This window comes from Kineococcus arenarius subsp. arenarius, assembly GCF_050871845.1.
In the GTDB taxonomy this organism is placed as follows: domain Bacteria; phylum Actinomycetota; class Actinomycetes; order Actinomycetales; family Kineococcaceae; genus Kineococcus.
Map to the genome: position 1 here is coordinate 1 of NZ_JBJLSE010000005.1, position 57671 is coordinate 57671.

The 57671-nt window shown below is 71.5% G+C and carries 40 protein-coding genes (1 of these 40 running past the window's edge); 14 read left to right on the top strand and 26 right to left on the bottom strand.

Translation table 11 applies throughout. From position 1 onward, the window contains the following. The first annotated feature begins 808 nt into the window (after positions 1-808). Positions 809-1228 carry a protein NO VEIN domain-containing protein gene (locus ACRYM0_RS02540; RefSeq protein WP_432501807.1) on the top strand — a complete coding sequence of 140 codons (420 nt, stop codon included), beginning with the start codon at positions 809-811 and terminating at the stop codon, positions 1226-1228. Between the two features lie 21 nt (positions 1229-1249). After that, a complete protein-coding gene (locus ACRYM0_RS02545) occupies positions 1250-1570 on the top strand; it encodes a hypothetical protein (protein WP_432501809.1) in 321 nt (106 codons plus the stop codon). A gap of 1058 nt (positions 1571-2628) precedes the next feature. Here the strand turns inward: ACRYM0_RS02545 and ACRYM0_RS02550 are convergent. The 8 genes from ACRYM0_RS02550 to ACRYM0_RS02585 all read right to left on the bottom strand — a co-directional run bounded on the left by ACRYM0_RS02550 (position 2629) and on the right by ACRYM0_RS02585 (position 20515). Continuing rightward, the gene (locus ACRYM0_RS02550; protein ID WP_432501811.1) at positions 2629-3186 is read right to left on the bottom strand and encodes a hypothetical protein; all 558 of its coding nucleotides are present in this window, start codon (positions 3184-3186) and stop codon (positions 2629-2631) included. A gap of 73 nt (positions 3187-3259) precedes the next feature. Continuing rightward, positions 3260-4111: a transposase family protein gene (locus ACRYM0_RS02555; protein ID WP_432501813.1), complete on the bottom strand. Its 852-nt coding sequence runs from the start codon at positions 4109-4111 to the stop codon at positions 3260-3262. A gap of 114 nt (positions 4112-4225) precedes the next feature. Beyond that, a complete protein-coding gene (locus ACRYM0_RS02560; protein ID WP_432501815.1) occupies positions 4226-5257 on the bottom strand; it encodes a hypothetical protein in 1032 nt (343 codons plus the stop codon). A gap of 42 nt (positions 5258-5299) precedes the next feature. Then, a complete protein-coding gene (locus ACRYM0_RS02565; protein WP_432501817.1) occupies positions 5300-5530 on the bottom strand; it encodes a hypothetical protein in 231 nt (76 codons plus the stop codon). A 1-nt stretch (position 5531) separates the two neighbouring features. Continuing rightward, positions 5532-8945: a Swt1 family HEPN domain-containing protein gene (locus tag ACRYM0_RS02570; protein WP_432501819.1), complete on the bottom strand. Its 3414-nt coding sequence runs from the start codon at positions 8943-8945 to the stop codon at positions 5532-5534. 5 nt (positions 8946-8950) lie between these two features. Continuing rightward, a complete protein-coding gene (locus tag ACRYM0_RS02575; RefSeq protein ID WP_432501821.1) occupies positions 8951-11722 on the bottom strand; it encodes a DUF1156 domain-containing protein in 2772 nt (923 codons plus the stop codon). Positions 11723-11758: 36 nt separating this feature from the next. After that, positions 11759-15220 (bottom strand): helicase-related protein, encoded by a 3462-nt coding sequence (locus tag ACRYM0_RS02580; RefSeq protein ID WP_432501823.1) that lies wholly within the window; start codon positions 15218-15220, stop codon positions 11759-11761. A gap of 870 nt (positions 15221-16090) precedes the next feature. Beyond that, complete coding sequence (locus ACRYM0_RS02585; protein ID WP_432501825.1) at positions 16091-20515, bottom strand: AAA domain-containing protein; 4425 nt, start codon at positions 20513-20515, stop codon at positions 16091-16093. 419 nt (positions 20516-20934) lie between these two features. Between ACRYM0_RS02585 and ACRYM0_RS02590 the strand changes: the two genes are divergently transcribed. Together ACRYM0_RS02590 and ACRYM0_RS02595 are read left to right on the top strand one after the other, a co-directional pair. Further along, positions 20935-21219, top strand: a complete 285-nt coding sequence (locus tag ACRYM0_RS02590) for a nucleotide pyrophosphohydrolase (protein ID WP_432501935.1) — start codon at positions 20935-20937, stop codon at positions 21217-21219. Further along, on the top strand, positions 21206-22915 hold the full coding sequence (locus tag ACRYM0_RS02595) for a DNA/RNA helicase domain-containing protein (RefSeq protein WP_432501827.1): 1710 nt from the start codon (positions 21206-21208) through the stop codon (positions 22913-22915). The genes ACRYM0_RS02590 and ACRYM0_RS02595 overlap by 14 nt, the downstream gene beginning before the upstream one ends. Before the next feature lie 26 nt (positions 22916-22941). Here ACRYM0_RS02595 and ACRYM0_RS02600 read toward each other — a convergent pair whose 3' ends face one another. From ACRYM0_RS02600 to ACRYM0_RS02610, 3 genes are all read right to left on the bottom strand, one after another. After that, positions 22942-23910, bottom strand: coding sequence for a hypothetical protein (locus ACRYM0_RS02600; protein WP_432501830.1), 969 nt, complete (start codon positions 23908-23910; stop codon positions 22942-22944). 236 nt (positions 23911-24146) lie between these two features. Beyond that, positions 24147-26093 (bottom strand): DNA recombination protein RmuC, encoded by a 1947-nt coding sequence (locus ACRYM0_RS02605; protein WP_432501832.1) that lies wholly within the window; start codon positions 26091-26093, stop codon positions 24147-24149. A 255-nt stretch (positions 26094-26348) separates the two neighbouring features. Then, the gene (locus tag ACRYM0_RS02610) at positions 26349-26981 is read right to left on the bottom strand and encodes a hypothetical protein (protein WP_432501834.1); all 633 of its coding nucleotides are present in this window, start codon (positions 26979-26981) and stop codon (positions 26349-26351) included. Between the two features lie 51 nt (positions 26982-27032). Here ACRYM0_RS02610 and ACRYM0_RS02615 point away from each other — a divergent pair, with 51 nt between their 5' ends. Beyond that, positions 27033-27668, top strand: coding sequence for a uracil-DNA glycosylase family protein (locus ACRYM0_RS02615; protein ID WP_432501836.1), 636 nt, complete (start codon positions 27033-27035; stop codon positions 27666-27668). Here the strand turns inward: ACRYM0_RS02615 and ACRYM0_RS02620 are convergent. Together ACRYM0_RS02620 and ACRYM0_RS02625 are read right to left on the bottom strand one after the other, a co-directional pair. Next, entirely contained in the window at positions 27620-28852 is a 1233-nt protein-coding gene (locus ACRYM0_RS02620; protein WP_432501838.1) for an McrC family protein, read from the bottom strand. The genes ACRYM0_RS02615 and ACRYM0_RS02620 overlap by 49 nt on opposite strands. Beyond that, positions 28845-32216: an AAA family ATPase gene (locus ACRYM0_RS02625; RefSeq protein ID WP_432501840.1), complete on the bottom strand. Its 3372-nt coding sequence runs from the start codon at positions 32214-32216 to the stop codon at positions 28845-28847. Before ACRYM0_RS02625 ends, ACRYM0_RS02620 begins: the two co-directional genes overlap by 8 nt. Before the next feature lie 572 nt (positions 32217-32788). Between ACRYM0_RS02625 and ACRYM0_RS02630 the strand changes: the two genes are divergently transcribed. Beyond that, positions 32789-34498 (top strand): DUF5635 domain-containing protein, encoded by a 1710-nt coding sequence (locus tag ACRYM0_RS02630; RefSeq protein WP_432501842.1) that lies wholly within the window; start codon positions 32789-32791, stop codon positions 34496-34498. Positions 34499-34588: 90 nt separating this feature from the next. Here ACRYM0_RS02630 and ACRYM0_RS02635 read toward each other — a convergent pair whose 3' ends face one another. The 3 genes from ACRYM0_RS02635 to ACRYM0_RS02645 form a co-directional block, all read right to left on the bottom strand. Beyond that, positions 34589-35494, bottom strand: a complete 906-nt coding sequence (locus tag ACRYM0_RS02635) for an HNH endonuclease (RefSeq protein WP_432501844.1) — start codon at positions 35492-35494, stop codon at positions 34589-34591. A 64-nt stretch (positions 35495-35558) separates the two neighbouring features. Next, positions 35559-37661 (bottom strand): nuclease-related domain-containing DEAD/DEAH box helicase, encoded by a 2103-nt coding sequence (locus tag ACRYM0_RS02640; RefSeq protein ID WP_432501845.1) that lies wholly within the window; start codon positions 37659-37661, stop codon positions 35559-35561. Beyond that, positions 37658-39229 carry a hypothetical protein gene (locus ACRYM0_RS02645; RefSeq protein ID WP_432501847.1) on the bottom strand — a complete coding sequence of 524 codons (1572 nt, stop codon included), beginning with the start codon at positions 39227-39229 and terminating at the stop codon, positions 37658-37660. The genes ACRYM0_RS02640 and ACRYM0_RS02645 overlap by 4 nt, the downstream gene beginning before the upstream one ends. Positions 39230-39537: 308 nt before the next feature. Between ACRYM0_RS02645 and ACRYM0_RS02650 the strand changes: the two genes are divergently transcribed. Next, positions 39538-40119, top strand: a complete 582-nt coding sequence (locus ACRYM0_RS02650; RefSeq protein ID WP_432501849.1) for a nucleotidyltransferase domain-containing protein — start codon at positions 39538-39540, stop codon at positions 40117-40119. 29 nt (positions 40120-40148) lie between these two features. Further along, positions 40149-40535 (top strand): hypothetical protein, encoded by a 387-nt coding sequence (locus ACRYM0_RS02655; protein WP_432501850.1) that lies wholly within the window; start codon positions 40149-40151, stop codon positions 40533-40535. Between the two features lie 86 nt (positions 40536-40621). On the opposite strand, the gene ACRYM0_RS02660 is transcribed toward ACRYM0_RS02655, so the two are convergent. From ACRYM0_RS02660 to ACRYM0_RS02685, 6 genes are all read right to left on the bottom strand, one after another. Beyond that, positions 40622-41932 carry a hypothetical protein gene (locus tag ACRYM0_RS02660; RefSeq protein WP_432501852.1) on the bottom strand — a complete coding sequence of 437 codons (1311 nt, stop codon included), beginning with the start codon at positions 41930-41932 and terminating at the stop codon, positions 40622-40624. Positions 41933-41993: 61 nt separating this feature from the next. Then, entirely contained in the window at positions 41994-43253 is a 1260-nt protein-coding gene (locus ACRYM0_RS02665) for a HipA domain-containing protein (protein WP_432501855.1), read from the bottom strand. Further along, a complete protein-coding gene (locus ACRYM0_RS02670; RefSeq protein ID WP_308220215.1) occupies positions 43250-43483 on the bottom strand; it encodes a helix-turn-helix transcriptional regulator in 234 nt (77 codons plus the stop codon). The genes ACRYM0_RS02665 and ACRYM0_RS02670 overlap by 4 nt, the downstream gene beginning before the upstream one ends. Before the next feature lie 246 nt (positions 43484-43729). Then, entirely contained in the window at positions 43730-44695 is a 966-nt protein-coding gene (locus ACRYM0_RS02675) for an exonuclease domain-containing protein (RefSeq protein WP_432501858.1), read from the bottom strand. 143 nt (positions 44696-44838) lie between these two features. Further along, positions 44839-45609, bottom strand: coding sequence for a hypothetical protein (locus ACRYM0_RS02680; protein ID WP_432501860.1), 771 nt, complete (start codon positions 45607-45609; stop codon positions 44839-44841). 101 nt (positions 45610-45710) lie between these two features. Further along, entirely contained in the window at positions 45711-46244 is a 534-nt protein-coding gene (locus ACRYM0_RS02685; protein ID WP_432501862.1) for a DinB family protein, read from the bottom strand. An 80-nt stretch (positions 46245-46324) separates the two neighbouring features. On the opposite strand from ACRYM0_RS02685, the gene ACRYM0_RS02690 reads away from it, so the two are divergent. After that, positions 46325-47197 carry a hypothetical protein gene (locus ACRYM0_RS02690; protein WP_432501864.1) on the top strand — a complete coding sequence of 291 codons (873 nt, stop codon included), beginning with the start codon at positions 46325-46327 and terminating at the stop codon, positions 47195-47197. A gap of 48 nt (positions 47198-47245) precedes the next feature. After that, positions 47246-47698, top strand: a complete 453-nt coding sequence (locus tag ACRYM0_RS02695; protein WP_432501866.1) for a macro domain-containing protein — start codon at positions 47246-47248, stop codon at positions 47696-47698. Here the strand turns inward: ACRYM0_RS02695 and ACRYM0_RS02700 are convergent. Then, a complete protein-coding gene (locus ACRYM0_RS02700; protein WP_432501937.1) occupies positions 47676-48095 on the bottom strand; it encodes a very short patch repair endonuclease in 420 nt (139 codons plus the stop codon). The genes ACRYM0_RS02695 and ACRYM0_RS02700 overlap by 23 nt on opposite strands. A gap of 178 nt (positions 48096-48273) precedes the next feature. Here ACRYM0_RS02700 and ACRYM0_RS02705 point away from each other — a divergent pair, with 178 nt between their 5' ends. From ACRYM0_RS02705 to ACRYM0_RS02715, 3 genes are read left to right on the top strand one after another with little or no spacing between them, the layout of a single operon-like run. Continuing rightward, positions 48274-51354: a DEAD/DEAH box helicase gene (locus ACRYM0_RS02705; RefSeq protein WP_432501867.1), complete on the top strand. Its 3081-nt coding sequence runs from the start codon at positions 48274-48276 to the stop codon at positions 51352-51354. A 1-nt stretch (position 51355) separates the two neighbouring features. After that, on the top strand, positions 51356-52225 hold the full coding sequence (locus ACRYM0_RS02710; protein ID WP_432501870.1) for a hypothetical protein: 870 nt from the start codon (positions 51356-51358) through the stop codon (positions 52223-52225). 40 nt (positions 52226-52265) lie between these two features. Next, complete coding sequence (locus ACRYM0_RS02715) at positions 52266-53063, top strand: nuclease-related domain-containing protein (RefSeq protein ID WP_432501872.1); 798 nt, start codon at positions 52266-52268, stop codon at positions 53061-53063. On the opposite strand, the gene ACRYM0_RS02720 is transcribed toward ACRYM0_RS02715, so the two are convergent. The 3 genes from ACRYM0_RS02720 to ACRYM0_RS02730 form a co-directional block, all read right to left on the bottom strand. Beyond that, positions 53050-54696, bottom strand: a complete 1647-nt coding sequence (locus ACRYM0_RS02720; RefSeq protein WP_432501874.1) for a thiamine pyrophosphate-binding protein — start codon at positions 54694-54696, stop codon at positions 53050-53052. The two genes, ACRYM0_RS02715 and ACRYM0_RS02720, sit on opposite strands and share 14 nt — an antisense overlap. 2 nt (positions 54697-54698) lie before the next feature. After that, positions 54699-55475, bottom strand: coding sequence for a cyclase family protein (locus ACRYM0_RS02725; RefSeq protein WP_432501876.1), 777 nt, complete (start codon positions 55473-55475; stop codon positions 54699-54701). Positions 55476-55545: 70 nt separating this feature from the next. Further along, positions 55546-57189 carry a phytoene desaturase family protein gene (locus ACRYM0_RS02730; RefSeq protein WP_432501878.1) on the bottom strand — a complete coding sequence of 548 codons (1644 nt, stop codon included), beginning with the start codon at positions 57187-57189 and terminating at the stop codon, positions 55546-55548. A gap of 87 nt (positions 57190-57276) precedes the next feature. On the opposite strand from ACRYM0_RS02730, the gene ACRYM0_RS02735 reads away from it, so the two are divergent. After that, positions 57277-57671, top strand: the 5' portion of a protein-coding gene (locus ACRYM0_RS02735) for a helix-turn-helix domain-containing protein (RefSeq protein ID WP_432501880.1). It continues 262 nt past the right edge of the window; the window shows 395 of its 657 coding nt (coding positions 1-395); its start codon is at positions 57277-57279; its stop codon lies beyond the right edge, outside the window.

Sequence of the window (57671 nt, forward strand, 5' to 3'; positions counted from 1 at the left end):
ACACCCCCGCCCCCCCCCCCCCCCCCCCCCCCCCCCCCCCCCCCCCCCCCCCCCCCCCCGCCCCCCCCCCCCCCCCCCCCCCCCCCCCCCCCCCCCCCCCCCCCCCCCCCCCCCCCCCCCCCTCCAGGAGGCTGGTGGACGTGAGGAGGTTCAACTGGCTCGCGGTGCTGGGCCCGGTCCACACCACGTCCACCCGCTGCTAGCGGTGGACTGCCCGCGCTGCGGATGCCGCACCCTCCGGTAATCCCGCCATGCGCGCCGGCTCCACACCCGCTTTCAGCGCCTGGGACACCCCCGTGCAGACCCGCTCTTCGTCACTGCGTCACGTGCAGCGCACGCAGATGCCGTACTCGTTCAACGAAGCCGATGCTGCCCGCACAGGACGTGCGCACGCGAGGCAGTAGCTGACCTCCTCAGGAGTCACTGATCCAGCGACCATCGGCCTGTCGACCACTGGCTCGTCGATCAGAGGCTCTGCGATTGCCGGCTCGCGAGCCGGTGGGGAGCTCGAAGCTCGGCGGTGTGCGTGGTCGACGGTTAGCCCGACCAAGCCGTCCAGCATCGCCGGTACCGGCAGTGCCCCATCGACCCGCGGTCGCCGCAGCACTGCCGACCTGTCATCTGCGCTCACGGATACCCCTCGTCGAGACGGGACACTGCCCCAGTGATCGACACGACGCGGGACGTACCTGAGCGGCGCTCGGCCCTCGGCCGAGACTGCGGACAGGTGGCGGCGCCGGCACCGCAGAGCGCAGGATGCACGTGGCGACGGCCGCCGGCGGCGCCCACGAATGAGGAGGAGCACCCGATGGACTCAGCAGCCGAGAGCACGCCCAACACCACCAACCGACAAGTCGAAGGCGCGGCGATCGCGTACGTCATCCGCCGGGAGACCGAGGACGGCCGCCCAGCGCAGGACACGCGCGGGCGTGGAGCCGCTGCGGACGTGGTGGCGGGCGATCGCGTGATCGAGGTCAAGGCCTACGGCGGGTCCGCCCGCGGCACGGAACTCTGGCTCGAGCCGCGCCAGCTCGAGGAGTCGAGGAAGAACCCGGACTTCTGGGTGTACGTCGTCGAGAACGTCCGTCAGGGAGACCCGGACCGCTTCACCCTCTTGAGGCTGGGCGGGGAGGTGCTCGAGCAGCTGCTGGTCGGGGCTGTTGAACGCCGGTACTTCACCGTCCCCTTCCCCACGCGGATCTACGACGAGCTCCGAGGTCGGAGCTGACGCCCACCTACACTGCTGCTCGTGCCTGACGAGCTCTTCTCCTTCGGCGATGAACCATCCGATGCAGTCGAGCCTGTCGAGGAGACGTCGAGCGCCGCACGTGCCGCTGGATGGCAGGTCGACCTCCTCCGCGGTCTTCTGGATGCGCGGGGGTACTCGTCCATGACGGACAGGCAGCGGGCGATCGAGGCCGTCGTCGGCCGCCCTGTCGAGTCCCTGCGGGCGTTGACCCGCGGTGAAGCGCTGCTCGCAGCGGAGGAGCTGGGGACGTCAGCTCCTCCCAGACGCTCGACGTCGACCTGGGACGACCGTGACGAGAACACGTGGATCGATCGACTCTAACGAACTCATCCCACAGCGGTATCAAGCCCTAAGAGAAGAGAAGCGCGCTGCTTGAGTGTACTGGCACGGGTGTTTATGACACGCCGAGGAACGCAGATTGCTGACGCAGGGAAAGGCCTCCGAGGGCAGTATGGAGCCACTGAAGGCAACCAAAGCCAAGCCGGCCGAAGATTATCGCGCCCTACCATTATGGCGCACTGACGCCCGCCAAACGCCTCAAGCTGAACTGGCATATCGTCGATGAGCGTGGGCCCATCTGCCGCGCTTTTGAGACTCCAAATTTATTGGCCAACCGCGGCCCGGTCGACCAGTCGCCTGCTGCAGGTGCGCTCCCCGTCGGCGGCCACGAGGACGACGAACTGGCCGATCGATCCTCCCACTCACGTCACAGCCCAACCCGAACTCGGCGGGCGGTGGTGAAAAGGGTCGTGCACCTACGCACGGCCCGCGACTGGAGGCCATTTCGAATCTGTCCCAAGTTCGGCGGCCTGTTCCTACTGCCGCTACCGTTGTTCGTGGCAGAGGACTGCCCCGGTTGTATGATGTCGATCTGGCCGACCGACGGCGCATTTGCCGTGAGATCCGACGCTATAAGCCTTATAGCGTAGACGATCTGGTGGAAATCGACGCCAAGAAGCTCGGCATTATCCCTGACGGCGGAAGATGGCGCTCCTGCGGCTACAGCAACGCGGCATGAACTTACATTCTCAACTACAAATATCTGCACACAGTCCTCGACAACCATTCCCGCCTGACCTCTCCCGCAAGCGGGAGGCGCCCCTACGAAATTTTCAGCACTGAAGGTGGCTTTAACCACGGCCGCGTTCGGAGCCCGCCTACGCCTGGTTTGCAGGCTCCGGCATAACCATCGCCCGCTGCTTGAGTGACAACGGCGCCCACTACCGCTTCCGCAACTTCGGCGCCGTCCCACCCACGATCGGCACGGTCTACAAGCGGACGCGACCCTAACGCCCGTAGACCAGTGGAAGGTCGAGCGCTTCCACCCCATCCTGGTCACAAGGTGGGCTTACGCCCGGCCCTACCCCCTCAGAGGCGGTTCAGTTCGTCCCGGGAGTCTCCAAATGCCGGCCGATGTAACCGATGTACACCTTGCCTGATTTGGAGGTGTCATCGTAGTAGTGCAGACGAGGTCGGAAGGTGCCCAGCCCGTTCACCTTGAAGTGAGCGAACATGAAGACTACGCCACTCGGATCCACCTCTACCGGGACCGGGAACCGACGCATCCCTGCGAGTCTCGGGGAGCTCTGCACGGTTTGGCTCTCCGTCGGTGCCCACCTCGTGAAGGTGCACCGAAAGCTTTGCACGGACTCGTCCCTGAGGTATGCATGCATTGATCCCGCGTACCCGGTCCGCGCATAGTCGTAGAGCGTGCGGACGAAGTCCTTGAGGGAGCTCAGGGCCACACCCGTGTCCCGGTCGTCGACCGCGGCCGCGTCATCGATTCTCCCCGTAAAAACGACATGCTCCGCCCATCCCCCTCGGCCCGACTGCAGGGACTCCACGAGGTTCAGCACACTGTCAGCGGTCTCGGTCTCGGACTGCTCCGGCCGCCCATGGACGTCGTACTCACCGACAATTCGCAGCCGCTCCTGCAAGAAGGCAACCTGACGTTGCAGCTGCTGGCGCTCAGTGAGCTCTTCTCTGTAGCGGCCTGACCGTCATGGTGGGTCACGTCGTCCGCTCGTGTTCGAGGTGCAGGACGACCAGGACGGCGGCAGTGATGACCCCGATCCGCCAGGGGCAGAGGCTGACCTTCTGCAGGGCGCGGTAGTTCTTCAACCACGCATTGCCCTGCTCAGCCCGGGCGCGGACGTAGGCGTGGACGCGGTTGAAGCTGCGCTCTCCGATGCTGAGGTCGCGGTTCTTGGGGACCTTGTGGGGGCAGGTGAGACGGGATCGTTCGCCTTCGTAGCCGAGATCGGCCAGCACCGTGTGCTCGGCGCCGCCGAACTCGACCAGTGCGGGCAGCAGGTCGGCGTGGGTGCGGGCGCAGCTGGTGTCGTGCTCGCGCCCTGGGCGCACTGGGGAGACCCAGAGCGGCCAACCGTCGGGGGCGGTGACGACTTGGACGTTGCCGCCGTGGCGGCGGTGTTTGCCGGACCACCAGAGGTCTACCCGCCGGCCTTCTCGTCGATTCTTGCGGATCGTCGGTCCTTGGACCGCAACGCGGTTGGTCGCCACCAGCGTGCCGTCGAGGTTGACGTGGGTGTGGCCGGCGGCGTGGGCGGCCAGCAGTGCCGGGCGCAGCCCGGGGGCTTGTGCGGCCAGGACGTCGAGGGCCTCGTGGACGTAGCGGTAGGCGGTAGAGATGCCCATGTCGTTGTCGCGGGCCAGGTGCGCGACCCGGGTGGCGTCGATCAGGAACCGGCAGATGAGGACGGCGTGGGCGAAGACGCCCAGCACCCGCCGGCCGGTGCGGGTGCCGATGCTCAGGCGGTGGCGCAGCAGGAGGGCGGCGATGTGCTGGACGGTGGCCCGGGAGGTGGGCAGTACGGCGGTGTAGGTGACAGGATCGGGCACGGTGGAGCTCCGGTGGTGGATGTTGCCGTAGGAAGCCCTCCGTCTACCGGAGTTCCACCCCTGCTCGCCACCTCAGCTCTCGCCACAGCGCCATCAGCGTCACCGACCGTGACGTCAGGCCGCTACCGAGAAGAGCTCAGTGGCTTCTTTCGCGGTCTCCTGCTCCTGCAAGCCCAGGAAAGCCTTGGTCTCGTTGAGTTCAGCCTCGAGTGCTTCCGCCTCGTCAAGGAACTTTTCCAGTCCAACGGAATCGTCCCGCAGCCGCTTCACCTCGCGACGAGCGTCCGCGATCCCAACCAGGTCGAGAGTCTCGCCCCCGAGATCATGGAGAAGACCCCGGACGCCGAGCAGTACGTCATCGCTGACCCGAGAGGTCCCTAGCGGTTCGTTGCGGCGTTCCGTCCCATCCCACGGCGTCGAGGTGGTCGCACCCTCGACGGGTCGGCTGGGCACCGGTTCCACGACGACAGTCGGGACGGAAGCGACCTCGGACCCCGAGGCTAGGTCGAGCAGACGCATCGTCCGGGCGACGTCGGCCGGCAGCGGCCGTGCTAGGAACCGCTGCCGCGAGCTTCGGGCGTGCAGCTTCTGCAGGCCCTGGTCGACAATAATGCCGCGCCCGCGCCGGTGGATGTGCCGTTCCAGCGTTCGGGCTCCGAGCACCCGGTGTCGCGCACCGTCTGCGACTTCGTCGAGGTTCACTTGGGGTGCGAAGGTGCGGATCGTGTGGGCCGGGACGGTGTGGCTCTCCGGCAACCGTTGCACGAGTTCCTCTTGGGCGTCCGGGGTGAGAACCGCACCGACGACGACGCCGAGGCCGTTGCGGAGGAGAGAGTTCACCGCGTCCGCCCACCGATCGACCGGTGCCCCCTCAAAGGACCCTGCGACCGCGACGGCCACCGTCCGCTCAGGGTCCGTGATCTCGGCGAGCAGCTCGTCCACATCTGCAGCCCGTACGATCCGGGCCTTCGAGAGCAGCCGCGTGTGTCCGTCGAGGACGTCGACCGCCTCGAGGACCCCGCGGACCACGTTCGGAGGCGCTGCCCGATCGACGACGATCTCCGGGTCCACACCCTCGGCGTCGAGGTCGATGACGAGCGTTTGGCGGGGTCCCCGGGAGCCCGGCCCGCTGATGGCCGTCGTCACCACGGTCCAGGTGCCGTCAGGCTTGGTCTCAACGTGCCGCAGTTATAGACGCCGGGTCCCGTCGCTCCCGTGGTGCCGGATTTCCACCATCTCGGCGTCCGGACCGAGTCGGTGGCGGCCCGGTCCCTCCCAGTCGGCCACCTCGTGCGTCCCGTACTTCGAGGAGCCGGCCAGCTTCTGTCCACGAAGCCAAGACCGCACCTGGTCGTGCGCGAGCGCCACGGCGTCGACGGAGTCTGGCAGCCGCAGCACCGCCCGGTAGCCCAGGGTCATCTCACCGCTCCTCGAATCCGTGTGTCTCGAACTTCAGCACCGTCGCGTTCTCCGACACCACCCGCCGCTTGGCCTCGTCGAACCCGTCCGCGGCGACGGCCTGGATGTCCAGGCGCACCTCCAGCCGGACGCCGGCCACGGTGGTGAGCTGGGCGATGACCTCGGCGGCCACGTTGGCGAAGTCCTTGCCGATGGTCGCCGGGTCGAACTGCTTGCTGCCGTGGAACCGGGTGAGAGGGGCCGGTGCGGCCGGTCCCGACGTGCCCGCCGACGGAGCACCGGTGGTCGAGGACTCCGCAGGACCGGCACCCGGCGTCGGCGCTGCGCCCGCCTGGCCCGCGGCACGCAGGTCGGCTTCCCGCTGGGCCCACGCCCGGTCCGGCTGCACGAGCAGAAGCGCGTCGGTGGCGGCAGGGGGTTCGCCGGGGTCGGTAGGCAACCACAGGCCGCGGTAGGTGCCGGTGTCCTCGTCGTAGCCTTCGGCGAGGGCGAAGGTGTCCGTCTCCCAGGCGGGACGACCGGCGTGGGAGCGGACGCCCGCGGCGAGGACGTTGCGCCCTCGCAGGCGCGGCAGGTACGGGTACGTGGCGTACAGCAGCCAGAGGTTCCCGAAGGAGATGTGCCCCGGTTCCCAGGCCCGGGCCAGCGGGACCCGCAGGTGGTGGCCGACGTTGGCGGCCGAGCACTGGACGCTGAGCATGCTGAGCTGCGTGAGCTTCGCCGCCGCGCGGTCGACGAGGTCGCTGGACTCCTTGTCCGCCTTCTGCCCGCGCAGCACCCACGGTTCGGTGGCGTCGAGCTGCTCGGGGGCCAGCACCCAGTGGTAGGTGGCGGTGATGCGGGTGTCGACGAGGGCGCTCGCTGATTCCCGGCGCTTGACGGCCTGCTCGCGCTGGGCGGTGCTGAGGTTCAGCGTCCGCTCGTTCTCGACGATCCACTGCCAGGACAGGAAGTCGCGGACGGCAGCGTCGAGCTCGGCCATCCGCGCCGCGTCACCGGCGAGGGCGACGACCTGGTTGCGCCGGATGCGCTGGCGCGTCCCCTCCCGCTCCACCACGGCCCGGGCCACGAGACCGGCCGGGGAACTGCCGTTGGTCTTCTTGTCGTAGGTGTGGCGGGGGTGGATGACGACGAGGCGGACGTCGTCGCCGTCGGGGACGTCGCCGGGGTCGTCGGTGACGTGGACGGCGGCGATGCCGCGACTGCTCTGCTTCGGCTGCTGCTGGAGGCGGCGGACGATCACGGCCCACACATCCTCGGGGTGCAGCCCTTCGGCGTGGTCGCGGGCCTGCCGGGTGACGTTGGGGGTGGGGAGGAACCACGACCGGTTGTCCTGGTCGTAGTAGTAGGTGGCGCGGGCGGCGAGCTCGCTGAGCGCGGAGTGGAAGTTGCCGGGCTGGTCCCCGGGCAGGGCGGTGCCGAGGAACGCGCGGCGGCGGTCGATGCCCTTGTTCGCGCTCTTGAGGGTCGGCGCGGACCCGAAGAACACCGTCCGCGCGAGTCGCCGGGTCACCTGCCGGGCCCCGTAGAGGGGCCGGTTGCTCTCGTCGACCTTGCCGGGAGTGCAGTCGGGACCGTCGACGTCGGTGTCGACGACGACCTTCCAGTGGTCCTCGAGGTACTGGGTGAGCTCGGTGAGGACGGTGTCGGCGCGCAGCGGCAGGCCGCCGGGTACGATGAGCGGGGACGCGTCCTCGCTCTGCCACAGTTCCGCGACGACGGTGTTCAGCAGCCGCAGCACGCCCCGGGTGCGCTGGAAGCGCTCCAGGCCGGACCAGTCGGTGTAGAGCCGGTCGAACAGCTCCGGGTGCAGCGGGTAGGAGCGCCGGATGCGCTCGACGTACTCCGCTTCGCGGGCTTCGCGGGGGAAGTGGTCGGGGTACTTGCGGTAGAAGTCGACCGTGGCCCGGGCGACGGCGGTGATCGCGCCGTGCGCCGGTCCTTCCGGTTCGACGAACAGCCGACGCCGGACGATCTCGAACGACTCCTCGGCCGTCGCGGGCCGCCACTGGTCGGCCATCCGGCCGACAACGTTGAGCAGCGCCGTCAGCGCGCTGCGTCCGGACGCCCCACCAACCTCCTCGTCGCGGACGGCGGCCGCGGCGGCGCCCCCGTCGGAGGACGCCGGGATGGAGACCGCGAGCAGCACCCCCGGGGTGCGCTTGACGGCTTCGGTGAGGGTCTGGGCGAACGTGAATTGGGTCTGAAACTCCCCGGCGGGGAGCCCGTCACCGCTGGAGAGCAGGCGCGCGTAGGCCACCCACTCGTCGATGAGGATGACGGCGGGGGCGTAGCGCTGCAGCAACCGGTCCAACGCCCCGCCGGGGCTGTTCGAGGCGGCGTCGGCATCGGCGAGCATCGCGTACCCCTCCGCGCCGCCGAGCTGCCAGGCCAGCTCGCCCCAGATGGTGCGGCGCAGCGGCTCGTCGTCGGCGTCCCGGTTGCCGGTGACCTCCAGGTGGGTGCCCACGAGGGCAGCCCGGTTGACCCGGCCCGCGACGTCGTCGAGACCGGAGTCGCGCAGGAGTTCCTGCACGTCCTGCGGGTAGTCGACGAGGCGGTGGTCAGACACGATGTGCCACAGCGCCAGCATCGAGTGGGTCTTGCCGCCGCCGAAGTTCGTCTGCAGGTTGACGACAGGAGCGGCGTTGCGGTCACCCGTCACCCGGTCCACCGCCCCGGTGAGCAGCTGCTTCAGGCCCTCGGTGAGGTAGGTGCGGCGGAAGAACTGCACGGGGTCGGTGTAGTCGGCGTCGGCGTCGGCGCGCTGGTCCCCGCGGTTGGCGCGAGCGACGGTGTAAAGGTCGGCAGCGAACTCTGCGGCGCGGAAATTACCGGCGGCGACGTCGGGGTGGGGCTGCACGACGGTCCGCCAGGCCGGCAACCCCGCACTGGTGAGGTCCGGGGCCGCTTCGCGGGCCGCGCGGGCGGCATCGCGGGCGCGGCGCTGGTCCTCGTAGTTCTGCGCCTGCCGGATCTCGATCCGCAGCTGCTTGACGCTTTCAGCCTGTCCGACGGCCCCCACGACGCGCAGCAGGCGTTCCGCGCTGTCAAGGACGCGCTGGGCGTCCTCGGAGGACGCCGGGGCGAAGTGGCTGTGCTGGTTGCGCCACTCCCGCAGTTCGCTCGCGTACCCCTTGCCGAGGTGACCGAGCTGCGCCTCGAACGGCCGCCACCCGGGCCCGCTGGGGCCGGGGATGCTCTCGGTGAGCAGCCGCAGCTGGGCCTGCGGGTCGTGCCGGTCGATCTTGCGGGGCGCACCACCGTGCCGGGCGGTGTCCTTGACCTGGAGCAGCTTGGGCCAATCCTCGGGGTTCGGGACGTCGCCGTCGAGGACGCGGAAGATGTACGCGTCGAGCCCCTCGCTGAGGAGCTCGAAGCCCCGGTCGATGCGGTTGCGGTTGCTGGCGGCCACGGTCCTCAGTCCTCGTCGGTGAAGTCGAACGCGCCCTGGGTCGGGAGCGGGTCGGCCTGGGCCATCGGCTGGGCCTGGTTCCACGCCGTGCCGAGGGCGTTGAACTGGATCGCCACCTCGGTCATCCCCCGGCTTTCGGCCAGGGAGAACAGCAGGAACGCGAGCTCCTTCGCGACGTCGGACCCGGTGACCTGGTCGGCGTAGCGCATGACCTGCGCCACCCCGGGGATGCCGTCCTCCGCCACAGCGTGCGCCAGGCGCAGCACGTACTCCCACGCCGTGACCCGCTGACCCTTGCTGGGCGCAAACGGCTGCGGGAGGTCCGTCGGCGCGAGCAGGCGGACCTCACCGCCGCCGCTGCTGACGATGCCGAGGCGGTGCATGTGCGCGACGGAGGTGTTGCGCGCCGAGGCGAGCTGCTCCGCGTCGCCGTACGGGCCCTTTGCGAACCCGCGCTGGCGGAACCAGGCGATCGCGAACCGGGTGTCGACGTCGAAGTCGCCCTCCTGCTCGTTGAGGACCTCGTCGAGCACGGCGTTGACCAGGACCAGCGCGGCGCGGACGGACATGGTGCTGCCGTCGTCCTCCAGGACGCGGGCGTGGCGCGAGAACACCGCCATGCCCGGGCCGATCGCAGCCTGCGGGAGATCGACGGGAGCAATCGCGCCCTGTTGGAGAGTACGTAGGGCGTCGGGGAGTTCGCGGTGCAGGAGAGCGGTGAAACCGCGGCGGTCGGTGACGGGGGCGTCGTCGGGGCGGGGGCGGAGGGAGAGGACGATTGAGGAGGCGAGGGCGTTCGTACCGACGCTGATCATGCGTCCCGTCCGCTCACTCCGGAGCGGCCACGTAGAGGTGATGGACCAGCCGGAGCGAATCATCCCCTCCAGGAGGGTCTCCCAGCCGGTCGACGCCTCACCGGCGACGTCCGACTCCGACTGCTTGAAGGCGTAGTAGACGGTGATCGGGTAATCAGGCAACGCAGACTTGCGAGCGCGAGCGAAGACCGTCGTGAAGCCGTCCTCGAAGAAGTCCCGAGCGCCGTCTCGACCACCATGGCGGTAGGGGTTGGCGACCAACTCGTCCGCCTTTGGCGTCAAGAGCGTCCCCAGCAGTTCCGGGTGAACAGCACGCAGGGACTGACGCAACCACACGTAGAAGAAGTCGGACAGGTCGGAGTAGCCGATGTTGTCGTAATAGGGAGGATCCGTAGAGACGAGCTCGGTCAACTCGCGAACCGCAGCACTCGCCTGGCTACTGATGCCCGGCCGCCGCGCCGGCAGAGTCTCTAGGGCTTCCCCAGCCGTTTCAATGGAGACTTCAACGCTTCCAGCCGCGCGTGCGAATGGGGAAACTTCAACGAAGTCCCACGCCATGGGTATGGCCTGCCGAGCAAAAAGGTTGCGAGCTTGGTCTCGTGAGTTGGACCATGTGACGAGCGAATTACCTAGGTCCGCCGTACGACTGACCGCGAGGCCCAAGTAGGTCGCCACGGCGTCGGCGTACGCCTGGACACCTGATCCGCTTTCGGCGAAGTGGGGATCACTGGTTAGCCCGGCGACGCGGGCGTCGGCAAGGACTCGCGTACGCGTCTCGCCCACAAGGTCACTAAACGTCGTAAGCGCAGTCAACTGGCGGGGGGTAAAGAGGTCCGCGAACGCCGTCATTCCGTAACCCGGAGGCGAAAACCAACGGGGGTTCGTCGACATGTCAGCTTGAGGGCCGTTCCCCGGCCGGGGCACGTTTGCCGCCTGCTCGTGAGCGGTATCAGGCTCAAGGTAAACACGTGATCGTTTGCCCGCCGCGACCGTCGCCAAAAGCCTTTGCCCCATACGGTTGGCGACCCCTTCCGCCTTCAGGTACACCTGCGTTGCGAAGGCACCACAGGCGACGCATGTTGCGCCCCGGCGCTCCGTCGTTCCGTCGTCAGCCTTCACTGACGCCCGGCTCGGGTCCCGCCCGATGCTGAACCGCACCTCCCCGTCCACGACCTCGGGAACGACGTACGCCTCCTTGCCCTTCTTTTTCCCCAACCACCACGACCGCACGAGCGGCATCTGGATCCCGCACGCCGGATTGGGGCACTGGACGGTCCGAGCCCAAATCCACGCGATGACGGTCGCCTGTTCGCCGTTCCCGAGGTCGGCCTTCGGGTAGAGGTGCCCGATGCGCTTTTCGGCCTCGTCACGCATCCACTGCCCGTACCGCCGCACGTCCTCGGCAAGCCCGGTCGCCCGGGGCCAGTGGCTGGACGGCGGCGCGTCGGGGTGGACGGGTGCCTGCCCGGCGAACTTGGGCGGGATCTCGATGAGCGCCTTGTTGATGAGCACCGCGACGGGGTTGAGGTCGGAGGCATGCGCCTCCAGCCCCAGCCGCTGCGCCTCCAACGGGATCGTGCCGCCCCCGGCGAACGGGTCGAGGATCGGCGGCGGGCCGTCCGGGCCGGCGGACTTCACGATCTCGGCGTGGGCCCTGGCCATGAGCTTCTCATCGCCGGCGTTCTCCCAGACAACGAGTTCCTCGATGAGGGCGTGCAAGCGCTTGCGTTCGACCTCTTGCTCGGCCTCGGTGGGGAACAGCTCGGGGTGCGACGAGGGATCGTCAACGAGCTGCGCAAACAGCACGGCCCGCGCCGCCGCCAACGGCCGCCGCGCCCACCACAGGTGCAGGGTGGAAGGGTGCCCGTGGCGGATGGACTTCTCCCGTGCGGACTCCTTGTTGATCGCCTCCAGCGGCAGGGCGACCTCGATGAGCTTGCGGCGGACGGGCTGTTCGGGCATGGCAGAAACTCCAGGGATGGGAACGAAAGAGGGCTGTCAGTGCGGTGGCCCGGCCCGTGCCCATTCCTTCGCCCATGACGCCCGCACGCTGGTCACCGCGAACGACCCGAGGTCGATCCCCGCGAACGGGTCGGACAGGTAGCGCACGGACTCCCCCGCGTCGGAGAGCTCGACCAACGCGAGACGGTAGCGGTCCGCGTTGCGGCCGGTGAGGACCTCGTTGGCGGTGACGACGAAGTCCTCCGCGCCCGCGACGCGGCCCTTCACCTCGATGAAGACGATGCGCCCGTCGGCGTCGAGGGACTCGACGTCGTAACCGGGGTTGTTGTGCGGCATCTCGGTCGGCCTGCGGCCCAGCGCCCGCTCGGCGGCCAGCACCGCGTCCACGGCCCGGCGTTCCGACACCGTGGTGTCCACCGGAATCGACCCGACTCGCGGCAGCAGCCCCGCGGGCAGGACCAGCGCGGCGGCGGTGACGACCGGCGGTTTCGCGGCGAACCGGCCCTCCGCGTCCAGCCGCACCAACCGCGCCTCCAGCCGGGCGTCCAGTTCCTCCCCGCGGCGGCGGGCGGTGCGGGAGGAGATGCGGACCTTCTTGCCGGCCGCCTCGTCCTCGGCGATCCGCGGGACCTGCGACCACCAGTGCAGGGATTCCTGCTGCAGCCGCTTCGTCACCTCCGCGCGGGTGCGCTCCACCTGCGGGCCCAGCCGATCCTCGACCTGCGCGACGTGCTGCGGCAGGCTCTGCTGCACCGCCCACGACGTCACCGTCCGCTGCACGCCCCCGACCAGCCAGGGTTCGGCGAGGACCCGGGCCGCCACCGGGCGCGCAGCGTCGGGTAGCGGTTCGAGGTCGAGGTAGGGGGCGGCGCCAGAGGACACCGACTGCCCGTCCCGGGTGAGGGTGACGTACGCGAACCGGCGGCTCACCGTCCGCCCAGTGCCGTCGACGACCTCCTCCTCGACCGCGACGACGAGGCGGGGCACGGTCGAGCCGTCCAAGAGATCGACCAGCACGGCACCGCGGGTCAGCACCGCGCCCAAATCGTCAAGGGTCGCGGTGAGCAGGCCGTCGAGCAGCGGGTGCCCCGGTGCCAGCAGTTCCGCCCGGTCCTGCCCCTCGGGCGCGATTCGAGCGGGATCGAAGGTCACCCGCCCGTACCGGGCGCTCACCGCCCGCCCCGGCGCGGTCGCCGCGGACAGGACCGCGCTCGGCACGTTGGGGACCTCGAACCGTCCTCGCTCCCGCGGCGCCAACCGTCCACCCAACCGACTCAGCGCCGCCTGCGCGCACCGCTCGACGTAGTGCGGTTGCAACCGGCGGGCCCGGGCCTCGTCCATCTGACGGCGCAACGCCGCCACGACGTCCTCGTCGAGGCGGCCCGACTGCAAGGACCGCTCCTCGACCAGCTCCGCCAGCCCGTCCGCCACCTGCGCGTCGACGACCCGCTCCAGTTCCGCCCGACGCTCCGGTTCGTCGCCGTAGCGGATGGCCTCGACCAGGAGCTCACGCAGCGGCCGGTCGGCGAACGCGGAGCCCAGGACGTCAAACAACCGGCCGCCGTAGGCCTTGCGCTGCTCCTCGGCCTTGTCCAGCAGCCGCTGGAACACCTGACCCTCGCGGGTCTCGTGGGCGACGAGGTTCCACAACCGGCAGACCTCGCGCTGCCCGATGCGGTGGATGCGCCCGAACCGCTGCTCCAGCCGGTTCGGGTTCCACGGCAGGTCGTAGTTCACCATCAGGTGGCAGGCCTGGAGATTGAGGCCTTCACCCGCGGCGTCGGTGGCGACGAGGACTTGGCACGACGAGTCGTGGGTGAAGCGCTCGCGGACGGTCAGCCGTTCCTCGCGGGGAACCCCGCCGTGGATGGTGACGACGGCGTCGTCGCGGCCCAGCAGCCCACGGACCCGCTCGGCGAGGTAGCTGAGGGTGTCACGGTGCTCGGTGAAGACGATGAGCTTGCGCGACCCCAGCCCCCCGGTCAGCCCCTCGGCGGCGAACAGCGAGCGCAGGCTCGTCCACTTCGAGTCGTTCCCCGACCGCTCGACGTCGGTGGCCAGTTCCACCAGCTGGTCCAGGACGGCGATCTCGACCTCCAGCTCCGCGCGGGTACGGGCGGCGGTCGCGGCGTCGACGACGAGCTCCTCGACGGTCTCCACCTCGTCGGCGTCGTAGTCCTCGTCGACATCGCGGTCGGCCTCGGCCATCGCCGCGGCGATGCGCTGCTGGGCGTCCTCCTCCACCGGCGACAGCAGGCCGTCGCGCCTCGCCTGCAAGCGGTCGCGGCGACGCTGCAACGACCGCAGCACCGCCAGCGGGCTGGAGGCCAGGCGACGCTGCAGGACGGTCAGCGCGAACCCCACGGTGCGGGAGCGCTGCACGTCGCCGTCCGCGGCGATCTGCTCCGCGCGCGACATCTCCTCACGCACGTAGCGCGTGACGTCGACGTAGAGGCGGGCCTCCAGCGGGGACAGGTCGAACGGGACCGTCTCGGCGATGCGTTCGGGGAACAGCGGCTTCCCCTCGAAGGTGAGCAGTTCCTCCTTCACCAGCCGCCGCATCAACCCGGTCGTGTCGTTCGTGTGGACGCCGGGGCGGTACTTGCCCTCGAACCGGTCCGGGTCCAGCAGGGCGAGGAAGAGCTGGTACTCGTCCTCCTTGCCGGCGTGCGGGGTCGCCGTCATCAGCAGCAGGTTCCGGGCGACCCGGGCGACGCGCTGCCCGAGGGCGTAGCGCTTCGTGGCCTTGACGTCGGCCCCGGAGTACGACGCCGACATCCGGTGCGCCTCGTCGACGACGACGAGGTCGAAGTCCTCGTGCTCCAGCAGGTCGAGCAGCTCCTCGCGGCGGGACAGCTGGTCCATCCGCGCGATCGCCAGCGGAGCGTGGCGGAAGGCCGTCCCGTCAGCGATCTCCTGGGCGCTCGGCGCGAAGAGGGCGAAGTCCAGCCCGAAGCGCAGCGACAGCTCCGAGCGCCACTGCTCGACGAGGGAGCCGGGGGCGATGACGAGGCACCGCTCGAGGGCGCCCCGGAGCTGGAGCTCCCGGGCGTACAGCCCGGCCATGATCGTCTTGCCCGCGCCCGGGTCGTCGGCCAGCAGGAAGCGCAGCGGGGTGCGGGGCAGCAGCTCCGAGTAGACCGCGCGGATCTGGTGCGGGAGCGGGTCGACGTCGCTGGAGCTGACGGCCTGCATCGGCTCGTGCCGCCCGGCGCGCAGGACGCGCAGGCACTCGGCCGCCAGACGGAAGTCCGCGGCGTCGCCGTCGAAGGTCCAGGCCGACGGCCCCGCGGGGATCCGCAGTCGCGCCTCGTCGGCGCGGTAGAGGAGCGTCTGGTCCAGCCGGGTCCCGGCCTTGTAGGTCAGCGTCAGAGCGTCCGGCCCGTGCCAGTCCACCGCGATCACGGTGACCGGCCCCTCCGGGACGACCCCGCGCACCAGCGTCCCCGCGACAAGCTCCTCGAGCTGCGCGGACGCCACGTCGCCTTCGCGCGCCACAGCCCTCTCCCCCGACTCGGACCATAATGCCCCACGCATTGAGCTGACAGTACATCGCCGAGCACCAGGCGTCAGTGCGGTACATGTCTTACCCTTTCCGCTGCGGCGGAGGGGGGACAAGTCAGGCACATCGATGAGCCCTTGTCTGAAGCGCCATGAGCAGCTGCTTCGGCCAGGAGCCAGAGATGCTGGGTGCGTAGGGCCTGACCGGCCACGATGGTGGTGACCGACTAGCTGCGCGATGTTAGGGACCACGAGCCGTTACATGTGATGGCGAGGAACTGCGTGTCTCGGGGCACCACCACGGTTCCGGAGTACGCACCGATGACGTTGACGAGGAGATCAGCGGATCCTCCATACGCCCACACAGTGAAGTTTCCGTCACCACGCGCTTCTATTTGTACAATCTGGGCGGATACCGTCGGCTGCAGATCTGCGCCCATGAACCGCACAGAGTCTCCAAAGCCGCGTTCATTGCTGCTTAAAATCGACAGATCCTCAGGGCCGAGGAATCTCAGAGTCCAAGGTCCATCTGCTTGTACTTGGATGGCGCCGATTGGCCCCTGCAGGCCCGCTACACACGTACCGGAGTACATGCCTATTGTATTCACGACTAGCTCTAGTTGACTCAAGTCAGGCGACAGCGTCCAGACTGCCAAGTTACCCTCTGCACTATCGCCCCGGATACTGAGAATTTGGACCCCTCGAGATCGGGGGTGAACTGAATGATGTCGTCGCCGTACCCGGTAAAGGGCGCGCCCAAGCTTGCCATGGAGCCTCCTCGCGAAATCGCTGCGCGCCGATACGTCCGGCCGCCCTCACTCTTGCTGCGCCACTACAACGCAAGCACTCAACCACTCTCAAGCAAGTTCAACTATCATTCGACAGTTCTTCGTGAGCCTCTCTGTACGCGGTGATGAGTTCCGGCCGGAGTCGACCCCGCTCCCCCACCGGCCACCCGTTCTCACGACCCCATGCCCGCACCTCTGCCGGCGTGACTGAGAGCGTCTGCACGCCAGCCGATGACGTGGTCTCCGCAGCAGGCGCTGCTGACAACTCGACGATGGGATCGCTCTGGACGGTCGGTACGACGTCCGCCACCACGGCCACGTGCGGTTCATCGTCCGTGGTCGTCTCGTGCGGGCGGATCCCGCGCTCCTCGAGCGTCGACCACAGGCTCTCCAGCGCAGCGTCCCGGTCCCAGTTGAACTCGCTGTCCCGCACTCGCCAGAACCGCCAGCCGGCACGCTTGAGCTCCTGCTCGCGGTACACGTCGCTGGCCACCTGCTCCGGACTGGAGTGCCACGCCTCCCCGTCGCACTCCACCGCCAAACGGCCCTTGGCCCCCGTGACGACGAGATCGATGCGACGGCCGTTCACCTCCCACTGCGGCGTCACCTGGTAGCCGCGCTCGCGGATGGCGAGGTAGACGCGCTGCTCGAAGAGCGAGTCGAACACCGGGTGCCGCACGTCGGGGGTGACGTTGCCGAGGTCGGCTGCGGAACGCGGAGCCGGCGGGTCGCTCAGGTGGGTGAGCAGCGAACGCCGCAGATCCGTTGGCTTCAAGGAGTCGGCTGTCACCGAGTGGAACAGCCACATCTGATCCTGCGCACGACTGGCTCCGACGTTGTAGCGCCGCTTCGCCTCCTCGGACGTCTGCGCAGTGTTGGTGCGGTTCGGTCCGACGACGAGCGAGAGCATGATGACGTTCCGCTCGTCACCCTGGAAGTCGGGGGGCGTACCGACCCGCAACCTCCGCTGCTCGTACACGTCCGGGCGAACGACCTGCCGGAGCTTCTGCTCGATGACGTCCACCTGCGCTTGGCCCTGCAGAACGACGACACCGAAGGTCTTGCCCGCGTACGCGGGGTCGGCGATGCAGGCCGCGACCTGCTGGGCGATGGCCGCCGCTTCGCGGCGGTTGCGGAGCTTCGCGTTCTCGCCCTCGCTGGGGGCGCCCTGCACGTAGCGGACCCTCAGCGGGGCGAGGCGGTCACTGCCGTACTGCCGCAGCGGCACGAGCGGTGCGTCCGCGTAGAACTCGCGCGAGGACCAGTCGATGATCTCCGGCATGCAGCGGAAGTGCTCCCGCAACCGGATCACCGAACCGAAACGCGTCGTCAACAGGCTGAACAGGCTGTCCTTGGGTGTGAGGGACACCCGCAAGTAGTTCGGCAACGCGGCAAGGTAGGTGTCCAGCTTGTCGAAGATGGGTTGCAACGCTCCCATCGCCACCTGAGAGGGGGCGCACTGGCGATCATCGCCCACGACGATGACCCGCGGCGCCAACCACAGCAGGTACAGCGTTTCGATGCTCGCCTGACTAGCCTCGTCGATGATGACGACGTCGAAGGAGTTCTTGTCCGGCGGCACGGTCTCCAGCACCTCAGCCAGCGGCATGATCCACGCCGGCACCGCTCCTCGCGCCTGCGTCATCGCCTCCTTGGCGGCCAGCGCAAAACGGTGAGCGAACTTCCCGGTCCCGGCGCCGCGCGACTGGGTGGCGCTCTGGTAAGCGCGCAGCGCCTGGGACTGGCGCGCGGTCATCCGCGACAACGTCGCATCCCACGCCTTCTCGGCCGCCAACTGCCCCGTCAGCGAGCCGATCGACGCAGTCACCTCGGCGAGCTGGCGGTCCAGCACGGCCTCCCGGCCCGGGCGTCGCTGATCCTGGAAGAAGGTCGACGCCTTGCCCCACGCCCACGCACCCTCGAGGTCACCGAGGCGGGTGGTCCACGCAGGGTCGGCGGCGGACGCGTCGATCAGCGCAGAGAGACCCGGGTGGTTCGCCTCCACCGCACGCGCCAGCTCGTCGGCGCGTCGCTGACTCGCCGCCTCCACCGCCGCGTCCGCGAGCGCCGAGTGAGCCTGTGCGTAGCCCGCGACGTCCCGCAACGCCACCGCCCGCGCCAGGGCACGGCACTCAGGCGCTGCACGGTCGACGGCAGCGATGCGCTGCACGTCGTCCAGCAACTCCTCGACGGCACGTCGTGCCGCCTGCGCGTCCAGCTGCGCCGCGACACCGGGAAGGGCGTCGGCGAAGGCCGTCCACTCCTCGCGGGAGTCCAGGGCGAGCGTGACCCCGGCGCCGCGCAGCAGCTCACGCACTGCGCTCATAGCTTCCAGTGCCCGGGAGGCACGGGACAACGCGTGGTGCGCGTCGACCAGGGATGACACCGTCAAGCGCACCGAGGCGTTGGGCAGGACCTCGTGGCCGACGTCGGCCCACCGCGCGATGAGTTCCCTCGCGTCGACCTCGACGGCGAGCTGGGTCAGCACGACGTCCAGCTGCTCGACGGTGCTCGGTGCGACGTCGTTGACCGTCGCCGCCAGCAGTCGCTCCGCCTGCTTCTCGGGCGCCGAGCGGAACATGCCCTTCGCGCGGATCTTCCCGCCCGCGGCGGCGTGCGCGCGCAGAGCGCGACCGGCCGTCAGTTGCGCCGCCATTCCCTCCGGGCCACTGGGCTCGAAGTCGGGCAGCACGACGCGCTGCAGCGCGAGGCCGTCGAGCGCCCGGTTCATGTCCTCCGCGCGGCCGGACACCTGGTGCAGTCCCTGCCACAGCGAGGTGTTGCGTCCGCGCAGGGAATCGTCGATGCACCGGCGTTGCCACTCGTCCCCGGCGTCACCGCGGGACAGACCGGCCAACGTGGTGCGCACCACCTCGTTCTCGTGCTCGAGCTGTGCCAGCACGTCCCGGCTCACCGGTTCCATCGCGCTGACCAGGTCCGAGACCGCAGCGCCGGCGGCCGCGGCGGTGGCTTGCTCAGCTGCCACCAGGGACGCCACCCGCTCGGGGGTCGGGAGGTCGTTGACGGAAGGGATGACCTGCGCGGTACGGGCTCGCCGCTCCGGTGTCGCGGAGGCCGTCAGCCGGACCAGCTCCCCCACCGCCGCGGCGTCCACGGGCAGCTGAGCGGGAGCGGCCTGCGGCACGGGTGTCGGCATCCAGTCGTAGCGGTCCGCCCGCTCCCGCAGCCGGGCCGCGATGGCCGCCAGCGTGCCGCCGTAGCCGGCCGCCACGGTGCCTTCGGGGTGGGCGTAGGTCTCCGCCTCCCGCAGCGAGCGGATGTCCTCCATCAGCGTCGCCTGCCGGGACCGCGCCGCGGCCCGCTCGGCCCCGAGCTGCGCGATCCGCGTGGCGTACCTCACCGCGTCGTACTGGCCGTGCCGGTCGACCAGGGCGTTCACGCTGCGGGACAGCTCCGCCGACCCACCACGCCCCTGGTCGGTCATCGAGACGCACAGCTCGCGCACGTCCGCGGGGATCTTCTCGCGCAGCACGCTCAACGCCTGCGCCTTCTGGCTGGTCACCAGAACGCGCTGTCCCTCCGCGACGAGCGCGGACACGAGGTTCGCGATGGTGTGGGTCTTGCCGGTCCCCGGCGGCCCCTGCACCACGACACCGGTGTCCCGCCCGAGACGTTCGATGATCTTCCGCTGCTCGTCGTTGGCCGGGAGCGGGAAGAGGGGGTCGGCCGCGATGGTCGCACCGGTGCCGCCCTCGGACTCCAACCACGACAGCCGCTCCTGCGGCTCCATGGACTCCAGCAGCTGGACGAGGCCCAGCGGAGCCTCGGCATCGGCCCCCTGCAGCGCCTCGGACATCCGGTCGTAGTACGCCAGCAGGCTCGCGCGGCCCCGCGGGCGGAGCACGATCGCCGGGGCGAAGTGCAGTGCGGGGACGGCCTCGACGTCCGCAGGAGCCTCCACGTCCTTGGCGTACGCCCGGCACGAGGGCAGCGCGAGTGCCCGCCACTGCTCCAGCACCTCGTGGACGGAGTCGTCGAGGGGGAGGTCCAACCCTGCGCGGACCGTCGCCCGGGCTGGCTCCGCGCGGGCTCCGTCGAAGCCGGCCAGGCCGTCCAGCAGGTCCCGGTCGTGCAGCCGCGTGCCCGCGGGGTCCGCCACGAGGAGGGCCAGCGCGCCGGTCCTCGCATCGACGTCCACCGACAACCGAGTGCTCAGCAGGTGGTTGCGCACCCGCTCGCCGTCCTCCGGGAGCCAAGACAGCAGCCCCGTCTGCAGGACCAGTTCGAACTGGTCGTCCTGCTGCGAGAGCTGGCGGTGCACCCCGCTGAGCTCCTCGTACCAACGCCGCGCCGGTGCGGAGCGACGGTCGCGCTCAGCCCAGGAGCGCCACTCGCTGCTCCACCGGGCGTACTCCCGCCGGACCTGCGAGTCGCCGACGAAGCCGTCGGACGCGTCGGGATCTTGGGCCGTCTGGTCCACCAGGAGCGGGACCGGCGCGGAGGAGTCCGTCAGACGAGACGGGTCCACCCAGCTCTCCAGCACCGCGGGAAGGGCCGGGGGCGGTTCGGCAGCCAGCGCGGGGAAGGTGGCCAGGCGGGATCCAGGACCGGCGGTGGCGTCCACGCTGATCTCAGCGGGCAGGTCCTCCCACCAGAGGACGTGCGGCTGCGCCTGGACGTCGCGCACCGGCTCCGAGCCCATCGTCGCCAACGCCCGCAGGAAGTCCACCAGCGAGCTGACTTGACCGACCATCTCTCGACGGCGTCCCGACCCTGTCTCCACCACGTGCATCCCCCTTCACGACCCGTCAGCATCTTGCCGCAGACAACCGACAGGAGGTGCCGGAACGAGTGTCTCGGCCGGTGGGCCGGGGCGACGACCGCCAGCGCAGCCTCGCCCGTCGTGCGGGGCACTAGCATCCCCGGGTGATCGACGAAGGCGTGATGGCGCAGATCCGCGCGATGGTCGCCGAACGGGAGTGGGACCAGTTCCACACGCCCGAGAACCTCGCCAAAAGCATCGTGATCGAAGCGGCCGAGCTCCTGGAGTGCTTCCAGTGGTCGCCGGACGGTGATCACCAGCGGGTCCGCAGCGAGCTCGCCGACGTGCTCACCTACTGCCACCTGCTGGCGGACAAGCTCGACCTGGACGTGGACGAGATCGTCCTGGACAAGCTCCAGGAGACCCGCACCAAGTACCCCGTCGACAAGGCCCGCGGCAGGAGCACCAAGCATGACCAGCTTTGAGATCGAAGAGGTCCCGTTCAACGGCAAGAGCGTCGCCGCATGGGCGCAGGTCGACGAACGACACCGCAACTGGCCGGTCGTGTACACGCTCGAGGGTCCTGGCAAGGTATACGTCGGTGAATCACTGAACGCCGCCGGTCGCTTCAAGCAGCACCTCGAGGCGGGGAAGAAGCCAGTTCGCCGAGCCCGCGTCGTCGTGGACCCCACCTTCAACAAGTCGGTCTGCCTGGACCTGGAGTCCTACCTCATCCGGCTCTTCGCAGGTGACGGCAAGTACGAAGTGCTCAACCGCAACGACGGTGTCACCAATGCCGACTACTACGGCCGTCAGGGCTACCAGAAGGCGTTCGAGGACATCTTCGAGGAGCTCCGGAAGCGGGGCGCCTTCAACCGCTCGGTGAAGGAGATCGAGAACACCGACCTCTTCAAGCTCTCACCCTTCAAGGCGTTGACCTCGGAGCAGGCCATCGCCGTCGAAGACATCCTGAATGGCCTCTTCAACGACTTGGAGGAGGAAGTCCCCAGTCGACTGGTCATCCAAGGCGACCCGGGTACCGGTAAGACGATCGTGGCCATCTACCTCATCAAGCTGCTGAGCGACATCCAGCACGCCGACCTGAGCGAGCCAGCGGAGGGGGACTCCATCCTCTCGGAGTTCTTCGTGGAGGGGTACCCGCAGCTGCTCAAGGACTTCCGCATCGGACTGGTGGTGCCGCAGCAGTCCCTGCGCAAGTCCATCGAGAACGTCTTCGGCAAGACACCGGGCCTCGCGCCGTCCATGGTGATGAGCCCCTTCGAAGCCGCGCAGACGAAGACGCCCTTCGACCTCCTGATCGTCGATGAAACGCATCGCCTCAACCAGCGCGCGAGCCTCGCGTCAGGAGCCTTGAACGCGCTCTTCCCCCGGATCAACGAGCACCTCTTCGGCAGTGACGACCTCAACCTCACCCAGCTGGACTGGATCAACGCCGTGAGCAGGCACCAGATCTACCTGTTGGATGCCGCTCAAGCGGTCCGACCAGCCGACGTCCCCCGTGAAGCCCTCGACGACCTCACCGCGACCGCGAAGGCCGTTGATCGGCACTACTCGCTGACGACGCAGATGCGAGTACGGGCCGGCGCCGACTACGTCGACTACATCCGTCGCGTCCTCGACGGCGCAGCCACCGAACACCAGACGTTCCCTGGGTACGACCTGCGCTTCTTCGACGACTTCGACGAGATGCTGACCGCGGTCGCGCAGAGGGACGCCGAGGCAGGACTCGCACGAACGATCGCCGGGTACGCGTGGCCGTGGGCGAGCAGGAAGGACCCCAACGCTTTCGACATCACGATCGGCGGCCGACAACTGCGGTGGAACAGCACGGACGTCGACTGGATCAACTCGCCCGGGTCCCTCGACGAAGTAGGCTCGATCCACACCACACAGGGCTACGATCTGAACACCGCAGCCGTCATCATCGGACTCGATCTGCGTTTCGACACCGCAACCGAGCGGATCTACTTCGACCGCTCCCACTACCACGACAAGAAGGGGATGCAGAACAACCCGAAACGTGGGATCACGTACACGGACGAGGACGTGCTCCAGTACGTCAAGAACATCTACGCCGTCTTGTTGACCCGCGGCATCCTCGGGACGTACGTGTACGTCTGCGACCCACCCCTGCGCGAGCACCTGCGGCAATTCCTGTGATGACGCGGGCACGCTGAACCTGGCGCTCAGCTCTCGGATCCGGGGAAAGGAGGGCTCTTCCCCTCCCGCACCGCCGAAGAAGGTGCCGCAACGACTGCGTCCGCGTATCCGGTCAGAGCCGCCGCCAAGGCGTGCCGACGCTCACCGCTCAGCTCAAGCACGCCCTGCCGGTAACGGGAGTTGAGCAGCCTCGGGTTCTGGTGCCGCGGCGGGTCCTCCAGGAGCTGCGCCACCTCCCGGATGCTCTGCACCCGTCGTGAGACGAACTTCTCGGAGAACATGAACCGGTGCCGGGGCGAGACGGGGGACTGCTCGACCCCTTCCGGCACCAGCAAGGACCACGCTCGATCCACGTAGGGGATCAACGGTGCAGGAACCGCGCAGACGAAGGACATGGCCATCTCCTTGAGCAATCCCTGAGCGGGTGAGCCTTCTCGATCCGTGAAGTGCGCCAACGACGTCGGCAACCACGTCACGACGGGCACGAAGGAGTTCAAGAGTCCACGCTTCGACGCCTGAGCTCCCGTCGACAACGACCTCCAGGCGTGGCAGCACGTCCACCCGGTGGTGACTCGCCGACCGACGAGACGCGGGTCGTCACTGACGATGTCCATCCCCTTCGGGAGGGCTTTCAGCAAGCTGTTGTCATCGCTGAAGTAGCCCGACTCGTCGGGGACTCCCCACAGTTCCGACCCTCCACTCCCCTTGCGCTTTCGCCCATCGCGGATCGCGTAGGGGCGCAGGACGGGGAGCCGGCGGTACTGCTCAACGCTGAACGACACCGCAGTGGCGTGGATGAGCATCAAGACGGCTCGTTCGGCCTCGACCCCGAAGACGGATCGCAGCTGAAGAGCCAGCGAGCTCGACGCGTCGAGCTGCGCGAAGCGAAGATCGTCGACGCTGAGGGCGTCGAAGGCGATCTGCAACGCGTCGTCCCCGGTGAGTGCCTTCTGCCCAGCACTTCGCCGTTCGACGCGGGCACCGGCAAGAGTCATGGCAACCACTCCCGAGCGTGAGGTGAGCGAGCCGTCACGATCCACTGTGCCACTCGCTCCGGACATCCCTCTCGGGGAGCTCGCTCGAGAGCGGGGTGCGGAGTCGTCCGCGTCTGCAGCTCATCGTGAGACCGGCGCCACCTTCCTCCTGCCCGCACAGAAGAGGGCGAGGTCCAGCTGATCGGGCACCTGGAGCGCCGAGGCCAGCACGGTAGCCAGATCGGGCAGTACGTCGCTCACTGCGCCGACTGCCCTTCCTGGGCGGCGTGGAACTCGCGCACGACGTCATCGGCCAGGCGTCCACGATCGCTGACGGGCAGTCCGTTCTCCCGCGCCCACTGGCGGATGATCGTGGTATCCGCCACCGTGGTCGAGGCCTCCTCGAGCTCGAAGGACTCGTCGAAGTCCTGCAGGCTCTCCCGGCCCTCGAGCGTGTCGATGGTGAACTGCGCGTCGGCACCGAGCTCCCTCGGCGGAAGCTCCGTCGACTCGACGTCGTGCAGGCTCCGCGCGATGGCTCGGTGACGCACGCCCGCGCTCTGCGCGGTCTTGCCAGCCGTCAGGAGCTGCTTCTCCAGCTTCTCCCACACAGCGCCCGACTTCTCGAACTCGCTCTTCACCTTCCCGAGCACCCGCCACACCTCGCTGGAGCGCTCTTGGATCGCGAGCGTCCGGAAGCCCATGGACATCGACCCGAGCAGCGCTGTGAGGGTCGTGGGGCCGGCGACGACCACGCGGTGCTCGTTGCGCAGCAGCTGCAGGAGACCCGCGTGGCGGACGACCTCGGCGAAGAGCCCTTCGGTCCCCAAGTACATGACGGCGAAGTCCGTCGTGTGCGGCGCGCGGACGTACTTGCGCGAGATGGACGCAGCCTCGCGCTTGATGTCGGCGAGCAGCGCCTTCTGAGCAGCGTCGACGCCTTCACCGCTCTCGTGAGCGGCCAGGAGCTGCTCGTACGACGTCGTGGGGAACTTCGAGTCGATCGGCAACCAGACCGGCGTGCCGTCCTCGCCACCGGGCAGCTTGATGGCGCAGTCGACGACCTCGTTGGAGTCCGGCACGACCCTCCACTGGCGGCGGTACTGGTCCGGCGTCATGACATCGCTCAGCAAGGCCTCCAGGTGGAGCTCGGCCCACGCACCACGGGTCTTGACGTTGGTCAACGTTCGCTGGAGCGATCCGACACCTTGCGCCAAGGTCTGCATCTCGCCCAGCCCCTTGTGGACGCTCTCCAGCTGGCTCGTCACCTGCTGGAAGCTGGAATTGAGGCGGTCGCCGAGGGTGGCGTCGAGCTTCTCCGCGACCGTCTCCCGCATCCTCTCGAGCTTCTGCTCGTTGGACTCGGTCATGCTCTGCAGGTTCGTCTGCAGCTCGCGACGGGCGGTGTGCTGCTCCTGGGTCATCGTCGCGGTGAGCTCACCCAGTCGCTGGGTGATGCTCCCCTGCTGGTCGGCGAGAGCCTGGCGCTGACCGGCGGTCGTCGCGGTGAGCTCCTCACGGAACCCGGCCAGCTCGTGCCGCGTCTGCTCACCCGCCGTGCGGAGAGCCTCGGCCTGCTGGTCCCGCGCCGCCTCGCTGCGCTGGACGAGGTCGCTCACCCGCTCGGTGAGGGAGGTCCGCAGCTCGTCGATGGCTGTCTTCTGCGACGCGGCCAACGCCTCAGCGGCCAGGCGCCCGGCTTCGGCCGCACGCTGCTGCTCCGCCCTGATCTCCTGCCGAAGCGCGTCCGAGCGCTCGACGAGCTGCTTGACCTGCTCTGCGACGGCCTCCCGCAGCGACTGCAGCTCCGCCGCCTGCTGGCGCGACATCCGCTCCTGAGCCTGGTCGAACCGCTCGACGCTGCGTTCGCTGAAGCTGGTCAACGTGGCACCGGACTCAGCGGTGCTGCGCCGCAGGAGGTCCTGGACGCCGCTGATCTGCGCCTGCACCTCCTGACGGAGGTGTCCGAGCTCCCCGGCCTGCGAGGTGCGGAGGTCGGAGAAGCCGCTCGACTGCGCCGAGCGGAGACGGTCGTGCTCGTCGCGCAGAGAGCCGGCGACGCCCTCGACCAGGGTGTGCACCGCCTGCAGGCCCCGACCCACGGACGGGTCGCCGTCACCGACGTCATGGCGCGAGGCGGCACGCCAAGCGAGCAGGGCGAAGACGGCAGTGACCAGGGAGATCACGGCACCGACGATCGACACGTACGTCACTGTTCGACCTCTCCTCGGGTGTCACCGCACAACCGTCGACGATTGCGGCGGGCACCACGGTCCTCAGTCGCTGCAGACAGCGACCAGGAGTGATTCGGAGCGAAACGCCACGAGCCTGAGGAGGTCGTCGAGACGTCCACCCGTCAGTCGAGGCCGGCACCACGGAGCGTCACACCCCCCGGTGATCCACTCACCCGGTCGGTCCACCTCTCGTTCGCCAGCGGCCGACCCCCTCCAGGGACGCACCTACCTGCTGTCGAGTGCCGTCAACACCTGCATGACGGCGTTGAACTCCGTCCGTGCTCGGCGACGCTCCTCAGGGGTGAGCTGCTCCTGGAGGCGGCGGGCCAACGCCTTCTTCCTCGCCTGCAAGCTCCGAACACCCGCTGGATCCGCGCCCGCGAACACCCGGGCGGTGCTCCGCGCAGCCGCTGTCGTGCGACCGCGCGCCTTCGGGCCCGCAGGCTTCTTCGCCTTCAGCCGTTCACTGGCGGCGGCCGCGTCGCGGCGCAGCTTCTCGTACGGCGACCCCTTGGTGACGGGGACCCCGATGGGCGGCAAGCTCTCGCGCCGGCAGAGTCGACGCACCTCGGTGACGAGCTTGCGGTCGTCGCGGCAAGAGGCGCAGAGCGCTTCGCCGCTTCGAACGGTCACCCCACGGGTGGAGCGGCACACGTCACAGACACGAGCGCCCTCGCGGCCAGCCGTCCGCACCGGCGAGATGTCGTCACCCGGTGGCCGCAAGCGCTCACTGGCCCCTCTGGACCCCATCCGGATCTCCTGCGGCCCTTTGCCGCCGGCATTGAGATGCACCCTGCCCACGATCACCATCGTGCCCGGACGCACGACCTCGCGGAAGGATGAGCGCGACGTCGTCACCCGTTCTCAGGAACCTCGGCGTTCACGCGGGTCGCGGAGGAGGATGTCGACGTGGCCAGACGCATGGCGGACCCGCTCTTCCGCACTCGACAACGCGAGGGCTCGTACGCCGAGCACGTCCGCCCCGTGAACGAGCTCGTCGACGCGCTGCGTGCGACTGGCGCTGGATGGGTGCCGCACGTCGCGCCGCACCACGGCGGTGTCGACGCGCGGGCCCTCCTCGTCCTGCGCAGCCCTGGTCGGGCCACTGCAGCGAGGGGCGGCTCGGGCTTCCTGTCGACCGAGAACGACGACGAAACGGCGAAGACGATGTCCGAGCTGCTCGTCGGGGTCGGCATCGACACCCGGTCCATCGTGTTGTGGAACGCCTACCCGTGGCTGATCGACGGTGCTCCTTCGACGACGCAGGTCAAGGCCGGGAGCGAGCCCCTGGTGCGTCTGCTCGATCTGCTCCCCGACCTCCGTGTGATCCTGCTCCACGGAGGCGAGGCCCAACGGTGCTGGCAGCACGCCGTGGTGCGGTACCCCGCTCTCCGCTCGAGACTGCCCGTCGTCCGCACCTACAGCCCGAGCCCCCAGGCCCTCTTCCACCCGGACCCTGAGGTGCGGGCGGCTCGGGCTGCGCACCGCCAGGCCGCCTACGCTGAAGTAGCCAGGTCGCTGTCGATCCCACTCGAACCCGCCTGATGCTGAGCGCGCACCACCTCCGCCACGTCCGCCACCGCGCTCAGCACCGACTCCGGATCACCCGCGACATCCACCGTCCGCACGCGCACGCGCTTGTTCGCGATCGCGATGCGCACGTCCTCCACGTCCGCCTCCCCGGCTGCGTACAGCAGCAGCCCTTCGTGCAGGTCGTACGCCGTGAGGTACGCCAGCATCTGGTAGACGTCCGCGTTCGGCACGCTCCCGTGAGCCCGCTTGTACTTGCAGTCCCCGACGAACACGCACCGCCCGCCGCGCCACCACGTCAAGTCCGGCTCCAGCGGTACCCGGTGGTCCAGGTCCAGCCAGTGTCGCGGTCCTGAACGCCCGGAGGGGAGCTCCCGCTCGCTCACTCCGAGCGCTTCCCGCAGCGCGGTCCGCACGAAGTCCTCGAAGAGGGCGTTCATGTCGACGAGGATCCCGGCGGCTGCGTGAGCACCCGCTCGTGCCTCCAGACCGCCGACGAGCAACGCTGAAGCGAGGGACACGGACGGCCGGTAGTGGGCGTTCAACCGCGTCCACCGCGGCTCCGGGACGTAACGGCTCCCCCGCAACGGTGAGATGCCGTGCAGCACGTGGTGCAGACGCGTCAACGATCGAGTGGAGGTCTCCGAGCGCAGGGGCAACCGCCGCAGTCGGTCGACCGCTGAGCGGAGGATCTGGTTCTCCAGCACATCGGGGGTGAACTCGTCGAACTCGACCTCGACGGGTAGCGCCAGACCACGACGGCGGCTCATCTGGTCGGTCATCCGCACCCGGCCGCGCACGGTCGTCAGGGCGTCCTGTTCGCGGCGGTACGAGTGCAGGAGACCGCCACGTGTCGCGTCGTGGACGAACCGGGCGAAGAGGTCGACGAGCGCCTCGCTCAACGTCGCGTCCGCTGCCAGCGATGTCGCTGACCGCCAAGTGGCCGGCGACGACCGGTAGGCGAGCATGAACAACAAGGGAGCGAGCCCCACCTTGGGCCGCAGCTCCAGCACGAGGTCGCCGACCGTGACGACGCCGACCGTCGACCCGCAGGTCAACCGGTAGGTGTCCGTGGTGCCCGCCTCAGGCACCACGGACAGCCCGTCGACCGCGCTGCGCACAGCGTCCCGCTCCTGCACCGTCAGCTCGACGGGGTCACTGAGCTGGTGCTCGGTGAGCACCAGCGACCGCTCACCCACCCGCGCGCAGCCGGTCGAGCGCGAACGGCTCGAGCGCGGTGGGGTCGCCGTAGAAGTGCTCCTCGAGGAACGGCAGCACCGAGTACGTCCACGCCCGCTGCACCGCCCCTTCCGTCAACCCGGCGCGCAGGAAGTGGCTGGGCCCGATGGTGAGGTTGCGGTCGGCGAGCTGCGCGTTCGCCCGGTCGACGACGTCGGCCACCCACAGCAGGTCTGGAGCCTGGTCCGTGAGCCACCGTCGCAGCACCCCGTCGATCGGCGGGGTGTCGGGGAAGAACGGCACGAAGTGGAACCGTCGTCGCAGCGCCGTGTCGACGAGGGCGATGGAGCGGTCAGCTGTGTTCATCGTCGCGATGATCTTGAGGTTGGCCGGCAAGGCGAACGGTGTCTCGGAGTACTGCAGCCGGATCTCCTCATCGCGGTACTCCAGCAGGAAGAGCAGCTCCCCGAGGATCTTCGCCACGTTCCCGCGGTTCAGCTCGTCGATGAGCAGGACATGGGTCACGTCCGGGCGCTCGGTTGCTTGCGCGGCGATCCGCTTCAACGGCCCGTCGACGACCTCGTAGGTGACCTGCCCGCTCTCGGACAGCCGCGGCCGGTACCCCTCGATGAAGTCCTCGTAGGCGTAGGACGGGTGGAACTGGACCTTCTCCACGATGCCACCACCGGGCGCGAGGTGCCCGGCGAGCTTGCGGGCGACGAACGTCTTCCCCGTCCCGGGCGGACCGTAGAAGACGACTTGCCCCTTGTCCTGCAGGAGCTCAACGCTTTCGGCCAAGAAGTCCTCAGTCAGGTACATCTCGTCGGCGAGTGCCGCTAGTGATGACTCGGGCACGTGCTCGCGGTGCAGCAGCCACCAGGAGAACGCCTGCATGCCCCAGGGGTCGTCGGGGAAGTACGGTTCCAGCAGCCGGCGGATCGTGTTGTTCGTCCGCACCGCGACCTCGGCCGGTGACCCTTCACGGGAGTCGGGCCTGCCCAGGAGCTCCAGCACGGCCAGCTTGCCTGCTTTGCCGCTGGAGACGTACCCGGGGAACCAGAGGTCGGGCTGGTTGACGGCGAGCGCCTTGCTCATGATCGCCTCACCGACCCTGGGCAACTTGTGCTCCCCGCTGAGGCAGTCCTCGAGTCGCGACGCCACGTTCCCCGAACCGTGCAGCAGGTGCTGCAGCGTCCGGGCGACTCGCATGCGGCCGTCTTCGCTCTGCAGGAGCGCGTTGAAGCCCGGTTGGGGGCCGGGTGAACCGTAGGCCGGACCCGCCAACCGGTTCAACGCGGCGACGTCGAGGTCGGCGAGTGCTTCCGGGGTCAACGCGACAGCGAGCTCCTCCCGTTCGACGCCGCGCTGGACGGCGATGTCGGTGGGGTAGCCCGTGTCTTCGCGGAAGCGAGTCACCAGCTCAGTGAGGTCTTCCACGTCTCCTCCTCCGACGAACCGGGCGTAGGCGTCCTTCTCCTGCTGATCCCACGGCTCCGGAGGCTCGCCGGACAGCACCCGCCACAGCAATCCTTGGGTGTCCAGCCGGTCCTGCAGGCTCGAGCCGTCGCGGACGTTGTACCGATCTCGGAACTCGTCGAGGAAGCGCAGCGCCTCGGCGTAGCGGGCGGCCGGCTCGGGGCTGTTCTCGGGCGACCAACCCACGTGTGTGTACGCTTTCTGGAACGCGTTGAGCCGGTACACCGGGTACCGCGTGACGTCCACGGCACCGAGCAGCAACGACGCCAGTGCCGCGCTCGTCCCAGGGTGCGTGATCGTGGTGGGGACGAAGCGGCTGAAGTCCTCGACTGCGGTCGTGACATCGCCACTGGACCACAGGGCGTCGAGCGCTGCGTGGACGGATCCGGGGCCCGCAGTGATCCACTTCCGCACCTGGTCCGTCGTCCGCCACCCCAAGGTGTTGGTGGCTCTGAGGGCCGCGAGCAACGGTGCTTGCCAGTCGTTGCCGTCACTGAGGGACGACCGGGCCTCGACCAGGAGCTGAGCGGCGTGGACCTTGTAGCTCCGTTCCTCGGCCTCGAGGTCGATCGTCTCGGCGAAGCGCTCAGCCCAGTGCAGCAAGCCGCTCCAGTCGGTGCCGTCCGGGACATCGCCGAGGGGCACGAGTGCGTGGATGGCCCGCCACTGGGGGAGCGTGACCTTGAAGTTCGTCGCGTTGGCGAGCTTCAGCACCGCCAGGTCGGCCAGCTCGGGAGTGGTCTTGGCGACGGTGCGTGTGATGTGCGGGGTGATGTGCCGGACGACGCGGAAGTCGACGCGGTGTTCCTCGGGGTCCGCGTCGTCGGGCCGGAAGTCAGGGGTCGGTCGCACCCGGGGCTCTGACGTGAGCCGTCCCAGCACGTGCAGCCCACCGTCGGTCCCGGACGCCCACAGCACCACCCCGTCACCCGGCTTCATCTCGGTGCGGTAGCGGGTCACGGTCCAGTCCTGCACGTGCCCGGTCGGCATGCTCGGCAGCTTCGCCACGATGTCCCACTGCCGGGGGTTGGCCTGGAACAGCCAGTGCTTGCGCTCGTGCCCCGACCAGGGTGAGCCCGCGGGCCACTCGGTGAGACCGCGCATCGCGTCCGCGTAGTCGTCGGTCAGCGGGAAGAGGTACCCCTGCTTGACCGCGCCGTTCTTGTCGAAGGGTCCGTCACTGGCCGACCGCTCCGGTAGAGCGGTGAGCGGCAGCGCGTCGGGGAGGTCGAAGTACTCGACGCGGGTCAGCCAACCGTGGTCGCGCTCGGCGACGGGGCCGTAGGGCCGGCGGGCTTGCACCGGCTCGGTGACGACCTGGCCGAGCGCCACGACGTACCCGCGGCAGTAGTGCACGACGGTGTCGCCGACAGTCATCCGGCCGACGTCGCGGTGGTGGGCGACGGCGTTGCCGCCGAGGCCGGCGAAGACGACACCGACGCGGGCCTCATCGGAGAAGGCGCGGCCCTGGTTGACCCACCACGTCGCGGGTCCACGGCGATCCTGCCTGTTGTAGCGGGGTCGCAGGTGCTCCACCAGACGGGCCTTGAGGGCAGCCGGATCGTCCAGTTCGCGCCAGGAGATCGCGAACTTCGCGAAGGCCTCCTGCAGGTCCTGGACCGCCGGATCGATCTCAGCGAGGACCTGGTCGCGCAGCACGGAACCGCCGGAGAAGTGGTTGCGCAACCGTTGCCGGAGGTTGCCCGACTGGCCGACGTAGACGACGGTGCCGTCCTCGTCGTGAAGGACGTGCACAGCCTTCGTTGCTGGGGCTGAGGTGGGAACGTCCACGGTGAACGGCGTCGGCGGGGTGAAGCCTTCGAGCAACTCTGCTGCGCTGGCCATGCTCCCCCTCCGCCGACTGGTGCTCTGGCACCGTATCGGGACCAGGTACGAGCGCGAAGGCACGGAGGGGCACGGGCTCGCGAGGACGGACGACCTACCGAACACGCCACCGCAGCAGTCGCACCAGACGCTCGCGACTGCAAGCCCACCGTCCAGGCCTGTGCGCCCTCCAGTCCAGAGCCCGCAGGAGCTGGCCGTGCACCTCGTCGGGGTGGGTGGCGATCACGGAGGTGCGCCCCCGGAACGTCGTCGCCCTCGAGGTGGGGTGGAGTCGGGAGTCGGGTAGACGCGCGGCGGTCGTGGCAGCGAGGTGAGGGTAAGGCGCGATCCGGCCGCTCCACACCTGCGAGTCGCCTCACCTCCACGCCGCCCTACGGACCACCGTGCGGTCCGTGTCCTGCGCCGCTGCGATCGACCTGTCAGACGAGCTGGATCACTGGAGCGAAGCACCAGCATCCACACCTGATGTCACGTTGCTTGTGATTTACTGAGCCGGAAATCACAAGCTAAGGCTGAGCGGGGGCGTTGCGGTGACGATTCAGCCCGGCGGTGAGGCGTGGGACGACCGTCGGCGCCTGCTCGCCGCGGTCGAGCAAGCCCTCTCGTTGCTCGCTCAGGGAGCGACCGCGGAAGCAGTGGAGACGGAGAGGGTCGACTTCAAGGAGGAGCGCGGTCGTCGCGGGGCCGGCGGCCGCGTCCACCCCGGTGAGCCGCGCAACCAAGCGGTGGCGGAGCAGCTCGCGGACGAAGTGGCGTGCCTGGCCAACTCCGTCGGCGGAGGCGCGCTGATCATCGGCGTCGCTGATGACGGCTCCCTCATCGGCGCCGACACCGACCGCGACTGGCTGCGTCAGCGCATCAGCGAACGCATCGACGTGGCGCCCGCGGTCGACGAGCGCTTCCTCCCCGACGGCACGCGCGTCCTCGTCGTCCTCGTCGCGGAAGCCCGCGAGCCGGTCGCTGACACCCTCGACAGGTTGCGCTGGCGCGTCGGCGCCACCTGCGCTCCCGTCGACCGCTCCGAGTGGTGGGCCCAGCGCCTGCGCCGGCAGGGTCACGACCCCCTCCTGGCCACCACGACGAGGACCTCGGCGGACCTGGCTCCCGGTGCCGTCGGGGCCGTGCAGCGACTGCTGCGCAGCACCGCCGGTGATCCGGGGATGTTGGCCGATCTGCCCGCCCGGGACCTCCTGACGCGCTTGGGGGCGCTGCTCCCCGACGGCCACCTCACCGCTGCCGGCGCCCTGATGTTCTGCCCCTCACCACGCACGATCATCGAACTGGTCGCCCTCGACGTCCCCGGTGGCAGTGTCGTGCTGCCCCCGCCAGACCTGAGCGGCCTCAGCGTCGTCGAGCAGCTCGTCGAGGTGGAGACGCGGCTCGACGCCCTCGACACCGGTGTTCCCCAGCAGGCCGGACTGCGCATCGCCTCGGTGCGCCGCGTGCCGTGGCCGGCGGTGCGGGAAGTCCTCCTCAACGCCGTCGTGCACCGCGACTGGTTGCCTGCCGACCCGGTGCGCGTCACGTGGGTGCAGGAGGACGCGACCCTCGACGTCGTCTCCCCCGGAGGCTTCGCCGGCGGGGTGACCGCCGGGTCCGTGCTCTCCGCGCGCTACTCCAGGAACCCGGCACTCGCCGATCTCACCCGAGCCATGGGGCTCGTCGAGAGGCAGGGCGTCGGTGTCGACCGGATGTACCGCGACATGGTGGCCCTCGGGCACCGGGCACCCAGCATCCGGGAGGAGACCGGCCCGCAGGTGCGGGCTCGCCTCGTCGGCGGTCACCCGCTCGCGGCGGTCGTCGCGGTGACGACTGGGGTGACGCCGGTGGTGCGGCAGCAGGACGTCCGTGTCGTGCTCGCCGTCCACGCCCTCCTCAGAGACGGGTTCGTCACCCCGACCACCCTCGCGGAACTGCTCCAGGTACCTGAGGACGAGGCCGTCGACGCGCTGGACGTGGTGAGCACGTGCACCATCGCTGGGAAGCCGGTGGCGCAGCTGACCGGTACGGCGACGTGGACCGCCGGTTCCGGGCTCACCACCGCCGCCACGAGCGACACCACCGCTGTGGCTGTCGCCAAGCGACGAGGGCTCCTCACCTGGTGGCGGCCCGACGCGCTCGGAGCCCGGCGGCTCGTCGAGACGTGGTTGCGGTCGCACGAGCGCATCACCAGTGGCGAGGTCTCCAGCATCACCACGTTCTCCGGGCAAGCGTCCTTGTCGCTGTTGCAGCGGCTGGAGGCGGACGGCTTCGTTCAGCGAGGGGCGAGCCGCGGCCGCTCAGCTCACTTCCTTCGTGCGGGAGACAGTGAGGGTGAGCCGTCGAGCTCCCCTGTTCGCCGCTGATGCTCGAGCCCTGCTCTGTCGGCGCGGGTGTGGAAGGGATGGCGTTCATCGGTGCAGGCCCCCGCCGCACCACCTCGTTGACGACCGCGCTCAGGCCGAAGCGGCGCCGAACTTCTCCCAGCGCCACGCCAATCGTTCGGGGTCGGGGTGATCCGCGCGGCGTGCCGGCAGCTGGAGACGCTGCCGGTGCATCTCCTGCAACCCGTGCCGCAGCACCGGGCCATCGACCTCGTCGAGCAACGCGGAGTCGATGCGCACCTCGTAGTCGGGCGTGATGCCGAGGAAGCCGTGGTCGTAGGCGCGGTGGTGCAGGGTGCACAAGCTCAGGCCGTTGCTGACGACCGGCTGCCCGAGCTCGGCGTCGGAATCGTCGACGATGTGCGCGGCGTCCAGCAGCTCGCCGTGCGCGAGCCGGCAGACGGCGCAGCGGGTGCTGTAGGCCTGGATGACGCGGCCACGGAACTCCGGCTGGTGCAGGCGCTGCTTGGTGATGCGTTCGGCGTAGCGCCGCTCGTCGGTGGTCGGGTGCAGCGGGTCGCGCAGGAACCGCAGCGACTCGTCGAGGGCGATGACGAACTGGTGAGCTTTCCGGTCGTCCTCGACGACGTACACGGGGAAGACGGGGACGAAGACACCTGGGGCGATCTTGCGCAGGAGGATGATCGGCAGACCGAGTTCCATGGCCCGCCGGAGCTTGGTGTTCTGACCCTGCGTGGACCCGGCGCGGTAGTCGTAGCGGAAGAGGCCGCCGTCGATGTCTCGGTCGTCGTACGGGCCGTCGGGCGAGGAGACGATGCTGAGCGTCGCCTTCAGGTCCTTCGGGTTCCAGATGCCGGCGGAGGCGTCGACGAGCCTGCGCGTGGTGCCGCCACCGAGGTCGAACGCCGACAGCTCCTCGCGGCTGATGACGCCGCCGTTGGCGGAGACCGCGCGGGTGAGGCGGTCCATGACGCACTGTCGCAGTTCCCGCTCCTCGTGCGCCGCGTCCTGCGTCACCACGACCTCCTCGTCCCGAAGACCGCACGGTCTTCCGCTGTCCTCATCATGTCGGACGCTCTCTTCACCCGAGGAACCCCAGCCACAAGCTGTCCCGCGCCCTCGTCATCCCCACGTACAGCTCTCGCCGCTCCACCTCCAGCCGCTCCCGCCACGCGATCTCCGACTCCCCCGGCTTCGCAGCGGACCCGCCCTCGCGCAGTCCCGGCAGGAAGACGTGCTTGAACTCCAGCCCCTTGGCCCGCTTGATGGTGCCCACCTTGAACCGCCCGCACGTCTGCCCCGCGTACTCCTCCAACGGCACGAGCGGCAGCCCGGCGCGGCGCAGGACACCGGCGTACCGGGACGCGTCCGCGGTGGTGGCGGTGAGCAGGGCGCAGTCCCCGAGACCGACTCCCGAGGCCGCGAGGTCGTTCACCGCCTGGACGAGCGCCATCTCCAGGCTGCGCGCGTCGGGGGCGTCGACGCGCACGGTCACCCCGCCGTCGCGGGCGACCTCCATCCGTCGAGCACCCGCTTCGAGGGAGTCGTCGAGGTCGCCGAAGGCGTCGGAGGCGACGACGGCCACGGCCGCCTCGAGGATGCGGGAGGCGTTGCGGTAGTTGGTCTCCAGGACGGTGGAGCGGCCGCGGACGTTGATGCCTGCTTCGGAGAGGGTGAAACCGCCCGGGTAGACGGCCTGCTGGCCGTCGCCGATGAGCAGCAGCCCGTCGGGGCCGTCGCCGCCGAGCACGTGCAGCAGCTGCACGCCGACGCGGCTGAGGTCCTGCACCTCGTCGACGATGACGGCGACGTAGGGCTCGTCCAGCGGGCGCCGCCGCACCTCGGCGAGCGCGAGGAAGAGGAGGTCCGCCGCGTCGTGCAGCTCGCGGGAGCGCAGCAGCTCGCAGTAGTGCGCGTGCAGCTGCCAGACCGCCTCGCGCTGGGCGCGGTTCAAGGGCGTGGAGCGGCCCACCCGGGTGAGGTCGGCGTACTCGGAGAAGTCGGTCAACCCCCGCCCCTTGATGACGGAGGCGATCTCCTCCTTCCAGTACTGCACGGGCACCGGAACCTCGGCGAGCGCCGAGTAGCGCCCCACGCTCGCCCACGACCGCCAGAAGCACGTGTCGGCGGCTTTGAGGTCGACGCGGTGGCGCACACCGCGCTCGGTGAGGAACCGCCGCGCCCACGAGTGCAGCCCGCGGAACTCGACCCGTTCGACGTGCTGGGGTGCCAGCCGGGCGAAGGTGGCGGCCAGCACGGTCGGCAGGGTGCGGACGAAGGAGACGTACAGCAGCCGGCCGGGGCGGGTGCCGGCGAGGTAGGCGGCGCGGTGCAGGCCGATGACGGTCTTGCCGGTGCCGGCGGGGCCCCGCACCCGGGCGGGGCCGTTGCGGCTCTGGCGGACGAGCTTGGCCTGGCTGGGGTGCAGGAACGCCATCCAGTCCTCGATGGGGGCGGCGAGCGCACCGTCGAGGAGGGACGCTTCGAGTTCCTCGGCGCTGAAGAGGGCTTGCTGCTCCGGCTGCTCCTCGGCGGCCTGCAGCGGCAGGACGGGCGGTACCACGACAGGACTGATCTCGACCGGGCCGGCGTCCTCGTGGGGCGGGAAGTCGCGCTCGAGGACGGCCAGCACCTCGGGCAGCTTCTCGGCGTCGAGGCGATCGCCGCGGCGGTTGATCCACGGCACGAGGTGCTTCTCGCCCATCACCGTGACCCGGCCCAGGGTCAGCGGCCCGAACGCCTTGCCGACGAAGACGAGGACCGGCACCACCTCCAGCGGCGCGAGCCCCACCTCGGCGACGGTCTGCTCAGCGAGCTCCGCGATGCGCAGCACCTTGTCGACGTCGTCGTGCGCGTCCTCCTGCCCGCGGCACAGGCGTCCGTCCTCGACGTGCACCTCTCGCCAGTTCTTGACGTCGACGACGAGCACTCCGCCGGGACCCACGTGCAGCAGGTCCACGTTGGCCGCCCGGGTGCCCGGCCAGCGGCGGTCGGCCAGCAGCGTCCAACCGGAGCTGGACATGGGCTGCAGCAGCGCACCGATCTTGCGCTCACCTGCACCGCCGGCCTCGTGCCGGCGGACGATCCGCTGCTGCTGCGCGGCGAGGCGCAGGTACTCCTCTGCGAGGGCACGCGCGCGCCGGGCCTCGACGTCCTGGGACGCTCCCGCCGTCACGGCGCTCACAGGTCGTGCACCCCGACGTGGTGCACGACGAACCGCGCCGGGTCGCTCTGGTGGGCGAAGTAGACGCGCCCGCACTCACGGAGGCTCTTGGCGTCGCCGAGCTTGACGTGCGGGACACCGTCGAGGCGGTGGCCCTCGAACTCGAAGTTCGCGCGGCCGGACTGCTTGAGGGCCAGGTCGGTCGTGGCCACGTCGAGGCTGAACTCCGCGCGGAACCAGTCCGTCAGCCGACCGGTGATGCGGCCCTGGGAGTCGGCGAAGGCCACCGAGGCCCGGGCGAGCGTCACGAGGGCGGAGCGCATGAGGTCCGGGTGCAGGTACCCGGACTTGCGCCAGCTGCGGGCGGCACCGCTGGTGAAGCGCAGCCGGCCGCCGCTGCGCTCCTCGAGGAAGTCCAGCAGCGGTCCGGCGTCGTCGGGTTCCAGCGGCGGGGCGTCCTCCCAGTCGGGGACGCGGTGGAGTGCCGGGACCCGCCCGAGCCCGCCGAGGGCGACCGTCAGCGAGGTGACCTCGTCCTCGAGTCGGTGCACCTCCTGAACCCACTCCTCGATCTCGCACCGGGCCGCGTCGAGCTCGCCGCGCAGCGCGTCGACCTGCCGGTGCTCGTCCCCGGCGGCCGTGGCGGCCTCCAGCCGGCGCTGGGCGTCCAGGCGCGCCAGGGCGCGGGCCGCCCGCTCGGTCGTGCGGTACACGACGTCGATGCCGCGGGAGACCACCGCCAGCGGCGCGATCGTCCCGAGGACCTCGTCGACGACGTCGAGACCGCGCCGGGCCGCGATCCGCTCCGGGCCGAACACCGGGTGCGTCAACGGTTCCAGGTGCGGCCAGACCAGCCGCGCTCCACCGACGGGCACGTCGAGCCCGCGGCCCAGCCGGGCGACGAGGTCCCGGGCACCGCGCGAGCGCAGGCAGACGACGTTCGCCAGCCCCGGCAGCTCCAGCGCGGCGGTGTTCGCCAACTCCAGGTGCCAGGTCTCGGCGGGTGCGACGAGCAGCACCGGCAACCGGTCGGTGCGGCGCAGCGCTCCGGCGAGCAGTTCGGCCTCGGCGGGGCCGGTGACGTCGGCGCGCCGGCCGTCGACCGGACGGCCGTACGCGGAGACCACGAGGTCGGGGTCCTCGACGACGCGGCGCACGAGCACCGGGCGGCGCAGGAACGTCTGCGGTGTCGGGGCGATCCAGCCGCCGTGCGACTCGCGGCCGGTGACGACGCGCAGCGTCGCCGTGGGGTGGTCGGCTCCAGCGGCGAGCGTGACACCGGTGACGTGGGTGACCGGAACGCCCCGGACGGGCACCCGCAGGTCGAGGCGCTGCGCGGTGCTGCTCGCGGTGGCCACCCGGTGCCAGGACAGCTGTCGAGGACCGGCGGCGGCGGGCGAGCCGGGGTGGGGTCCCCGGCGGATCAGGGCGCACGAGCCGTCCGCGGGCAGGGCGGCCAGGTCGGGCACGCCCTCGTGCCCGCTCTCCAGCCACTCCTGCACGTGCCGCAGCAGCACGTCGTGGACGGCGGGCGCGGTCGGGTGCGTGCGGGAGCGGACGTCGAAGTCGACGACGTACTGGACCTGCACGACCGCTCCTCCCCGTGCTGCTCGAGAACCTGCTGCGTGGAGCGGCAGGTACGTGGAGGGTTGTCGACACGAGTCCGGAGCAGGCGGAGGTGCGGTACCGGAACGGAGCAGGCGGAGCACTCGAACGGCTGCAAGGGCTCTCCCACAGGGCAGAAGCAGGCCCTCGACAGCGACCACTGGACCGGGGTGCAGTGGAGTGCTTGTATGTGCACTGAAGTGCACATACAAGCACTCCATCGGACGGGGGAGGTGGCGACGTGAACTGGGTCCACCCTCTCTCCGCGCTGTTCCCCACCGTTCAAGGCGCCGTGCTCCACACCCTCTGGCGGCGCACCACTCCGATGACCGGACGCGAGGTGCACCGCGTCAGCGCGACCGGCTCCTACCGGGGCACCCTGGTCGCGCTCGACCGCCTGGTCGAGCAGGGGATCGTCGAAGCGCGCCGCGTCGGGCAGGCGCGCGAGTACCGCCTCAACGAGGAGCACCTCGCCCACCCCGCCTTGGCGGCGGCGCTCGCCGCCTTCACCCCTCGGGCCGACTTGGACGACCGGCTGCGCGCCCTGGTGCACCAGCACCTCCCCGACGACCGGCACGTCTCGCTGGCCTACTTCGGCTCCTTCGCCCGAGGAGAAGCGGGAGCGGACAGCGACATCGACCTCCTCCTCGTCGTCCCCGACGGCACCGCTGACGACACCACCGACCGGATCGTCGCCGACCTGGAGGTTCGCGGGCAGCGGTGGACGGGCAACGAGGTCCAGGTCTACGCAACCCGTCACACCGACCTCGCTCGCGCGGTCGCCGCGGGCGACCCCATCGTCGCCGAGTGGCAGCAGGACGCCGTGACGATCCTCGGCCCCACGATCCAACGACTCCTGGAGGCGCCTCGATGACTCCCCGCCCCGGCCCCCGGATGCAACCCGTGACGGCAGCGGAGGTGCAGGTGCGCGCCGAGGCGGCGCGGAAGTTCCTCGAGGTCGCCCGCATGGTCGAGGACGACACCTCCGATCCCGCCCTCCCCCGCGTCGCGAGCGCCCTCGCCGCCCTGGCCGGCATCGCTGCCAGCGACGCCGTCTGTGGTCACGTCCTCCACCAGCGCCCACAGGGGCAGGACCACCATGAGGCCGTTCGCGTGCTCGGGAGCATCCGTGGCGCCGACGAGCTCGCCACCTCACTGCGCCGCCTGTTGGCCGACAAGACGACGTCCCAGTACGGCACCACGTACATGACCGCGCAGAAGGCGGCGTCGATGGTCCGGCACGCCGAGAAGCTCGTCGAGGGCATGGAGCAGCAGTTGCGGAGCCGATGAGGTCCCCCCGCTCGAACTGACGGCACTCAGGTGGCGTCGCTGATCGTGGTGGAACCTGCGTCACAGCGCCCTGCAACGCGGGCGGCTCACGAAGGCGCAGCCAGCTGACCGGAGGCGAGGAGCATCTTCGTGAACGCGGGGCACGCCTCGACGGCCTCCCGCACCTGCAGCACCGCCTCCCGTACCACGTCGGGCGCGGTGACCTCCTCCACAGCCAGCCGCCGCGCCAGCCGCAGGTGGCTGTACGCGCTCAGCTGACCGAGCAGCGCAGCGGACACCTCGCCGACCGGCACCTCGGCGGCGGGTGCCGTCCAGTCCCCGGCGTCCACGACCAGGGCGAACGGGGAACCGTCGAGGGCGTTGAGCTGTGCCGCCAGGTCGGCGTGGTGGGGTGTCCAGGAGCGTTGCGCGGCGGCCCAGGTGGGCGGTTCCTGCACGTAGCCGACCTCGACGCCGGGGCGCACGAAGTCGAAGAGGACGTACAGGGCGATGCGGTCGCTCTTGGTCGTCCGCCGCGGCCAGGCGGTGGGCCAGTAGGCGGCGGCGAAGTGGTCGCGCGCCCACTCCTGCGGCCGCTGCCACCCCAGGCCGCCGGCGGTCCACAGGCCCTTCTGCGGCCACCCCCACACGATCCCGTCGTCCTCCAACCGGGCGGTCAGTTCCTGCACGAACGTGGAGATCGCGGGGTAGAGGCGCTCGGCCGCGACGCGGTGCGCGTCGGTGACCTGCTGGTAGTCGGTGACGTCGAAACCGTTGAACACCCTCGCTACTCCCCTGCGTTCCATGAGTTCGACCGTGTCGTCGCGCAGTGCCTGTTCGTGCACCGCGAGGTCCCGCAGACCCCGTAGGAGGTCGGCGACGGCGCGCCAGGGCAGCCAGCGGACCTGCGGGCGTCCTGCGGCGCTGCCCGTCCCGACCAGCTCGTCGAGCTCCTCGCGCGCCCGCGCCACGTCCACCGGCTCCGACGTCCCCGTGGTCAGCGCCACGACGGTCGCGCGCGCCCCTTGCGCGGCGGCACGTTCGGAGAGTGCGCACCACTGGACCGTCAGCTGCTGCAGGGTCCCGCGCCCCTCGACCTGGTACCGGCCGAACCCGGCGTGGTACTTCGCCTCGACGGCGATCAGGTGGCCGGCGACCTGGACGAGCACGTCGGGTTCGACCTGCCGACCGGGCAGCAGGCTCACCGGCAGCTTCGGCCACAGAGTGATCGTCGCGCGCTCGACGTCGATGGCTGAGAACTCGACCCCGGGCAGGGCGACCGCGAGGAGAGGGCCCAGCAGGCGCTGCCGCGGCAGGTAGCGCACCGCGGAGAACACGGCGTCCGTGAGGGTGTCCTCCATGCGTTCCGCCGCGAGCGTCGCCGCGGGGTCGAGCTTGCCCTGCAGTTCGGCGCGCACAGCGCGAGAGTGCTCGCCGCGCACGGCGGCGTCGAGCCGTGGCGTGTCGGACTCAGGTGCGTCAGGTCCGGGTCGGGGCGGTGAGCCGCTCGGCCCGGGCCGCGATCGCGGTGACCAAGTCCTCGCGCGCTCCCGTCAGCGTCGCCACTGACGGGTCGAGCGCCCGCTCAAGGACCTCGTCGAGCAGCCGTGCCACCGCCCGGGCGGGCAGCGGCCACGACGAGAACTCGGCCAGCACGTCGCCGCGGTCGACACCGTCGGCGTCCCACCCGCCGTTCACCGACATGGCCATCCGGCGCTCCAGCGGCGCGGCGCCGGGTGTGCGGGCCAGGTGCAGGGTCGGCACGACGTCGTACAGCGGCGCCAACCGCGGACCGCCCTCGGTGTGCAGCAGGGAGAGGTTGCGGGCGTGGGCGTCGGCGTTACCGACGAGCACCGTGGTGAGCAGCGCACGGGCGAGCGCCAGCAGCTCGGCTCGCGGGTCGGCGGCCACCGCCCGCACGACGGCGGCGATGTCCCGCCAGCCGGGCCCGCCGTCGGCTTGGTACTTCTCGTCGGGCAGCCGTCCGCACGCCTGGCAGAAGTCCTCCTGGTGCGTGCGGACCACCCGGCCGTCCGCGCCGACGTGCCGGTCGTAGCGGGCGACGCTGAGCACCGGGCGGCCGGCCACCTCGAGGACCTCCGCGCAGGCGGTGTCGGCGCCGAGGTGGCGGGCGAAGGCCAGGCCGAAGGCTTCGAGCTGCACGAGGTCGGGGAACGTGTCCGGCTGGGGTTTGAGCAGGTGCGTCGAGGGGGCACCACCGACAGGGCGCGCCCACAAACCGTCGGGGCGGCGAGCGAGCAGGAGCTTGTCCTGCCGGCCGGCGAGGGACAGCCGCACCCCGTGGCCCACGCCGAGGGGTTGCTGCGGCAGGGCCGCGAGCGCTTCCTCGAGCCCGCTGGCGTCCAGCGGCTCGGTGCCGCCGAGGTCGTCGACGGGGCGCTCACCGTCCGGGAGCACCTGGACGGCCCCGGCGCAGTCCGCCCCGATGGCGGCGAGGAGGCGGGCCACGTCACCGCGGGGAACGTCGAAGGTGCGCTCGACGGCGGTGCGGAACTCGCCCTCAGGCAGCAACCCCTCGATGAACGGCCGGGTGCTGCCGACGCTGTACGGGGCGGGTCGCACCCGCAGCGACGCGGAGAGGACGACGGCGCCGTTCCCCCACCGTTCGACCGCCGCCGGCAGGTACCGGAGTCTGAGCTGCCGGCTGCGGACCTCCACCAGTTCCGCGACTGGCTCGCCGCGCAGCCACACGGCCAGGGGTGGCGTGCGCGGGCTCACGGTCGCGGGGCGCCGGCGCCGCGGGGGACGACCGCGAGGTCGTGCCCGAGCACGGCGAAGAGGTCGAAGAGGCGCTTGACCTGCAGCGAAACCTCACCGGTCTCCAGCAGGCTGACGTACTGCCGGCTCACCCCCGCCCACTCGGCGAGCTCCTGCTGGTTCATCCCGGCCCGGTGGCGCAGGTCGGCGAGGGCCTGACCGAGCTGAGCGGGGGTCGCGGCACGGCGCACCCCTGGGCTGCCCGGATTTCCTGTCACAGGGCCCAGACTCACCGATTCCAGGAAATCCTGTCAAGACGCGCGGCGCGGCGATGCCGGCCCACGCAGCGGGCATCCCGTGAAGGTTCGTACCGCCCCACGACGTGGCTCCCTGTCTGCCGAGCGCACTGCACCGGGTCGTCCGGCCAGGGTCCTGCGCTACCTTCTGCGCCCCTCCTGCGCTACCGAATGCGGTCCTTCAACGCTACCGAACGCCGATCACCCCTCCTTCGGCGTGCCCGGCGCGATGCCCGCCAGCAGCGCCTCGAACGCCTCCTCGTCCACCACCGGCACCCCGTGCTTGCGCGCGTCGAGCACCTTGCGCACCCCGGCGTCCGGCTCGTTGGTCACCAGAAGCCCGGTGGTGCGGCTGACGCCGTTCATCACGTCCAGGCCGGCGGTGATCGAGCGGGCGATGAGGTCCTCGCGCGGGATGGTCGTGTCGCCGCTGAAGACGACCTTGGCGCCCTGCACCAGCGCCTCGCCCGGCACCCAGCGCCCCGGGTCGGTGAACGCGCAGGGGGTGCGCGGTGCGGTGGCCGGGCGCCGCCAGCGCCGCTGCGCCGGGGTGGGCGGGTTCTGCCGCAACGGGATCAGCGGCAGGTCGATCCCCTGCTCGGCCGCCTCGCGCAGGGAGGCGCGCAGCACCTCGGTGAGCACGCGGGTGTCGTCGACGGCGTCGTGGGCGCGTTCCTGCGCCACGCCCCAGTGCGCGGCGACGCGGGCGAGGGTGAGGTCCGGCAGCGGCAGGCGCAGCCGCCGGCTCAGCGTGACCGTGCACAGGAAGTGCGGCACGCGGTGCTCAGCACCGGTGCGCTTGAACTCCTCGTGCAGGAAACCCCAGTCGAAGGGGGCGTTGTGGGCGACGAGCACCCGCCCGGCGAGCAGGTCCGCGAGCTTGCCGGCGACGTCCGCGAAGGCGGGGGCGTCGTGCAGCATCTCGGCGCTGATGCCGTGCACGTGGGTGGGGCCGGGGTCGCGGCCGGGGTCCACCAGGGAGTCCCACGCGCCTTCCACGCGCCCGTCCGCGGCCAGCTGCACCACCGCGACCTGCACGACCCGGTCGGCGGAGGCGTCCATGCCGGTGGTCTCGACGTCCACGACGGCGTAGGGGTGCGGGTAGCGGGCGACGACGTCCGCAGGGAGGGGGTCGGGCACGTCAGCGGGCGAGGTGTGGGGGAGCACGAGCCCATGATGCGCGCCCGGTCCGACGGGAGCCGCAGCTGACTCGGACGCCACATATACATAATCCGTACGATGTACATGTACGTGGAGATGTGGCCCGGTCACCGGGTTCGAACTCCGCCTCCTCGTCGCGACCAACTCCCTCAGACGGGTGCCAGCAGCTCGCGCGCCCCCGGCGTCAGGAGGTGCTCGACCCGCTCCCACGGCACCAGGTACTGCCGGGTGCCGTGCCCACCGAGCTGGTAGTCCTGGAACCAGAACGTGATCCCGTCCTCCCCGGACTGCCACGCCGCCCAGTTCACCTCCTTCGGCGCGAGCCCCTCCAGCTCCGTGACGGGCTGCCCCGCCGCGTCGGCGATCTCCTCCACCACGGGGGCGAGCTCCTCGAACGCCGTGCGCGGGTCGTCGAACACGTCGTCGAGGACCACCGGCCGCTCGCGCCCTACGTCAAGGACGACGGTGGTCACGGACGTCGTCGGGTGGGCGGTGCCCTCGGTGGAGTCGACGAACTCCAGCACCACCTGCACGGTGCGCCCGTCGTCGGTGGTGACGGTGCCCTCCCCCGTGAGCAGGCGCGGCGGGTCCCCGTCGAGCACGGTGGCGGCGGCCTCGACCACGTGGTCCGCGGAGGCGGTCACGCGGCGGTTCACCTCGTCGGCCACCGACGGGCCCGCGGCGCGCGGGACGGTGACGTCCCACGTGAAGGTGCCGTCGGAACCCGTCAGGTGGTCCTCGTCCCACCGCAGCGCCTCGCGCGTGGCGGGAGGTTCACCGCTCGGTGTGGAAGGGGAGGCCGCGGTGGTCGTGCTGCCCGGCGCTTCGGCGGGAGACGCCGGCTCGGCGCCGCACGCGGACGCGGCGATCCCCGCGAGGAGCACCGCGGCGCCCCAGCGCGCCGGGCGGGAGGTGGACATGGCGGGACCCTTCGCCGGGGACGAGAGGTCGGGACCCTACCGAGGCGAGCCCACCCGCGAGGGGGGTTTCCTGAGACGCTCTGGAACCTCGGCAGGGGTGGTCAGGCGGGTTCCTCGCCGGTGCCGCCGTCGGCTTGCTCGCGCAGCAGGTCCAGGTGGCCCAGGTGCCGGGCGGTCTCCTCCACCAGGTGCAGCAGGATCCAGCGCAGCGAGGAGTCCCGCTTGTGGGCGGTGGCGTCCAGGGACGCGGCCGTGGCCACCACTGCGTCGCACCGGCGGGACTCGGCGGCGTACTCGGCCAGGAGCTGCTCGACGGTCACGTCCGCCGGCACCCGCCACTCCCCGTCGGGGTCGTCGTCGCTCCAGTCGAACTCCAGGCCCTCCTCACCCGCGAACACGTCGCGCAGCCAGGAGCGCTCGACGTTCGTCAGGTGGCGCACCAGGCCGTGCGGGCCCATCCCGCTGGGGGTGGTCGCCGAGCGCAGCGCGTCCTCGGCGGCACCGCGCAGCTTCCACGCCACCAGGTCGCGCTGGCGCTGCAGCACGCCCAGCACGGTGGTGCGCTCGTCGCCGTGGTGGGCGGCCTCGGTGATGCCCGCCCGCGTGCCGTTGACCGCCCCGCTGCCGTCGTCCACGCCCCCACCGTAGCCACGCGGCCCACGGTGGGGGCGCGCCCACCCGTGACGGACCCGCACCGCTCCCCTACGGTGAAGGCGTGGTCCCGGCCGATGTCCCCTCCGCCGCCGCCGAGCACGGCTCCGGGTCGCCGCCCGCGCTGCTGGAGGCCGTCCTGCGCCCCGGCGGCCTGCAGCTGCGGCTGGACGGGCCGTCGGCCGAGGACCTGCTCGTGGCGCTGTCGCGAGGCGACGAGGACGCGGTGTGGGAGGACGTCGACGTCCTGCCGGCCGGGTCCAGCGGAGAGGTCCTCGACGTCGGGGCGAGCACCGGCGACCGGGTTCTGCTGCGCTCCGAGGACGGCACCCGCGCCTCCAGGGCGGTGCCCGTCGTCAACCCCGACGCAGCGCCGCAGCAGCCGGAGGCGGACGGTGCGCAGCCCGGTGCCGGTGCACCCGCCGAGGACGCTCCCGGCGACGGCGGAGCCGAGGACAGCGATCCCGGGGCCAGCGATCCCCAGGACGACGACTCCGAGGACCGCGAGGCGCTGTGGCAGGTCGCGAGCACCCTGGAGGAGCGCCACGGGGAGTGGAACGCGCACCCCGAGGGGCCGGTGCTGCACGTGCACGGCCGGTTCGGCAACACGTTCCGGGTGGCGGCCGAGGGGATCAGCGCGGGGGCGGGCGACGTCCGCGCCGTGTGCGCGATCTCCGCGCGCGGCGACTACACGCTGCTGGTCGCCCAGGGCCGGGAACTGCTGCGCGCCGAGGAGCGGGCGGGGGTCCCCACGCAGTGGCGCCACTACGACCTGCCCGCGCACCTGGACGCGGCGGCGCTGGCGCAGAACCCGGACGTGGAACGGCGCTGCCGGCGCCCGCAGCGTTCCCCGCTGCTGCCGCCGGAGGGGGCGCTGACGCTGCTGCGCGACGCGGGGATCGACGTGTCCGCGCCGCTGGACCGGTGCACCGCCTGAGGGCCACCACGTCCGCCCCGACCTGACCGCTCCGACCCGGGAGACCCCGTGCCCACCACCCGGACCCACGGCGACCTGTTCGAGCTCGGCCTGCCCGCCCTCGCGCACGGCTGCAACTGCCGCGGCTCGATGGCCGGCGGCATCGCCCTGCAGTTCCAGGCCCGGTGGCCCGACATGGCGCGCGCGTACCGGGAGCGGTGCCTGGCCGGGGACTTCCAGCTCGGCGACGTCATGCCGTGGGAGACGCCCGAGGGGCTGGTGGTCTACAACCTCGCCACCCAGGTCGAAACGGGCGCCGACGCCCGGCTCGACGCGATCGACACGACCGTGCGGGCGGCGCTCGTGGACGCCGAGCGCCGGGGCCTGGACCGGCTGGGGGTGCCGCGCATCGGCGCCGGCATCGGCGGGCTGGACTGGGCGGACGTGCGTGAGGTGCTGCACCGGGCGGGGGACGAGTCGCCCGTGGAACTGGTGGTCGTCACCCGGCCGCGCGGCTCCTGACCGCGTTCCTCCCCGCAGCGGGGCGCCGCGCGTGCACGACCCCGTGCACGCGGTCCGCTGCGGCGACGGGGCCCTCGTGCTCCCACACCCGCACGACGTGCCAGCCGGCCTCCGTGAGCCGGGCATCGGTGTCGCGGTCCCGGGCGGTGATGCTGCCCAGCTTCACCCGCCACCAGGCGGCGTTCGCCCTCGGGCGGTGCACGTGCACCGGGCAGGAGTGCCAGAAGCACCCGTCGACGAACACCGCGACCCGCGACCCGCGGAACACCAGGTCCGCGCGGCGCCGCCGGTTCGTGCCCGGCGGGGTGGCGTCGACGAGGTAGCGCAGGCCGCGCCGGTGCAGCTCGCGGCGCAGCGCCAGTTCCGGTGCGGTGTCGCGGCGGCCGGTGCGGCGCATGATCCCGGCGACGGCGGGGCTGGAGGCGGGCGGTGCGGGACCGGGTTCCTGCCACGCGCTCACCGCCGCACCGTAGGCGCACCCGGTCCTGCGGCGATGCTCCTGTGGACGACTGCGACGTGGAGTGCGGACGGCCAGGGCGTGGAGGGGCACCGCCCGAGTGGGGCAGCATCGTCACGTGCCCGTCCCGCAGACCACCGCCGCGCGCCCCCTGCAGCGACGCAGCAGTCGGCGCCCCCTCCTGCACTGCACGTGGACGCCGGCGCACGGCCTGGTGTGGTGGGTGGAACTGCCGGTGCGGGCCCGCGACGTCAGCGACCCGGCGGTCCACGCGGGTGCGTCCGTGCCGGCGGAGCGCCGCCTGCTGGCCCACCGCCTGGGCGGGGCGGCGACCGGCGCCGCGGCGCCGGTGGCGGCCGCCCTGCGCGGCCCGGCCCGCACCGCGCGCCTGCTGCTACCGGTGCGTGCGGGTGTTCCCGTCCCGGCCACCGCGCCCGGGCACCCGGTGCCGCAGCAGCGGCCGGCACCGACGGGGCTGAGCCTGCTGCGCGTGCCCGTCGCGGCACCGGCGCCGGCGGTGAGCGTCGCTGCGCTCGACGCCTTGAGCGGGGGTGGCGGCTCCGCGGTGGTCGTGGGGCCGGGCACCGCTCGCCTGGCTGCGATCGTGCGGGACCTGCAGCGGTGGGTGGCCGCCGGGCGGGTCGTCCCGGACGTGGGGCCGGAGGGGGCGGCGCGCTGGGTGCTGGTGGACGACGAGGACGTGACCGCGTGGTTCGAGGCGCACGTCGCGGCGCTGCCCCCGGTGCTGCGGGCCGCTGCGCGCCCCGGTGAGCGCGCCGGGCGGGTGGCGGGCAGCACCGCGCGGCAGGTGCTGGAGGCGGTGGTCCCCGCGGTGCTGGGGGAGCTGGTGCTCGGGCGCACCGCTCCACCGGCCTCCCCCGCGCACCCGCTGCTGGTGGCGCTGGCGACCGGGACCCCGGTGGAGCTCGCACCGGGCCGGTTGGAACTGCTGCGCACCGGCCTGCAGGAGTGGCGCACGTCCCGGCAGCAGCGCACGGCCCGCCTCGTGCTGCGCCTGCAGGAACCGGACGGGACCGGCCAGGACATCGGCCAGGACGGTGACGACGCGCGCTGGCCGGTGGACGTCCTGCTCAGCGTCGACGGCGACGCACCCGCCCCACTGGCCGCGCTCGCCGGTGACCGTGAAGCGGTCGACGCCCTGCGGGAGGGGCTGCGGCACGTGCTCGCCCTGGTCCCCGCGTTGCGGCGAGCGGACCGCGACGCCTCGGACGAGGGGCGGCTGTGGACGTCCACCTCCACCGTCCTGGACCTCGTCGACCACGGCCGGGACTTGCTGCGGGACTCCGGGGTGACGCTGCTGCTGCCGAAGGAGTGGACCCGGCGCGAGGCGTCCCTGGAACTGGACGCCGACGGCTCCGAGGACGACGAGGAGTCCCCGCTGGGCCTGGAGCACCTGGTGTCGTGGAACTGGTCGGTGGCCCTGGGCGCGGACCGCCTCACCGAGGCGGAACTGGAAGAGCTCGCCGCCGCCAAGGTGGACCTCGTGCGCCTGCGCGGGGAGTGGGTGCGCGTCGACGCGCGCTCGCTGGCCGCAGCTCGCCGGTTCGTGCGCGGAGCCGCCGACGGTGCGACCGGCCGGCGCGGCAACCTGGCCGACCTGTTCGCGGACCTCACCTCCGCCGGCGCACCACCGGTCCCGGTGACGCGGATCGACGCCCGCGGCTGGTTGCGCCCCCTGCTCGGCGGTGCCGATGCCGCCGAGGTGGCAGAGGTGCCGCAACCGTCCACCCTGCAGGCGGTGCTGCGCCCCTACCAGCGGCGGGGGTTGTCGTGGCTGGCGTTCATGGACCGCGCCGGCCTGGGGGCCGTGCTCGCCGACGACATGGGTCTGGGCAAGACGATCCAGGTCCTCTCGCTGCTGCTGCACGAACGCGAGGACGCGGGCGGAGGGATCCCCGGCCCGACGTTGCTGGTGTGCCCGAAGTCGCTGCTGACCACGTGGGTGCGCGAGGCGCAGCGGTTCGCCCCGTCGCTGCAGGTCGTGGTGCACCACGGTTCCGGCAGGGACCGCGAGGACGCCGGTTTCGGCGGGGCAGACCTCGTCGTGACGACGTACGGGACGCTGGCGCTGGACGCGGCGAAGTTGCAGGCGGCGCAGTGGCACCGCCTGGTGCTCGACGAGGCCCACCACGTGAAGAACACCGGGACCCGGCAGGCCAGAGCGGTTCGCCACGTCCACGCCCGACACCGGCTGGCGCTGACGGGAACCCCGGTGGAGAACCGGCTGGAGGAGCTGCGCGGCGTCCTGGACGCGGTGAACCCCGGCCTGCTGGGATCGGCCGAGGCGTTCCGGCGGCAGTTCACCCGCCCCGTCGAGGTGAACCGCGACGCCGCCGCGGCGTCCCGGTTGCGGACGCTCATCCGACCGTTCGTGCTGCGCCGCGTGAAGACCGACCGCGCCGTCATCGCCGACCTGCCCGACAAGATCGAGATGACCGTCCCCGTCACCCTCACCCGCGAGCAGGCGGCGCTGTACCGGGCGAGCGTGGCTGCGCTGCTGCGCGACGTCGACGAACTCTCGCCGATGGAGCGGCGCGGGGCGGTGCTGCGCACCCTCACTCAGCTGAAGCAGATCTGCAACCACCCCGCCCACTTCCTCGGTGACGGCTCCGGGGTGCTGAGGGGCAGGAACCACCGCTCCGGGAAGCTGGAGGTCGTGGAGGAGGTCCTCGAGGAGGTCCTCGCCGAAGGCGACCACGCCCTGCTGTTCACCCAGTTCACCGAGTTCGGGAACCTCGTCGCACCGTACCTGTCGCAGCGGTTCGGCGTGGAGGTGCCGTTCCTGCACGGCGGCACCACGCGACGCCAGCGCGACGCGATCGTCCGCCGGTTCCAGGACGACGGGGAGGTACCCCTGCTGCTGCTGTCGCTGAAGGCGGGCGGCACCGGCCTCACCCTGACGCGCGCCAACCACGTCGTGCACCTGGACCGCTGGTGGAACCCTGCGGTGGAGAACCAGGCCACCGACCGCGCCTTCCGCATCGGCCAGCGGCGTTCGGTGCAGGTGCGCAAGCTCGTCACCGCCGGGACCGTCGAGGAACGGATCGACACGATGATCACCCAGAAGTCCGAACTGGCGGACCTCGTGGTGGGGGCCGGGGAGGGCTGGGTCACCGAGCTCGGCACGGACGCGCTGCGGGAACTGCTCACCCTGTCGGACGGGGGAACCGGTGCGTGACGTGCGGGGCGATCTCCCGGTCCGGGCGCACGGCTGGACGTGGGGTGACCAGCTGGCCGATGCCGTGGCCGCCACCACCGACCCCGGCCGTCAGGTGCGCGGCGAGGACCTGTGGGTGCGGGACGCGGTGGGCCCCCTGCAGCTGGACGGCGGCACCGTGGCCGCCCTGGTCGCCGGCAGCCGGGGCCTGCCCTACCGCGCCACCCTGACCGTGGACCCGCTGCAGCCCGAGGACGCCGCGATCGTCCTGGCGCTGCTGCGCGAGGACCCGGCGCTGACCGTGGAGCTGTTGACCCGACCGGACGACGGCGGGGCCACCGCGGAACTGTCCACCCGGGCCGGGGCGCTCGGCGTCCCCCTGGCCCCGCAGCACCTGGAGCTCCTGCGCGCCACCTGCACGTGCCCGGACCCCGTGCCGGTGTGCAAGCACGTCGTCGCCCTGGGGTGCGCCGCGAGCGCGTTCGTCGCCGAGAACCCCGTGGCGTGGCTGGTGCTGCGCGGCACCCCCCTGCAGGACCCCGCGGAGGGCACCGGGCCGGGATCGCCCCCCGCCGGCCCCGCCCCCGGTGAAGAACCCCTGCGGGACCTCGCCGAGGACTACTTCAGCGGCGCGGAGGTGCCGGAGGCCCCCACCGGGCTGCGTCCCCGCCCGGCCCCCGGCGAACGCGACCCCGACCTGCTGCGCGCCGCCCTGCGCCCGGCGCTCACCGGACCCGGCCGGCGGCGGGCGCGCGTGGAGACGGACGTGGACGGTGCCGTCGCACAGCTGCACACCTGGTACGCGCAGATGACCGGCCAGGTGGGTGGGACGGTGGGCGATTCGGCGAGCGAGGCATCGGAGTTGCCGGCGGCTGGTCCGCCGACCGGGTGAGGTTCCTCCAGCACGTGCCGCGACGTGCCGAGATGAAGGCGTGGTCCCCCGTTCCTCCGTCCGGTTCGCCGGTCGCGGCGCCGCTGAGAAGGCGCGCGAGCACGCCGCGCGCGCTGAGGAGCTGCGCCGCGAGCTGACCCGGGTGGAGCGCGAGCAGCGCAACTGGGAGGCCGGTGCGCAGGGCGAACGGCTCGTCGCCGAGGCCCTGGCCGTGCTGGAGGCGGACGGCTGGACGGTCCTGCACGACGTCCGCTGGCCCGGCCGGCAGCGCGCCAACGTCGATCACGTCGCGATCGGCCCCGGCGGGGTCGTCGTGGTGGACAGCAAGAACTGGACCGGGGCGGTGTCCTTCCGCGACGACGAGCTGCGCGTGGGCGGGCGGTCGATGGCGAGGGAGCTCACCGGGGTCGCGGCTGCGACGTCCGCCGTCGCCACGCACGTGCCCGCCCGGCACCGCCGCGACGTGCTCGGCGTGCTGTGCTTGGTGCAGCAGCACGTCCCCGCACGGGAGGTGGGTGCGGTCACCGTCGTCGGCCGGGACGCCGTCGCGGACCTGCTGCGGGCCCTGCCGACGGTGCTGGGACCGCGCGAGGTGGACCGGGTCGTCGACGTCCTGGCGAGGGAACTCACGGGAGAACCGCTGGACGAGGCGCTCACCACCGTCGCCGTGCCCGCGCAGCGTGCGGCGGCGCGACGCCCGGCTCCGGTGCGCTCGCAACCGCGCAGGCCGGTGCGGCGGCGCCGTCGCGCGGTGCTCGAGGCGCTGCTGCGCGCCGTGCTGGCGGTGGCGGCCCTCCTCGTCGTCGCGGTGGTGCTGGCTCTGCTCAGTGTCCCTTGAACGCCTCCGCCAGCCACCACGAGCCCCCGTCGTCCGCGATCTTCGCGTCGATCAGGAACGGCCCGCTGCGGGGTCCGGCGAGCCAGGCGTCCAGCGCGTCGAGGTCGGCGACCGTGCGCACGACGGCGCCGTCGAACCCGTACCCGCGGGCGGCGGCGGCGAGGTCGGTGTCGGGGAACGTCACGGTGGAGGTGTCCGCGCCGGAGGGGCCGAAGTGGTGCACCTCGGCGCCGTACGCGGCGTCGTCGTAGACGACGACCACGAGCGGCAGCCCGAGGCGCACCACGGTCTCCAGCTCGGCGGCCGCCATGAGCAGGCCGCCGTCGCCGGTGCCGAGCACGGGCAAGCGGCCGGGTTGCGCCAGCGCGGCACCGATCGCGGTGGCCAGCCCGAGTCCGACGGACTGGAACGCCTGGGTGAAGCAGAAACCCCGCTCGTCGGGCACCGTCAGGTAGGCGCTGGGGTAGCCCATGAAGTTGCCGGAGTCGATCGCGACGACGCGCTCAGCCGGCAACCGCCGGTCCAGCTCGCGGCTGAGGACCCGCGGGTCGATGGCCGTGGCGGTCGACAGGTCCGGGGTCTCGACGTCGGCCCAGCGCCCCTCGCGGGCGATGCGGTCGGCGACCTCCGGGCTCCGGTAGCCCCGCACGGGTTCGCCGAGCTCCTCCAGCAGCGCGGAGGCCGTCTCGGCGACATCGCCCAGCACGCCCAGGTCGATCGGCCGGTTCGCGCCGAGCGCGGCGTCCTCCACGTCGACCTGCACGACACGCGCGTCGTCCCCGATCAGGGTGCCGTGCCGCATCGTCCACATGTTCAGCGTGCAGCCCCAGCCGACGATCAGGTCGGCGCCGCGCACGAGGTCCGCGGTGGTGGGTGAGGAGAAACCCCCGGAGATCCCCAGGTCGAACTCCTCGCCGTGGAACAGGCCGTTCGCGACGGCGGACGTCGCCAGCAGCGCCCCGGTGCGCTCCCCCAGTTCCCGCAGCACCGGCCCGGCGGAGCGGGCACCGCGGCCGGCGACGAACACCGGCCGCTCGGCGGCGCGCAGCAGCGCGGCCAGTTCCGCGACGGCACGTCGGCCGGGCCGCACGGGATGCGGCTGCGGGACCGGGGGGACCGGGTCCGGGGTGCCGTCGGGGGCGGGCTGCGCCTGGACGTCCAGCGGGAGGTTCAGCACGACGGTGCGGCGCTCGTTGCGGGCGGTGCGCACGGCCCGCACCACGTCGGCGACGGCGCTGTGCGCCGAGTGGACGCGTTCTGGCACCGCGCCGACGCTGCGGGCCAGCGCGTCCTGGTCGATGCGGAAGTTCGACCGCACCGCGGGACCGGCCGTGTCGGCGGTCAGGACGATCAGCGGGGTGCGGGACTTCGCGGCCTCCGCGATGCCCGTGACCGCGTTCGTCAGCCCGCACCCCTGGTGGGTGGTGACGACGGCGAGCTGTCCGCTGGTGCGGGCGTACGCGTCGGCCATCGTCGCCGCCCCGCCCTCGTGGCGCGCGGCGGTGAACGGCACCCCGTGCGCCACGAGGGCGTTGGTGACGGCGAAGTTCCCGCTGCCGACGACGCCGAACGCGCGGGCCACGCCCAGCTGCGCGAGGACCCGGCCGACGAGACCGGCGACGGTGCCGTCCACCCTCAGGACCGCTCGACAAGCGCCAACACCCGCGCCGGGCTGCCGGTGCCGCCGACCACGGGCAGCGGCGCGACGACCACCACGGCACCGGTGACCGGCAGCCGGTGCAGGTTCTGCAGCTGCGTCAGGCCGTACTTGTCGGCGCCCAGCAGGAAGTAGTGGGCGGGGAACGCCGGGTCGAAACCCCCGGCTGCGCCGGCGTCGATCCCGACCGTCTCCACGCCGTACCCGGAGACCGCGGTGTTCTCCGCGAGCCAGCGCGCGCCGGCGGCGGAGATCCCGGGGGTGTGCGGGCCGGACTCGTCGGCGTTGAGGAACTCCTCCTGCGAACCCGAGCGGGCGCTCCAGCCGGTGCGGAAGAACACCCAGCCGCCGGCGGGGAAGGGCCCGTGCTCGGCCTCCCACGCCTGCAGGTGCTCCGGTTCCAGCAGGAAGTCCGGGTCGGCCTGCGCCTGCGCCGTCCCGTCCACGACCGCGACAGGACCGATGAGGCGCGACGGCGCGATCCGGTCCACCGACAGCCCGTCGCGGCCGCTGATCCAGTGCACGGGGGCGTCGAGGTGGGTGCCGGTGTGCTCACCGGTGTGGATGTCGTTCCACGCCCACGCGGGGCCGGCGTCGTCGAAGTCGCTCACCGGTTCCAGGTTCAGCGGGATCGTGTTGGCGAACGGGGCGGGCAGCTGCAGCACGGGGGTGTCCGGGCTCAGCGGCGCCGTCAGGTCGACGACCTCCACGTCGCCGGTGGACAGCGCGGACAGCAGGGTGGTCAGGGTGCTCACGGTCGGCCTCCCGGGGCTCTGGGTGGGCGCATCGTGGCAGACGCGCACCCGGGGGCGTCGTGGGGCCGCGTCAGCTCCGGCGCCGCAGCAGCCGTGCGGTGGTCTGACGGCGCCGTTCGCGGGCCAGCAGCGTGGCGGCGACCAGGTGCCCGGACCCGGCGCCCAGGCCCGCGCCGGGGTGGGTGGCCGCCCCGATCTGCCACAGCCCCGCCACGGGCGCGCGGTGCCGGCCCCAGGAGGCCACCGGCCGCCACACGTAGCTCTGGTCCAGCTGGGCGGAGCCGCCGTACGGGTCCCCGTCGCCGGCGTTGGGGTTGTAGCGCTGCAGGTCCACCGGGGTGATGACGTCCACGCCGAGGACCGACTCGCGCAGGCCAGGGGCGTGGCGCTCGATGCGGCCCAGGACGCGGTCGGCGTACCCGGCGGCCAGCTCCTGCGTCCAGCCGCCGGTGACGTCCAGCTCGCCGGCGGCGTCGCCGAGCGGGGAGAACGGCAGCTCCTGCAGCTGCAGCCACAGCGTCGCCGCGCCCTGCGGGGCGCGGGAGGGGTCGAGGACGTGCTGCTGGCCGACGACGACGGTGGGCCGGCGCGGCAGCAGCCCCGCGTCGGCCTCCGCGCACGCGATGCCGGTGCTGGCCGCGCCGTCGGACAGGTGCACCAGCGGCACCCGGCCCAGCCGGGGGTCGTTCCAGTCCAGCGGCCGCGACAGCGCCACGTGCACCTGGGCGGCGGCGCGCCCCCACCGCACCCGCTGCGCGTCCCGGCGCACCCGTTCGGGCACGACCTCCGGCGGCAGCAGCCCACCGGCGTACAGGGCGGGCGCGGACACCGACGCCAGCACCGCCCGCCGCGCGCGCAGCACCGTCCCGTCGGCGAGCACCACGCCGCGGGCGCGGCCGTCGGTCACCTCGACGCGGCGCACCTCGGCGCCGGTGAGCACGGTCGCGCCGCGCTCGCGCAGCAGCGCGGCGAAGGCGTCCACGAACCGGCTGCTGCCGCCGCGCACCACCGGCATCCCCGCGGCGTGCAGGGTGGCGGCGAACACCGGGACCATCGCGCCGCCGGAGGCGTGGTCCGGGGACAACCCGGCGTGCAGCAGCCACGGCACCCACAGGTGGTCCACCTCGCGGCCGCGGAACTCGCGCTGCACGAAACCCCGGCCGCTGGTGACGGCGTCGCGCAGCCACGCCTCGCTGCCGCGCGGGCCGTTGCCGCGCAGCAGCCCCAGCAGGGAACCCACGGCGGCCGGGGAGCGCACGGGCCCGCCCAGCAGGCCGCCCAGCGCGGCGGCGCTGCGGCCGAACCTCGCCAGGTGCGCCAGGTAGGCGTCGCGGTCCTCGGCGTGCTCGAACGCGGCCGCGGTCTCCTCCGGGTCGCGGTGGGCGAGGGTGACGCGGCCGTCGTCGGCGACGCTGGCCGTCAGCGGCCCGTCGGTGTTGGCGTACTCCAGCCCGTGCCGGTGCAGGTCCGCCCCGAGGGCGGCGTACGCGCCGCCGGTGACGAACAGCGGGTGCCAGAAGGAGTAGGAGTCGTGCACGTGCCCGGGCACCGTCCGCTCCGCGGAGCCCGTGAACCCACCGAGGACGGGGTTGCGCTCCAGCAGCGCCACCGACCACCCGGCACCGGCCAGTTCGGCCGCGGCGACCATGCCGTTGACCCCGGACCCCACGACGACCGCGTCGAACTCGTCCGGGGCCCCGCTCGCCGTCGACATGCACGGAGGGTAGGCGCCCCGCTGCCGGGGCACCAGGGTCCGCGGCGGTTCCCGGCCGCCTGCCGCCCACCCGGGCATAATCGCCGCATGAGCGCGCACGGGAACGACGTCCGCACCGGGAGCCCGGGCAGCGAGGTCCCCCGCAGCGCGGTCGGCCCGCAGGAGGGCGACCTGGAGCGCGCGATCGCCGCGCAGGTGCGCGCGTACCGCAGCGCGGCGGGGATCTCGGTGGCGGAGATGGCCGAGCGGGTCGGGATCTCCAAGGCGATGCTCTCGAAGATCGAGAACGCGCAGACCTCGTGCAGCCTGACGACGCTGGCGCGCCTGGCCGCCGGGCTGGAGGTCCCGGTGACGGCGCTGTTCCGCGGCGTGGACGCCGAGCGCGACGCCGTGTTCGTGCCCGCCGGGCACGGCGCGCAGATCGTGCGGCGCGGCTCCCGCCAGGGTCACCTGTACGAGCTGCTCGGTGCGCTGCGCGGCCC

Coding starts and splice junctions, on each gene's coding strand:
- ACRYM0_RS02540 (WP_432501807.1), top strand. CDS start 809: ATGGACTCAGCAGCCGAGAGCACGCCCAACACCACCAACCGACAAGTC.
- ACRYM0_RS02565 (WP_432501817.1), bottom strand. CDS start 5,530: ATGACCCTGGGCTACCGGGCGGTGCTGCGGCTGCCAGACTCCGTCGAC.
- ACRYM0_RS02575 (WP_432501821.1), bottom strand. CDS start 11,722: ATGCCCGAACAGCCCGTCCGCCGCAAGCTCATCGAGGTCGCCCTGCCG.
- ACRYM0_RS02590 (WP_432501935.1), top strand. CDS start 20,935: ATGGTCGCCGAACGGGAGTGGGACCAGTTCCACACGCCCGAGAACCTC.
- ACRYM0_RS02595 (WP_432501827.1), top strand. CDS start 21,206: ATGACCAGCTTTGAGATCGAAGAGGTCCCGTTCAACGGCAAGAGCGTC.
- ACRYM0_RS02600 (WP_432501830.1), bottom strand. CDS start 23,910: ATGACTCTTGCCGGTGCCCGCGTCGAACGGCGAAGTGCTGGGCAGAAG.
- ACRYM0_RS02680 (WP_432501860.1), bottom strand. CDS start 45,609: ATGTCCACCTCCCGCCCGGCGCGCTGGGGCGCCGCGGTGCTCCTCGCG.
- ACRYM0_RS02700 (WP_432501937.1), bottom strand. CDS start 48,095: ATGCGCCGCACCGGCCGCCGCGACACCGCACCGGAACTGGCGCTGCGC.
- ACRYM0_RS02730 (WP_432501878.1), bottom strand. CDS start 57,189: ATGTCGACGGCGAGCGGGGCCCCGGACGAGTTCGACGCGGTCGTCGTG.